This window comes from Planococcus sp. TJ-301 (genome assembly GCF_058268475.1).
Window position 1 is genome coordinate 2,073,566 of the sequence record NZ_JBZDOH010000001.1, and the last position, 55,463, is coordinate 2,129,028.

The 55,463-nt window shown below is 47.6% G+C and carries 62 protein-coding genes and 2 riboswitches (2 of these 64 running past the window's edge); of the genes, 13 read left to right on the top strand and 49 right to left on the bottom strand.

From position 1 onward, the window contains the following. The 10 genes from AC4EHJ_RS10090 to AC4EHJ_RS10135 form a co-directional block, all read right to left on the bottom strand. Positions 1 to 657: the 5' portion of an alpha/beta hydrolase gene (locus tag AC4EHJ_RS10090; protein ID WP_490975430.1), read on the bottom strand. The gene continues 54 nt to the left of window position 1, outside the view; the window shows 657 of its 711 coding nt (coding positions 1-657); its start codon is at positions 655 to 657; its stop codon lies beyond the left edge, outside the window. Then, positions 654 to 1,409 (bottom strand): class I SAM-dependent methyltransferase, encoded by a 756-nt coding sequence (locus tag AC4EHJ_RS10095; RefSeq protein WP_490975431.1) that lies wholly within the window; start codon positions 1,407 to 1,409, stop codon positions 654 to 656. The genes AC4EHJ_RS10090 and AC4EHJ_RS10095 overlap by 4 nt, the downstream gene beginning before the upstream one ends. Further along, positions 1,402 to 1,992, bottom strand: a complete 591-nt coding sequence (locus AC4EHJ_RS10100) for a cysteine hydrolase family protein (protein ID WP_490975651.1) — start codon at positions 1,990 to 1,992, stop codon at positions 1,402 to 1,404. Before AC4EHJ_RS10100 ends, AC4EHJ_RS10095 begins: the two co-directional genes overlap by 8 nt. A gap of 132 nt (positions 1,993 to 2,124) precedes the next feature. After that, positions 2,125 to 2,601: a glutathione peroxidase gene (locus AC4EHJ_RS10105; RefSeq protein ID WP_490975432.1), complete on the bottom strand. Its 477-nt coding sequence runs from the start codon at positions 2,599 to 2,601 to the stop codon at positions 2,125 to 2,127. A gap of 15 nt (positions 2,602 to 2,616) precedes the next feature. After that, positions 2,617 to 3,057 (bottom strand): MarR family winged helix-turn-helix transcriptional regulator, encoded by a 441-nt coding sequence (locus tag AC4EHJ_RS10110; protein WP_490975433.1) that lies wholly within the window; start codon positions 3,055 to 3,057, stop codon positions 2,617 to 2,619. A 20-nt stretch (positions 3,058 to 3,077) separates the two neighbouring features. Continuing rightward, the gene (locus tag AC4EHJ_RS10115) at positions 3,078 to 3,500 is read right to left on the bottom strand and encodes an organic hydroperoxide resistance protein (protein ID WP_490975434.1); all 423 of its coding nucleotides are present in this window, start codon (positions 3,498 to 3,500) and stop codon (positions 3,078 to 3,080) included. A 144-nt stretch (positions 3,501 to 3,644) separates the two neighbouring features. Next, entirely contained in the window at positions 3,645 to 3,833 is a 189-nt protein-coding gene (locus AC4EHJ_RS10120) for a DUF3934 family protein (RefSeq protein ID WP_490975435.1), read from the bottom strand. Between the two features lie 88 nt (positions 3,834 to 3,921). Next, positions 3,922 to 4,485, bottom strand: coding sequence for a GNAT family N-acetyltransferase (locus AC4EHJ_RS10125; protein WP_490975436.1), 564 nt, complete (start codon positions 4,483 to 4,485; stop codon positions 3,922 to 3,924). Continuing rightward, on the bottom strand, positions 4,482 to 5,009 hold the full coding sequence (locus AC4EHJ_RS10130) for a mycothiol transferase (protein WP_490975437.1): 528 nt from the start codon (positions 5,007 to 5,009) through the stop codon (positions 4,482 to 4,484). Before AC4EHJ_RS10130 ends, AC4EHJ_RS10125 begins: the two co-directional genes overlap by 4 nt. Positions 5,010 to 5,038: 29 nt before the next feature. Then, a complete protein-coding gene (locus AC4EHJ_RS10135; RefSeq protein ID WP_490975438.1) occupies positions 5,039 to 5,524 on the bottom strand; it encodes a GNAT family N-acetyltransferase in 486 nt (161 codons plus the stop codon). A 172-nt stretch (positions 5,525 to 5,696) separates the two neighbouring features. Between AC4EHJ_RS10135 and AC4EHJ_RS10140 the strand changes: the two genes are divergently transcribed. Then, complete coding sequence (locus tag AC4EHJ_RS10140) at positions 5,697 to 6,098, top strand: peptide ABC transporter substrate-binding protein (RefSeq protein ID WP_490975439.1); 402 nt, start codon at positions 5,697 to 5,699, stop codon at positions 6,096 to 6,098. Positions 6,099 to 6,214: 116 nt separating this feature from the next. On the opposite strand, the gene AC4EHJ_RS10145 is transcribed toward AC4EHJ_RS10140, so the two are convergent. The 11 genes from AC4EHJ_RS10145 to AC4EHJ_RS10195 all read right to left on the bottom strand — a co-directional run bounded on the left by AC4EHJ_RS10145 (position 6,215) and on the right by AC4EHJ_RS10195 (position 17,079). Continuing rightward, the gene (locus AC4EHJ_RS10145; protein WP_490975440.1) at positions 6,215 to 6,769 is read right to left on the bottom strand and encodes a methyltransferase family protein; all 555 of its coding nucleotides are present in this window, start codon (positions 6,767 to 6,769) and stop codon (positions 6,215 to 6,217) included. 228 nt (positions 6,770 to 6,997) lie between these two features. Further along, positions 6,998 to 8,650 (bottom strand): b(o/a)3-type cytochrome-c oxidase subunit 1, encoded by a 1,653-nt coding sequence (locus AC4EHJ_RS10150; RefSeq protein WP_490975441.1) that lies wholly within the window; start codon positions 8,648 to 8,650, stop codon positions 6,998 to 7,000. A gap of 1 nt (position 8,651) precedes the next feature. Then, positions 8,652 to 9,119: a cytochrome c oxidase subunit II gene (locus AC4EHJ_RS10155; protein WP_490975442.1), complete on the bottom strand. Its 468-nt coding sequence runs from the start codon at positions 9,117 to 9,119 to the stop codon at positions 8,652 to 8,654. A 47-nt stretch (positions 9,120 to 9,166) separates the two neighbouring features. Further along, complete coding sequence (locus AC4EHJ_RS10160) at positions 9,167 to 9,349, bottom strand: hypothetical protein (RefSeq protein ID WP_490975443.1); 183 nt, start codon at positions 9,347 to 9,349, stop codon at positions 9,167 to 9,169. Positions 9,350 to 9,529: 180 nt separating this feature from the next. Continuing rightward, positions 9,530 to 10,513, bottom strand: a complete 984-nt coding sequence (locus AC4EHJ_RS10165) for a ring-cleaving dioxygenase (RefSeq protein ID WP_490975444.1) — start codon at positions 10,511 to 10,513, stop codon at positions 9,530 to 9,532. A gap of 248 nt (positions 10,514 to 10,761) precedes the next feature. Continuing rightward, positions 10,762 to 11,325 (bottom strand): NADPH-dependent FMN reductase, encoded by a 564-nt coding sequence (locus AC4EHJ_RS10170; RefSeq protein WP_490975445.1) that lies wholly within the window; start codon positions 11,323 to 11,325, stop codon positions 10,762 to 10,764. A gap of 284 nt (positions 11,326 to 11,609) precedes the next feature. Further along, positions 11,610 to 12,842 (bottom strand): MFS transporter, encoded by a 1,233-nt coding sequence (locus AC4EHJ_RS10175; protein WP_490975446.1) that lies wholly within the window; start codon positions 12,840 to 12,842, stop codon positions 11,610 to 11,612. A 135-nt stretch (positions 12,843 to 12,977) separates the two neighbouring features. After that, complete coding sequence (locus tag AC4EHJ_RS10180) at positions 12,978 to 13,301, bottom strand: ArsR/SmtB family transcription factor (RefSeq protein WP_490975447.1); 324 nt, start codon at positions 13,299 to 13,301, stop codon at positions 12,978 to 12,980. Between the two features lie 189 nt (positions 13,302 to 13,490). After that, positions 13,491 to 13,928, bottom strand: a complete 438-nt coding sequence (locus AC4EHJ_RS10185; protein ID WP_490975448.1) for a hypothetical protein — start codon at positions 13,926 to 13,928, stop codon at positions 13,491 to 13,493. Positions 13,929 to 14,046: 118 nt separating this feature from the next. After that, on the bottom strand, positions 14,047 to 16,134 hold the full coding sequence (locus AC4EHJ_RS10190; protein ID WP_490975449.1) for a heavy metal translocating P-type ATPase: 2,088 nt from the start codon (positions 16,132 to 16,134) through the stop codon (positions 14,047 to 14,049). Between the two features lie 258 nt (positions 16,135 to 16,392). Next, entirely contained in the window at positions 16,393 to 17,079 is a 687-nt protein-coding gene (locus tag AC4EHJ_RS10195; RefSeq protein WP_490975652.1) for a Crp/Fnr family transcriptional regulator, read from the bottom strand. Between the two features lie 230 nt (positions 17,080 to 17,309). Between AC4EHJ_RS10195 and AC4EHJ_RS10200 the strand changes: the two genes are divergently transcribed. Together AC4EHJ_RS10200 and AC4EHJ_RS10205 are read left to right on the top strand one after the other, a co-directional pair. Beyond that, positions 17,310 to 17,762 (top strand): universal stress protein, encoded by a 453-nt coding sequence (locus AC4EHJ_RS10200; protein WP_490975450.1) that lies wholly within the window; start codon positions 17,310 to 17,312, stop codon positions 17,760 to 17,762. Between the two features lie 269 nt (positions 17,763 to 18,031). Next, positions 18,032 to 19,384, top strand: a complete 1,353-nt coding sequence (locus tag AC4EHJ_RS10205) for a murein hydrolase activator EnvC family protein (protein WP_490975451.1) — start codon at positions 18,032 to 18,034, stop codon at positions 19,382 to 19,384. A gap of 285 nt (positions 19,385 to 19,669) precedes the next feature. On the opposite strand, the gene panB is transcribed toward AC4EHJ_RS10205, so the two are convergent. From panB to gnd, 13 genes are all read right to left on the bottom strand, one after another. Further along, positions 19,670 to 20,503, bottom strand: a complete 834-nt coding sequence (gene panB / locus AC4EHJ_RS10210) for a 3-methyl-2-oxobutanoate hydroxymethyltransferase (protein WP_490975452.1) — start codon at positions 20,501 to 20,503, stop codon at positions 19,670 to 19,672. A gap of 241 nt (positions 20,504 to 20,744) precedes the next feature. Then, positions 20,745 to 21,317 (bottom strand): GNAT family N-acetyltransferase, encoded by a 573-nt coding sequence (locus AC4EHJ_RS10215; protein ID WP_490975453.1) that lies wholly within the window; start codon positions 21,315 to 21,317, stop codon positions 20,745 to 20,747. Positions 21,318 to 21,320: 3 nt separating this feature from the next. Continuing rightward, on the bottom strand, positions 21,321 to 22,019 hold the full coding sequence (locus tag AC4EHJ_RS10220) for a Type 1 glutamine amidotransferase-like domain-containing protein (protein WP_490975454.1): 699 nt from the start codon (positions 22,017 to 22,019) through the stop codon (positions 21,321 to 21,323). A gap of 1 nt (position 22,020) precedes the next feature. Continuing rightward, entirely contained in the window at positions 22,021 to 22,563 is a 543-nt protein-coding gene (locus AC4EHJ_RS10225; RefSeq protein WP_490975455.1) for a GNAT family N-acetyltransferase, read from the bottom strand. A 144-nt stretch (positions 22,564 to 22,707) separates the two neighbouring features. Continuing rightward, positions 22,708 to 23,337 carry a nitroreductase family protein gene (locus AC4EHJ_RS10230; protein WP_490975456.1) on the bottom strand — a complete coding sequence of 210 codons (630 nt, stop codon included), beginning with the start codon at positions 23,335 to 23,337 and terminating at the stop codon, positions 22,708 to 22,710. A gap of 155 nt (positions 23,338 to 23,492) precedes the next feature. Then, the gene (locus AC4EHJ_RS10235) at positions 23,493 to 24,413 is read right to left on the bottom strand and encodes a DMT family transporter (RefSeq protein WP_490975457.1); all 921 of its coding nucleotides are present in this window, start codon (positions 24,411 to 24,413) and stop codon (positions 23,493 to 23,495) included. A gap of 130 nt (positions 24,414 to 24,543) precedes the next feature. Continuing rightward, positions 24,544 to 24,948, bottom strand: coding sequence for a GNAT family N-acetyltransferase (locus AC4EHJ_RS10240; protein ID WP_490975458.1), 405 nt, complete (start codon positions 24,946 to 24,948; stop codon positions 24,544 to 24,546). Between the two features lie 6 nt (positions 24,949 to 24,954). Beyond that, complete coding sequence (locus AC4EHJ_RS10245) at positions 24,955 to 25,569, bottom strand: Type 1 glutamine amidotransferase-like domain-containing protein (RefSeq protein WP_490975459.1); 615 nt, start codon at positions 25,567 to 25,569, stop codon at positions 24,955 to 24,957. Between the two features lie 20 nt (positions 25,570 to 25,589). Beyond that, positions 25,590 to 25,910 (bottom strand): hypothetical protein, encoded by a 321-nt coding sequence (locus AC4EHJ_RS10250; protein WP_490975460.1) that lies wholly within the window; start codon positions 25,908 to 25,910, stop codon positions 25,590 to 25,592. 260 nt (positions 25,911 to 26,170) lie between these two features. Further along, on the bottom strand, positions 26,171 to 27,577 hold the full coding sequence (locus tag AC4EHJ_RS10255) for a GGDEF domain-containing protein (protein ID WP_490975461.1): 1,407 nt from the start codon (positions 27,575 to 27,577) through the stop codon (positions 26,171 to 26,173). Positions 27,578 to 27,779: 202 nt separating this feature from the next. Then, positions 27,780 to 29,324 carry a gluconokinase gene (gene gntK / locus AC4EHJ_RS10260; protein WP_490975462.1) on the bottom strand — a complete coding sequence of 515 codons (1,545 nt, stop codon included), beginning with the start codon at positions 29,322 to 29,324 and terminating at the stop codon, positions 27,780 to 27,782. A gap of 702 nt (positions 29,325 to 30,026) precedes the next feature. Then, positions 30,027 to 31,367 carry a GntT/GntP/DsdX family permease gene (locus AC4EHJ_RS10265; RefSeq protein ID WP_490975463.1) on the bottom strand — a complete coding sequence of 447 codons (1,341 nt, stop codon included), beginning with the start codon at positions 31,365 to 31,367 and terminating at the stop codon, positions 30,027 to 30,029. Between the two features lie 40 nt (positions 31,368 to 31,407). Further along, positions 31,408 to 32,292 carry a phosphogluconate dehydrogenase (NAD(+)-dependent, decarboxylating) gene (gene gnd, locus AC4EHJ_RS10270; RefSeq protein ID WP_490975464.1) on the bottom strand — a complete coding sequence of 295 codons (885 nt, stop codon included), beginning with the start codon at positions 32,290 to 32,292 and terminating at the stop codon, positions 31,408 to 31,410. A gap of 127 nt (positions 32,293 to 32,419) precedes the next feature. Between gnd and AC4EHJ_RS10275 the strand changes: the two genes are divergently transcribed. Continuing rightward, positions 32,420 to 33,271, top strand: a complete 852-nt coding sequence (locus AC4EHJ_RS10275) for a MurR/RpiR family transcriptional regulator (protein WP_490975465.1) — start codon at positions 32,420 to 32,422, stop codon at positions 33,269 to 33,271. Between the two features lie 61 nt (positions 33,272 to 33,332). Here the strand turns inward: AC4EHJ_RS10275 and AC4EHJ_RS10280 are convergent, their stop codons facing one another. Then, a complete protein-coding gene (locus AC4EHJ_RS10280) occupies positions 33,333 to 33,701 on the bottom strand; it encodes a winged helix-turn-helix transcriptional regulator (protein WP_490975466.1) in 369 nt (122 codons plus the stop codon). 138 nt (positions 33,702 to 33,839) lie between these two features. Between AC4EHJ_RS10280 and AC4EHJ_RS10285 the strand changes: the two genes are divergently transcribed. Further along, on the top strand, positions 33,840 to 35,057 hold the full coding sequence (locus AC4EHJ_RS10285) for an MFS transporter (RefSeq protein ID WP_490975467.1): 1,218 nt from the start codon (positions 33,840 to 33,842) through the stop codon (positions 35,055 to 35,057). Positions 35,058 to 35,124: 67 nt separating this feature from the next. Here the strand turns inward: AC4EHJ_RS10285 and AC4EHJ_RS10290 are convergent, their stop codons facing one another. After that, entirely contained in the window at positions 35,125 to 35,337 is a 213-nt protein-coding gene (locus tag AC4EHJ_RS10290; RefSeq protein WP_490975468.1) for a helix-hairpin-helix domain-containing protein, read from the bottom strand. A 14-nt stretch (positions 35,338 to 35,351) separates the two neighbouring features. Further along, positions 35,352 to 35,774, bottom strand: a complete 423-nt coding sequence (locus AC4EHJ_RS10295; RefSeq protein ID WP_490975469.1) for an SRPBCC family protein — start codon at positions 35,772 to 35,774, stop codon at positions 35,352 to 35,354. 183 nt (positions 35,775 to 35,957) lie between these two features. On the opposite strand from AC4EHJ_RS10295, the gene AC4EHJ_RS10300 reads away from it, so the two are divergent. After that, a complete protein-coding gene (locus AC4EHJ_RS10300; protein ID WP_490975470.1) occupies positions 35,958 to 36,506 on the top strand; it encodes an alpha/beta hydrolase in 549 nt (182 codons plus the stop codon). A gap of 126 nt (positions 36,507 to 36,632) precedes the next feature. On the opposite strand, the gene AC4EHJ_RS10305 is transcribed toward AC4EHJ_RS10300, so the two are convergent. Then, entirely contained in the window at positions 36,633 to 37,202 is a 570-nt protein-coding gene (locus AC4EHJ_RS10305) for a GNAT family N-acetyltransferase (protein WP_490975471.1), read from the bottom strand. A 16-nt stretch (positions 37,203 to 37,218) separates the two neighbouring features. Beyond that, complete coding sequence (locus AC4EHJ_RS10310; protein ID WP_490975472.1) at positions 37,219 to 38,025, bottom strand: PP2C family serine/threonine-protein phosphatase; 807 nt, start codon at positions 38,023 to 38,025, stop codon at positions 37,219 to 37,221. 198 nt (positions 38,026 to 38,223) lie between these two features. Between AC4EHJ_RS10310 and AC4EHJ_RS10315 the strand changes: the two genes are divergently transcribed. Both AC4EHJ_RS10315 and AC4EHJ_RS10320 read left to right on the top strand, forming a co-directional pair. Beyond that, positions 38,224 to 38,658, top strand: a complete 435-nt coding sequence (locus tag AC4EHJ_RS10315) for a MarR family winged helix-turn-helix transcriptional regulator (RefSeq protein WP_490975473.1) — start codon at positions 38,224 to 38,226, stop codon at positions 38,656 to 38,658. Further along, on the top strand, positions 38,655 to 39,854 hold the full coding sequence (locus AC4EHJ_RS10320) for an MFS transporter (RefSeq protein WP_490975474.1): 1,200 nt from the start codon (positions 38,655 to 38,657) through the stop codon (positions 39,852 to 39,854). The genes AC4EHJ_RS10315 and AC4EHJ_RS10320 overlap by 4 nt, the downstream gene beginning before the upstream one ends. 47 nt (positions 39,855 to 39,901) lie before the next feature. Here the strand turns inward: AC4EHJ_RS10320 and AC4EHJ_RS10325 are convergent, their stop codons facing one another. Beyond that, a complete protein-coding gene (locus AC4EHJ_RS10325; protein ID WP_490975475.1) occupies positions 39,902 to 40,318 on the bottom strand; it encodes a cupin domain-containing protein in 417 nt (138 codons plus the stop codon). Positions 40,319 to 40,397: 79 nt separating this feature from the next. Next, the gene (locus AC4EHJ_RS10330) at positions 40,398 to 41,447 is read right to left on the bottom strand and encodes an NAD(P)/FAD-dependent oxidoreductase (RefSeq protein ID WP_490975476.1); all 1,050 of its coding nucleotides are present in this window, start codon (positions 41,445 to 41,447) and stop codon (positions 40,398 to 40,400) included. Between the two features lie 126 nt (positions 41,448 to 41,573). On the opposite strand from AC4EHJ_RS10330, the gene AC4EHJ_RS10335 reads away from it, so the two are divergent. The 4 genes from AC4EHJ_RS10335 to AC4EHJ_RS10350 all read left to right on the top strand — a co-directional run bounded on the left by AC4EHJ_RS10335 (position 41,574) and on the right by AC4EHJ_RS10350 (position 45,392). After that, positions 41,574 to 42,365, top strand: coding sequence for an ABC transporter ATP-binding protein (locus AC4EHJ_RS10335; RefSeq protein ID WP_490975477.1), 792 nt, complete (start codon positions 41,574 to 41,576; stop codon positions 42,363 to 42,365). Positions 42,366 to 42,371: 6 nt separating this feature from the next. After that, positions 42,372 to 43,289 carry an iron-hydroxamate ABC transporter substrate-binding protein gene (locus AC4EHJ_RS10340; protein WP_490975478.1) on the top strand — a complete coding sequence of 306 codons (918 nt, stop codon included), beginning with the start codon at positions 42,372 to 42,374 and terminating at the stop codon, positions 43,287 to 43,289. Positions 43,290 to 43,389: 100 nt separating this feature from the next. Then, positions 43,390 to 44,388: a FecCD family ABC transporter permease gene (locus tag AC4EHJ_RS10345; RefSeq protein ID WP_490975479.1), complete on the top strand. Its 999-nt coding sequence runs from the start codon at positions 43,390 to 43,392 to the stop codon at positions 44,386 to 44,388. Continuing rightward, entirely contained in the window at positions 44,385 to 45,392 is a 1,008-nt protein-coding gene (locus AC4EHJ_RS10350) for a FecCD family ABC transporter permease (protein ID WP_490975480.1), read from the top strand. Before AC4EHJ_RS10345 ends, AC4EHJ_RS10350 begins: the two co-directional genes overlap by 4 nt. 126 nt (positions 45,393 to 45,518) lie before the next feature. On the opposite strand, the gene AC4EHJ_RS10355 is transcribed toward AC4EHJ_RS10350, so the two are convergent. The 8 genes from AC4EHJ_RS10355 to mtnK all read right to left on the bottom strand — a co-directional run bounded on the left by AC4EHJ_RS10355 (position 45,519) and on the right by mtnK (position 53,791). Beyond that, the gene (locus tag AC4EHJ_RS10355) at positions 45,519 to 46,508 is read right to left on the bottom strand and encodes an EAL domain-containing protein (protein WP_490975481.1); all 990 of its coding nucleotides are present in this window, start codon (positions 46,506 to 46,508) and stop codon (positions 45,519 to 45,521) included. 151 nt (positions 46,509 to 46,659) lie between these two features. Next, positions 46,660 to 47,055, bottom strand: coding sequence for a cytochrome-c oxidase (locus tag AC4EHJ_RS10360; protein WP_490975482.1), 396 nt, complete (start codon positions 47,053 to 47,055; stop codon positions 46,660 to 46,662). Positions 47,056 to 47,194: 139 nt separating this feature from the next. Beyond that, positions 47,195 to 47,593, bottom strand: a complete 399-nt coding sequence (locus tag AC4EHJ_RS10365) for a cytochrome-c oxidase (RefSeq protein ID WP_490975483.1) — start codon at positions 47,591 to 47,593, stop codon at positions 47,195 to 47,197. 293 nt (positions 47,594 to 47,886) lie between these two features. Further along, on the bottom strand, positions 47,887 to 48,924 hold the full coding sequence (locus AC4EHJ_RS10370; protein ID WP_490975484.1) for an ABC transporter permease: 1,038 nt from the start codon (positions 48,922 to 48,924) through the stop codon (positions 47,887 to 47,889). After that, positions 48,848 to 50,404, bottom strand: coding sequence for a sugar ABC transporter ATP-binding protein (locus tag AC4EHJ_RS10375; protein WP_490975485.1), 1,557 nt, complete (start codon positions 50,402 to 50,404; stop codon positions 48,848 to 48,850). The genes AC4EHJ_RS10370 and AC4EHJ_RS10375 overlap by 77 nt, the downstream gene beginning before the upstream one ends. Positions 50,405 to 50,466: 62 nt before the next feature. After that, positions 50,467 to 51,549, bottom strand: coding sequence for a sugar ABC transporter substrate-binding protein (locus tag AC4EHJ_RS10380; protein WP_490975486.1), 1,083 nt, complete (start codon positions 51,547 to 51,549; stop codon positions 50,467 to 50,469). Next, a complete protein-coding gene (gene mtnA, locus AC4EHJ_RS10385) occupies positions 51,546 to 52,607 on the bottom strand; it encodes an S-methyl-5-thioribose-1-phosphate isomerase (RefSeq protein ID WP_490975487.1) in 1,062 nt (353 codons plus the stop codon). Before mtnA ends, AC4EHJ_RS10380 begins: the two co-directional genes overlap by 4 nt. Further along, a complete protein-coding gene (gene mtnK, locus AC4EHJ_RS10390; RefSeq protein WP_490975488.1) occupies positions 52,607 to 53,791 on the bottom strand; it encodes an S-methyl-5-thioribose kinase in 1,185 nt (394 codons plus the stop codon). The genes mtnA and mtnK overlap by 1 nt, the downstream gene beginning before the upstream one ends. Positions 53,792 to 53,868: 77 nt before the next feature. Then, positions 53,869 to 54,023: riboswitch (SAM riboswitch) on the bottom strand. 401 nt (positions 54,024 to 54,424) lie between these two features. Further along, positions 54,425 to 54,534: riboswitch (SAM riboswitch) on the top strand. Between the two features lie 79 nt (positions 54,535 to 54,613). Between mtnK and AC4EHJ_RS10395 the strand changes: the two genes are divergently transcribed. Further along, positions 54,614 to 55,463 carry the 5' portion of a 2,3-diketo-5-methylthiopentyl-1-phosphate enolase gene (locus AC4EHJ_RS10395; RefSeq protein ID WP_490975489.1) on the top strand. 365 nt of this gene lie beyond the right edge of the window, so 850 of the gene's 1,215 nt are visible here — the first part of the coding sequence; its start codon is at positions 54,614 to 54,616; the stop codon falls past the right edge of the window.

The window sequence follows — 55,463 nt, forward strand, 5'->3', positions numbered from 1 at the left end:
CTGGTGGCCGGCCCCTTCCACAATCTTTTTCTCCACATTTTCGTGCTCATGCGTTTCTTTCAAATACCGGTAATAGGCCGCGTGTCCTTCAAGCGGCACTGTCCGGTCCAGTTCTCCATTGATGAGCAGCACAGCTCCTTGGCCCGGACGCGCTTCCATGGGATCGAACCCTTTCAGCAGCGCTGCCATTTCCGGATCCATCGGAGAGCGGTCTTGGCGTTCGCGGAAAATCTGTTCCGTAAGTATGAATGCGCCGGATCCATTGATACTCGCGAAACCTGCAACACGCGGATGGCGCGCAAAAATACCGGCGGCGATAAAACCGCCCATCGAGTTGCCGACCAAGACGATTTCGGTTTCGGGCACACCGAGGACTTTCTGAAGCGCGCCGAATTCTTCAATGCTTTCCAAAATTGCTTTCCAGAAATAAGTTTGGACTGTTTCCATTTCAAAAGGATTTTTGACCGGTTTTCGGGAATCGTTGTAGACGATTTCTGGCACAACCACCCGGAAGCCTTGGCGTGATAATGTTTCCGCGTAGGCCCGGCAGCTCTCGACCTTTCCGCCCCAGCCGTGAAACAAAATCACTGTCTTCCACGGTTCTTCAGTTGGCTCTATTAAATGGTAAATAAGTTCGCCAGCCATCATTCTTTTCATCCCACTAGCCCCTTTTTGTACGCCTTTAACAGAAAACGCTTGGAATTGGTGCAGATGCCTTTTGAAGTTTGATTCTGTAAGATGAACTTGTTGAACTTCTCCAGATCTTGCGGCTCTTCCCCGAAATTCGGGATGATCGGTGTATGCTGCAGCAGAAACAGCAAGTCTTCCGGCTCCTGGTAATATTCAGCAGCATCATAACTGTAGCTTTTAATATCCGTAAACCCGGCATCGCTCAGTTCTTTTATGTATCGTTCCTTCAATGTTCCATCAGTTCGGCCGAAGGCTTGGCCACGGCCGAATGCCTGCTTCAAGTTTTCTTTGTCCCTTTCGCTCACTTGCTGGCTCAGGAATATACCTCCTGCTTTCAGCACTCGCGCTGCTTCAGCTGCATCATAAGGGCAGTGGCGGCTCGTGACCATGTCAAAAAAGCCAACAGGGAAGTGGAGGCTTTCCGCGGCCATCTTCAAAAAACGGACATTCTCGTAGTCTGCTTCTTCCAAATTGGCACGCGCGGTTTCCACCATCGCTTCAGACAAATCGATTCCGACGACAAAAGCACAAGATTCCGCCAGCTTCATCACATTTTCTCCTCCACCGCTTCCAATATCGAGAACGATGCTCCACGGTGTCGAATATTTGGCGGCCTCACTGTAAAAATCCCAGGCCACGCCTTCCAACTCGCTTTTTACCGCGCTGAAATCCCAACCGTTTGCTTTTCCGAGCTTCTCATAAAAATCCTGTTCATCCACTTCCGGTTTCCTCCTGTTCAACTGCCTTCCGACCCTTCCCCAGCAATTCCGCAGCCGTCACTACTTCCGCAAACTCCTCGTGCAGTGTTGCCAAAGTTAATGCGTGGACCGTTTCGGCATCGTAGCGGATACCGTCTGGGCCAACCAGCGCAAAAGCTGCTGTGGCATCAGACACCAAATATGTCCGGAAGCCCAAGTTGCCGCTCATCCGGGTTGTCGTCGAAACACAATGGGGTGTCGTCAACCCTGCAATCACCACTGCATCGATCCTTTTGCTGCGCAAATAATCTTCCAGCCCTGTCCCGATGAACGCACTGTTCACCGTTTTCTCCATCACTGCTTCATCCTTTTTGGGCTGCAGCGCTTCGATCAGTTCAAAGCTGTCCTTTTCCGGATAAAACAGCGATTCCGGATCCGACGAACGGTGCTGGATGTGCACGACGCTGCCGCCTTCTTGCCTCCAATGGTGTAATAACTTTTCAATATTCTTTTCCGCATCCGGATTATTGCGCTCCCCCCATTTCGGATCTGCAAATGCTTTTTGCACATCCACGATCACCAACGCTGTATTATTAAAGTCCATATAGCCCCTCCTGAAATTGCCGTTTTCTATTGTTTCTTCTTCCATCGCCGAAATTCCTTTTTTATCCACCAACTCCGTCCTTACGGCAGCATAATAAAACCGCCAATCCTTGTTGAATTGGCGGTTCTCTCATTACTTATTCAGGATGTTGCGGATATCATCTTCGAACGTCTCCGGCTTGTCTTTCGGCGCGTAGCGCTTGACGATATTGCCTTCGCGGTCGATCAGGAATTTTGTGAAATTCCATTTGATGCCACTGCTAAGAAAACCTTTCGTGTTGTCCGTCAGGTATTTGAACAGCGGATGCGCATCCGTGCCGTTGACCTTGATGATTTCGTGCATCGGGAACGTCACGCCATAAGTCATGCGGCACGACTGCTCCGCTTCTTCCGCTTCGCCCAGCTCCTGGCCGAACTGGCCGGACGGGAAACCAAGGACCACGAGCCCTTCCTCGCTGTAATTCTTATACAATTGTTCTAAGCTGTCGAACTGGCCGCGCAAGCCGCATTTCGTCGCTGTGTTGACGATCAGCATCGCTTTGCCTTCGTATTCTTCGAGCTTGTGCGTTTCACCGCTTGCATCCGTCACTTCAATATCGTATATCCCCATGGTCGATCGCTCCTTCTATAAATCCATTTCGTTGAAAAATGCGTTCAATTCTTTCAAGTTTTTCATCAATGCGATGGCATTGACGTCTTCAAGGAAATTGCAGCTCACCAGTTTTTCGGCGACTGCCGCTTCTATCGGCTTGTTGTTATTTTTCGCTTTTTCAGTCAATGAAATGATGAAGGCGCGTTTGTCTTCTGTCGATTGCTCTTTCAGAAGCCAGCCGTTTTCAAGCATGCGGCTGATGGTCGGGTTGAGCGTGCCGATTCCCAAACCAAGTCGCCCGCCGATGTCTTTCGTCAGCAACCGGTCTTCTTCCCAGAGCACAAGAAGTACCAAGTATTGGGTGAACGTCAGCCCAAAAGGATCCAGGACGCGTGCATACATTTTTATAAAGTTGCTGGACGCCTTATACACTTCAAAGCATAATTGTTGGTCTAATTTTGATGGTTTATTCATGTATCCACCCCATGCTTTTCTTATAGAATAATGATTTGGACGTCAATCGAGTCTTTAATGGCTTTGGAATAAGGGCAGGTCTGGTGGGCTTTTTCCACGTAAAGCTCTTTCTGTGCTTCATCCAGGCCGGTAATGTCCACTTCAAGTTTAGCCGCCAGCTTAACGCCGCCGTTCTCTTTGTCGCTAAGAAGAGAAATCGTCGCTTTTACTTCAGTTTTTTCCACGTCCACTTTCGCTTGTTCAAGCACCAATTCAAGCGCACTGTTGAAGCATGCACTGTAGCCCGCCGCAAATAATTGTTCCGGATTTGTCGCAGTTGTCGCTTTTCCGCCAAGGGCCGCGGGCTTTGCCACGTCCATAAAGAAGATATTGTCTTCTGAGTATACCTCACCTTGTCTGCCGCCTGTGTTGATGATCGTCGTTTCATATAATGCTTTTGCCATTTCATTTCGCCTCCAAATTTATATCGCTCACGATGTACATTAAACTACATCGTGAGCGATGTAAAATGATAAGGCTTAGCCAAGGGCCGAAAAATAAAAAAAGACATATCGGAATTGCCCCGATATGCCTCGATCTATGCCAGCTTACCCGTCAATCCATTCTGACGGTTCGCTTTTATTGGTGCTGTCGGCCTTCGCCACTTCAGCTTGCTTATTTTGCTTACTCTTATAAGGCTTATTGCTTTTGGCTTTGTTGGCGCCTTTTTCCCAGCGCGTCCAGCCTTTTTTGCCGGTGCCTCTTCCAGTACCGCTTTTTGCTTTATCTTTGCTCATGTTTATCACTCCCGTACTTTCCCGCAGCCGTGCGAGGGAATTCCCTTTATCATAACAGGTTCAGGCGGTTTCTACACCCCCTGTGCATCTAAAATGGACCAGGAAGCGCATTCTTTTGCAGATACGCAAAGAAGTCCGTTTTCACGAACACATTCAAAACGCATGCCTGCTTTTCCTTCTTCTCGAGCGCCCGGTGCTCTTCGGGATATTCATTTTCCACCCCGAGACGGATGAACGGCAGTTTTGCTTGTGCTTTCTGTGACCGCACATTGGCCTTCCGCGCCCCGGCAAAGACGTATTCCAAATCGAGCTCTTCAAAAGCGATGCGGAGAATTTCAATTTTGGACGCTTCGTTATAGCCTTGCCCCCAGTAATCATGGCCAATCCAAGTTCCGATGTGGCAGGATTTCGTGGTGCGGTCAATGAACATCAAATCTGTGAGCCCAATTAAGGTTCCGTGTTCATCCATGATCACACGCGGCACCGTTATGCCTTCCAGCTCTTGCTGCATGGTTTTTTGGACGAATTGTTTCGTGTCTTCAACGGTGCCATCAGGCAAACCCAGAGCTTCCTTTACTGGCGGAGCAGAGGACATCCGGTGTATGTCTTCGCAGAAATCCAAATGATGCTGCACCAACTTCACTTTTTTCATAGACCGCCTAACCCTTCCTTCAAATGGGCAGCTATCGCCCGTATCTGCCCCCGGTGGCTGATTTCATCCTCCAGCACATGAAACCATAGGTAATACATATTGTACGGAACGCCGTTCGGCCAATTTCGCTCCTCGTAAAGCCAGCTGTTGTCTTTCGCTTTCAGCTCACGCAGTGTAACAGCCCTGACGCTTGCCAGTTTTTCAGTATAATGAGCCAGTGGATAACCGCAAATAGCTTCACGGGCTTTCGCTCCCAGCTCGATTGCCGTTCCCCATTCAGCCAGCTCATCGCTATTAAAATCGCGTTTCTCAAACGAAATGAGCTGATGGACCTTTTCAATCGCTGCGATATGCGCCAGCAGTGCACCAGTGGAATTGCCCGAACCGTGTCCGATGAAATCCAACTGTTCCGTGTCCCAGCCGGAAATCGCCTGCAGCGTCCCTTCTCGCACATGCTCCAGCATGAACACCAATTCTCCTATTTTGCCGTTATATCCAGAAGCTGGTTTAACCGTATAGTCCATCCTTAAATCTCCTCACATACATTATTGATTCAATTGCTTTCTACAAGTATGCTCTTTTCGTAATAAACCAGCGTAGCTTTGTCGTTTATCGGCACGCAGCTGCCAACTTGGACGTATCCGACTTTTTCATACAGATAGCAATTGCCCTGTTCTTCTAGCAAGGTCGCTAGCTTCCAAACGGTTGAATGGGAAAAGAGCTTTTCTGCTTCCACCATCGCTTGCTGAGCGATGCCCTTTCCTTGGAAAATGGGATCGATAAAAATCGGGCCAATCCAATATGCCCCTTCTTTCCCTTGCCTGATGCATATAGCGCCAACCCAGTTGCCATCCACCAAAATTTTGAAAAACCCGCCAGACAGATCCGCAATGCGCGTTTGGGTTCGTGCGATTGTTTCCATAGCCGGACTGGTGCCGTAATCCCGGTATTTCTTGAGCAGCGGCCAAAATGATGCCTTTTGCATAACCAAGAGGGCAGGAGCATCTGACTCCATTGCTTTTCTTAATATCACTTTCATCAGAACCACTCCTCTTTTGGAACATTAGGGAATAATTGTAACTTTATTAATAGTGTACCGTCTATAAAGTAAAAGAGGGGGAATTGTGTGAAAACTTTTTTTAGCGGCATGGGCCATTGTTTCCTGCTTTGCCCTTTCCGGCTGCGGACAAAGGGAAGGCACCGCGGAACATTTGGAAGGTGCTTATAGCCTTGCACTCAAGTTGATGGTTGAAACCGATCCGGGATTGAACCAATCGATGGATTTCATAGCGGTGGACATGGAGACGCTCACGGAGTTGGACGCTGGAGACAAAAAAAGCGTCTTGCGTTCGTTGGAAACGAAATACGGGGTCGAAGCCATGGATGCTTCGTTCGAGGAATTGAAAGCACAAGGCTTGTACGATGAAGAATTGGGAAACTTGGATGGAATCCTCCTGACCATCGAAGAAATGAAATACAATTTTAACGGCTCGGTAACGTTTATGGGCGGCAAAATGAAATCGGGAGTGGGTGCTGTAGGAGTCGAAAGCACGCTGGAATTCGACGGCAGCCGCTGGAAAATACAAGAATCCAAAAAGACATGGGTCAGTTGACCTTATGCAAAAAAAAAAAAAAAAGAGCTGGCTCCCCAAAGATAGGAACCAGCTCTTATGTTGGGCTTTTAGACATTCACAATTTCGTTTTTGTTTTAGGCTTTTTCATAAGAATTTCAATACAAATAAGGAATCAGCCGCGCGCGCTGCTTCATCCAGCGTGCATAATCTTCACCAAATTTTTCAATCAAAAGCGCTTCCTCATAATCCATGCGCTTCAGCAATGCCCATGCCATTGCAGCCCCGCCAACAATTGCTGCGACGATGCTGGTGAAATACAGCGCCATGCCAAGCGTGATAAAAAACAGGCCTGTATAAAGTGGATGGCGCAGCCGGCGGTATGGTCCGGTACTGACGATTTGGTCGCCTTCCCGAACTGTGACGTAACGTGTAAACTGATTTTTCAAGTGGACAATCCCCCAGATCCGCAAAAACACGCCGACCGCAAAAAACAGCGCTCCTGCTCCTTTCATCCACTCTGCGAAACCTGCGCCTTGCAGCTCTTGAAGCAGCATGGCGAGTCCGATTGTGCCAGCGAGTGCACCGAAAATCAGGAAAAATGAACGCTTTTCCAAAGGGTCGCTCGCCCCGGCGCTGCGATTGCGGAAAAACACGAATTCCGCGATCCAGATCAAGCTGACAGCGCCAAAAATCATATCAATGAATGTCATAGCCAAAGCCCCTTACTTTCTGCCTCTTTGTCTAAAATATATAGAAACTTCGAATCCAATACAAACCACAGCCCTTTCGTATAAAAGAAAACAGGCTTTCTTCCCTGGTAATCGGAAAGAAAGCCTGTCTTTTATTCTTCAGTCGTTGATAAATCAACCAGCATCGCGGTGAACACGATGAAAATCGCCATTAATGATAATACCATGGTGAACATTGCCCTCAACTCCTTACCAAGTTATGAATCCTTTAGAACCAGGAGGTGCATTTTGAATCATGTCGCCAATCGGGATGGCATACGCGATAAAAATAAGCGCAAATGCAATGCCGATCCAGATAGTCCATTTCTCCAAAAACTTCGGTGTGTTTTCTTTATCGCTTTCAGCTAACGGAAACTCGACGAAATCTTCCGGGCGCTCTGCTTTCGGCGACAGGAACATGGTCATGATGACGATATACATCAGAATCATTGCCGACAAGAACAGGATGCTGCCGCCGACTGCCATTGTGACGTGGCTCGTCAGGATGCCATCGAACCATTCCAATGCGGAAGGGTGGTTATTGTAACTTGAATAGGCAGTGCGTCGAGGCGCCCCTAGCAGCCCCAGGATATGCTGCGACGTTGACATCAGCAGCATACCGATCGTCCAAGTGATAATTTGGACAAATCCAAGGCGTTGCATCGATTTTGTGAACTGGCGCCCAGTCAAGTATGGAATCAGCCAGAACGTCAAGCCCATGAACGTCATCGCTACCGGCGTGCCGACAGTGATGTGGAAATGGCCGACAATCCAAAGCGTGTTGTGGACGACTTCATTCAGCTGGAAGCTAGCATTGATAATACCTCCGGCACCGCCGGGGATGAAGAATGCCATCGCGATGAAAATCGACGTAAAACGGATATCTTTCCAAGGAAGCAGGCGGAACCAGCCGAACAAGCCAGTCGCGCCTTTTTTGCGGCCTGAAATTTCAAAATTCGCAAACATCGTGAACGCTGTCATCAATGACGGCACGATGACCATGAACGTCAAAACGACCTGCAGGAATTTCCAGAAGTTCGAGATCCCTGGCTCAGTCAGCTGATGGTGGAAGCCGACCGGAATGGAAAAGAGAATGAACAGAAGGAAGGACAGCCGCGCCAGTGAATCACTGAATACTTTGACGCCAAGCAATTTTGGCACGATTAAATACCATGCCATATATGCCGGCAACAGCCAGAAATACACAAGCGGATGGCCAAAATACCAGAACAGGGAGCGGCTGAGTTCCACATTGATCGTGTCCCTCCAGCCAAATGCCCAAGGAATGTATTGGAACAAGACGGTTGCTACGACGCCCAAGCAAGAGATGAGCCACATGACGATGGTCGTAATGGTCATGAATGCGAACAATGGGCTGAACTGCCCTTTGTTTTTGCTGCGCCAAACCATGTAATGCCCAATCAATGCAAAGCTGCTGATCCAAGTTCCGACGATGAAGAGCGCTAATCCTACATAAAACCAGCCACTCGCTTTCAATGGTGCGTAGAATGTATAAAGAACGGAAGCTTTGCCAGAAACGATCATCACTGTCGCCATGACCGTACCGAGCAATGTCACCCAAAAGCCGACCCATGAGTACAAGCGCACTTTCGGTCCGAATGTGCCGATGCTTTTGCTCATGCCCGTTGTAAAGAATGCAAAAATGAAAAATGTCGTAAATATAAGTGCTAATAATACGCCATGGGCGGTTAAAATTTGATAATAATCCAACCAAGCCGGCAATTGCAATGCGTCATTTCGGATAAACACCTGCAGCAGTCCAGCCAATGTCCCGATCAGGAAGGCCGCGTAAGCGACGCCGATATTCGCCAATGCGATTTTTCTGTCTTTTACAGCAATCATCTTAGTACACCTCTATTTCGCTGAACATCATGTGATGGCCTGTACCGCAGTATTCGTTGCAAAGAATCAAATACTTTCCAGGTTTATCAAATGTGTAGGATTTCGTCGTAATCCGGCCGGGAACGACCATCATATTGACTTTTGTGTTGTCGATTGTAAAACTGTGGACCACATCTGTGCTGGTCACTTTGAAAATCACTTCTTTACCGGCTGGCACCTTCATTTCGGGCGCGTTATAGCCGAAAGCCATAGCCACGATTGTCACTTGATAGGTATCGTCATCCAGCTGAGACACGCCTGGATTATCAAATGGCGCGGTTTCATTCACTTTTTCAGGATCAATCGTATCCATTCCGCCTGAAGGGGTATGGCCATGGGAAAAGGCGCTGACGCCTACAATGCTCAAAAATACGATGAGCGCAGCAATCCCGAAAATAAGCCAAATTTTTTCGTACTTGTGTAAATGCATATCCATCTTCTCCTTTTTCCATCCGTTTATGCCGCTTGCCTGGCACCTTATCGTGCAACGTACATCATGTAGACAACGATCCACATCACAACGATGATGACGCCTACAAATAACACACTCACTAATGTCCCTTTTAAATTCACACCTTGATGTTCTTCGTCTACAACAAGCTTACTCACCAATGTCTCTTTTGAATCCATATCCTGATGTTCTTCATAATTCTTGCTCATCCGCTCTCACCTCTTGTATTTATCTCTTGTTTACAGATTAAGGCTTTGGCACCGAAGACATTGTGATAAATATCACACCTGTATCATTTTTTAGGTGTATTTTCATATTTTGGACAAAAAAACAAGCCGATCCATGTAGGATCGGCTTGTTTGGAGACAGAAAGCATATTCTTTTTATTTCTAAAGGTACTCTTTTTCAATAGCAACTGTGCTGCGCACCGTATCGATCGGGCGCACCATTTTTTCAATTGCTTCGCGTTTCGTTTCCAGGAATGGCGGCAAGGATAATTTTTCACCCATCGTTTCATACGGCTCGTCGCCCATGAATCCTGGTCCGTCTGTTGCCCACTCGAAAAGGATGCCCTGTGCCACACGTGCGTACAGCGATTCGAAGAAGAATCGGTCAACATAGCCAGATGTGTTGAACCCAATTGTTTCCATGCGATCAATCCATTCTTTCAAGACATTGGTATCCTCTACCCGGAACGCTGCATGGTGGACGGTGCCGAAGCCTTGGCGGCCAGGAGGCAGCAATTTATTGTGCTCTACGATCACTTGCGCGCCGTTGCCGCCTTCGCCTACCTCGAAAAGGTGCAGCGCCCCTTCTTTAGCGACTTCTCGCATCAGCATCGCTTTTTCCAAAACTTCTTTTAATTGTTCGAATTCCGCAATACGGATGTGAATCGGACCAAGCCCTGTAATCGCGAATTCAAGCGGCACCGGTCCATTCTGCCACGGAGTTCCTGCTGCAACACCTTCGTTATGCTCGTCAGAAATCAGCATGTATTGCTGATCGTCAAAATCCGAGAACGAAATGGTTTTTTTGCCGAAAACTTCTTGGATTCCTTTATGCTTTACTTCGTATTTATCAAACCGCTTGATCCAGTAGCTCAAAGCTTCATCGGTTGGGACGCGGAACGCTGTTTTGTAAATTTCGTTCGTGCCATGCGTCCCTTTCTGTATGCCTGGGAAATCGAAAAACGTCATGTCAGTGCCTGCTGAACCTTTGTCATCCGCAAAGAACAAATGATAGGTCTGGATGTCATCTTGGTTCACTGTTTTCTTGACCAGGCGCATGCCCAGTACATACGTGAAAAATTCATAGTTCTTTTCTGCGCTGCTGGTGATGGCCGTTACGTGGTGGATCCCTTTTAATTCATTCATGAAAATCTCTCCTTCAAATAAAGTATAGGTTAATATCTCGAATTCGAGATATATGATTAAAAAAATTTAAGCCGAAATAATCGTTTGGAATGGTGTAACTTTTATGCGAATAAATTATCTTTAATTCGAGATAATAATACCATGTAATTTCCAAAGCGTCAACAACTTGAATCCTTAAGCGAAAAAAAGAAGAATCCAGAAATCCGGAATCTTCTTTTGCTGGCATGGGGGTTGTTTTAACGATTTCTTTATTTATTCCGCAGTGGCTGCAGCGCGTTTGTCCACGCATTGACTTGATCCAACATTACGGCGACCGACTTTTCATGCACACCCGCCGGTTTGAAGTCGTGCATATCGACAAAATCAGTGAATAACGACATCGCCGGATGCGTGCGCACACTTGCCACCTGCAATTCAGCCAGAATGACACGCAGCGATTCCGCCGCCCGGACGCCGCCAGATGAACCGTAGCTGACAATGCCCGCTGCTTTATTGTTCCATTCTATATACAAGTAATCGATGGCGTTTTTCAACGCTGACGTAACACCATGGTTGTATTCAGGAGTAATGAACACATAGCCGTCAAGCTCGGCGACTTTTTGAGCCCAGGGAATCGCTTCAGGCGTTTTGTAATCCTGGCTGTACGCAGCCGAAATCGGTTCCGCATACATCGGCAAATTGAATTCTTTCAAATCCACTATTTCGTACTCTGCATCTCCGCGCTTGTCTGCAATTTCTTTGACCCATTGTGCCACTTGCAGACTGTTGCGCCCTGGTCGTGTACTGCCAGTAATAATGCCGATTTTCGTCATATAACTGATTCCTCCTCAAATTGTGATCATGCTTCGATTTCGAGACTTTCACTCTTTGATGCACTTTCATCATAAGTGAAAAAATTGAGAGTTTCAACCGAAAAGACTGAATAGTCCGAAATGAAGTGGGTCGGTCTTTTTAAAAGTTGAACCCTTCAATATAAATTGATTACAGTCAATAAATAGTTCGAATTGATTTTGGAAAAATGTATTCACAATAAAAGGAGAGGAGAAACTTTACAACAAGTTTCTCCTCTCCTGATTCTTCTATATAAATACAAACTTTATACTTCAAAGCCTTCTTCTACGCCAGAACCCGCGAAATCTTCTTTCGCATCCATTCGGTAACTGATAAATGCTAAGCCTGAAGCGATCAATGCGCTTAAGCCGCCGACCCACGAAAGATGGACATACCCTCCGTTCGCGACCACATATCCGCCAAGCGTGGCACCCAGCGCAATGCCGATATTAACCGCTACTGGGGTTAAGGACGACGCAAAATCTTTGGCCCCAGGTGAATACACTGTTGCCAAGTTCATTAAATACATTTGGATCGTTGCATTCATGGCATAAATCATGACCGCCATTGCCATTAGGCTGACGAGTCCGGCAAGCGTGGATCCCATTGTAAAGTATAAAGAGCCTAAAATAACTGCTTGGACAATAAACACATAGCGAAGTTTGCTTACACCATTGTGGCTGGCTATTTTCCCTGCCAGTACATTGCTGAGGATTGAAAATGCGCCGTATGCCAATAAAATCACGCTCACGTAGCTTGTCGCAATCCCCAAGCCTTCTTCAAGTATTGGCGTGATATACGTATAAATCGTGTAAGTTCCGGCAATTGAAAATGTCGGGATAAAGAATGCCAGAATCATCCGCGGATTGGCAAGCAAGCTTAGCTGTTCCTTAGCCGATCCTTTTTGTACTTTCAGCTTTCTCGGCAGGATAAAGATCGCCATGATCAAACTAATCACCCCTAAAAGCGTGGTGAACCAGAACGTCAGCTGCCAATTGCCCAGCTGCCCAATTAACGTGCCCAAAGGGACGCCAATGACGTTGGAAATTGTGAATCCGGCAAAAATCAAAGCGATAATGGGACCTTTCTTGCTTTCCGGCATGATGTCGCTGGCAATGCTCATCGACAGCGCAACCAATACACCACTGACTACAGCCGTAATAACCCGGGAAAAGATCAAAAGCTCATATGTGCTCGATAAAGCGCTGATGACATTACCGATAATGAACAAAGAAATCAAAATCAGCATCAGCGGATATTTCGGGAAGCGGCTGACGTACACTGTAACTATAGGCGTCCCGATTGCATAAGCAATGGCAAAGCCCGATACCAAGGTGCCCGCCACAGCAAGGCTAATATTTAAATCTGACGAAACTTCAGTCAGAAGGCCAACGATTACAAATTCACTCGTCCCCATGACAAATGTTAAAAGTGTTAATGTAAAAGCTAATATTTTCTGTTTCGTGCTTAACGACTCTTTTTTTACTGCTGTGTCCATGAAAAACTCACTCCTATTTCTTCTTTAAATCTTGTGGAAGAACATTCTTCCAATAAGTTCGAATGTGGATCACATTCATATAGATATATCTAAAAATATCGATATGGGAAATCAAAAAAAAGACACGGCGCTGCGTTAAATTTCTTCGTTGATGAATTTAGCAACTTTCGCCAATGTCTCTTCATTTCGTCTGTAATAAGTCCATTGCCCGTAGCGCACTGCTTCCAGCAAACCTGCTTTTTGCATGAGCGACAAATAATGGGAAACGGTCGATTGAGATAAATTCACCTTTTCTTGAATATCCCCTACACAAACGCCGCCCTCGATGCTTACCTCCTTCGGCAGATGCGCTTGCTGTGCCGGGAAATTCTTTTCCGGTTCTCTGAGCCATTTCAAAATATTAAGACGGGTTTCATTTGACAACGCTTTGAAAACATCTAAAACATTTAAATTATCCATGCGCCTATCTTATATCGGCTTTATTCGATATGTCAAAGCGTTTGATTCGAAGAGGATGAATTGAACAAAGAAACCGGCCATCCCTGGGTTGCAAGGAAAGTCGGTTTTTGAGGCTATAAGCTGATTTTCTAAGCACCAATACAATCGAACTGAACGTCAAGTATATTTAAAGATGGGGAGCATTTTCTCTCACAAACTCTCTTTAGATCTTACAGAGCCTGTATCCTTGAATCCATCCAATACCATAAATCCAAAAACTAAGCCTGCAATCGTCGGGACAGTCGTTCCGCCCGAGTAAATAATATCAGGAATGCGAAGCCACCCTTCACCTATTGGCGAGAAGGGCACGAAAGTCATTAATACAATATAAAGTGCTGGCAATCCAATCGCAGCAAAGATAACCCAGTCAAATTTCCAAGGATTTCTTTTTTTCATTTGCAGAATGAATTTGGGTGTGCGGATCAGCAAACCCATAACTACAGGAAACAGCGCGATGTATGTTTGCAGCAGAAAAGGATTAAATGTCATTTGTGCTCTTTCAGCTACCTGTTGCTGAAACTGCATCCCCGCGTACAGAACAAATCCGATCACTAATGTCCAGATGAAATAATATAGAAATCTTTTCAAAACCGTCTCCCCCTTTGTTTTCCTGTTGCCGAAAAGCTGCTATACCTTTGTATACGCAACAGGAAGACAAAGCGTTCCACTTATTTGGAAATAAACCTAGTGTGTCAATTCACTTTCACTAAGCCTTCAAAAGCTGAGCGTTAATTGCGACAATCACCGTGCTTAAACTCATAAAGACAGCACCAATTGCCGGGCTGATGATAATCCCCCATGGAGCTAGAATCCCTGCTGCCAAAGGGATTGCGACAATATTATAGCCGGTCGCCCACCATAAATTCTGTACCAGTTTCCGATATGTCTTTTTCGAAAGATCGATCAGCGCAACCACATCGTTCGGATTGCTTCTGATGAGTATCACATCGGCAGTCTCCATCGCCACGTCCGTACCCGCACCGATAGCAATTCCCAGATCGGCTGTCGCCAGTGCGGGTGCATCGTTAACGCCATCTCCAGTCATCGCAACTCTTCGCCCACTGTCTTTGATCCGCTGAATTTGCTGGGCTTTGTCGTTCGGCAGCACCTCCGCGTATACTTCGTTGATGCCCACTTGTTTCGCTACCCAGTCCGCCACTTTCTGGTTGTCGCCTGTCAGCATGATTGAATGAATACCTTTTTCTTTTAATGCGGACACTGCTTCTCTGGCCGTATCACGGACGATATCTGCCAGGGCGACCATACCCGCTAGCTCTTCCTCCACGAGCACGAAGACCACTGTTTTTCCTTCTTCCGACAACCGATTAAACTTCTCTTTATTATAGCTAAGCCCATTATTGTTCACATAACCAGGGCTGACGACATTAACTATCTGGCCGTCCAGTCTTCCTTGGATTCCTTTTCCGGTAATCGATCTAAAATCCCTCACTTTTCCGATCGACAGCCCTTTTGCTTTGGCGGAATTCACGATGCCCGTGGCAATCGGATGCTCCGAGTTCTGTTCGATTGCCGCAGCCAGCTGCAAGACTTCTTCATCGGTATAATTGCCGGCTGGCACAATATCTGTGACGCCAAACTCCCCTTGCGTCAGAGTACCAGTCTTATCAAATACGACGGCATCTAAATTCCGCGCTCCTTCGAAATCTGCCCGGTTCCGGATCAGCAGTCCTTGTTTTGCAGAAATAGAAGTTGATACCGCAACAACCAGCGGTGCTGCCAACCCTAACGCATGGGGACACGCAATGACCATGACAGTCACCATCCGTTCAATTGCGATGTCAAACGCATACCCCAGTGCCAGCCAAGCGGACAGCGTCACAATTCCTGCAGCCAACGCCAGGTAAAAAAGCCATTTAGCGGCGCGATTCGTTAAATCCTGTGTTCTGGATTGGGATTCCTGCGCTTCTTTAACCATCTTGATCACTTGGGATAAATAAGAATCTTCCCCCGTCTTTTCCACTCGAATGACCAGCGAGCCTTCCTTGTTCACCGAACCCCCAATGACTTCTTCACCTGCCACTTTATCAATCGGAATGGATTCCCCTGTGAGCATCGATTCATCTACAGTTGATTTTCCTTCCATAATCAACCCGTCAACTGGTATCTTTTCGCCCGGTTTGACCAGCACCCGATCATGGTTTCGGATTTCAGCTAATGGCACGTCTTGGACTTGGCCATGTTCGTCCAATTGATGTGCTTCACTCGGCATCAGCTTAACGAGCTGCTCCAATGCATTGGAAGCGCCCAAAATCGAACGCATTTCAATCCAATGCCCTAGTAGCATGATGACGACGAGTGTCGCCAGCTCCCAGAACAGCTGGTTGCCTGCCCATCCAAAGACCACGACGGTGCTGTAGCTGTAGGCAATTGTGATGGCCAACGCAATCAAGGTCATCATGCCGGGATTCTTTTCTTTCAGTTCATTGATTCCGCCAATCAAAAATGGCCAACCGCCGTAAAAGAAGACGATAGATGATAACGCGAATAAAATATAGAGATCGTTGTCGAAGCGCCAATCGACTCCCATGAAATGCTGAATCATTGGAGACAATGCCAAAATCGGGACGGTAAGGATCAACGATAGATAGAAGCGTTTCTTGAAGTCTTCCACCATGTCGCCGTGTCCTTGGTGGGCATGATGCCCGTTATTGCCATGCTCTGGCTGCGTTTTTTTGGGGTGGCTGGCCGGTTCGCTGTGCGGCTGCATCTTTGAAATGTCGTGCTGGTCCATAGAATGCTGCTCAGGACGGTGGTGTTCTCCATGCTTTGCCATTCGGTTTCACCTCTTGGAAAGATTTTTTCACCGTGGATACTGATTTTTGTCTCTTCAATATAAATTGAAACTATCGAGAAAGTATGGAGAAAATTCTGTTTTTTTCACGTCAGAAATGCTGCATCGCAGTGGTTATAAGATGAACACATTAAAACACCCCCGTCTATCGTCGTCTGCACAACAATAAGCCGGGGGCCCTTAAGTATTTTTTGGTACTCCATATTGGCAACGTTTCATTGAGGAACTAGTTAACTATGGTCAATCGATCTTGCAGAATGAAATCGGGCAATTTTCGCAATTGATTTCATCTTTTAGAAATGAAATGTCATGGATCAATATCTTTCCTTCCACCAAAGACACTTTTTGTTTTTTCTTCAAGTCATTTAGCATGCGGTTGACTACTTCCCGCGTCATGCCGCAGAAATTCGCCAGTTCCTGATTTGTCAAAACCATATCGACTAGCACACCGTCATCTTTTGGCAAGCCGTAGCTATTGCTGAGCCTAATAAGTGTGGAGTAAAGCGCCCCTTTTTTGCCGTGCAGCATTAAATCACGGAACTTGGTCTGTGTTTTCTGCTGGTCGACTCCCATCCATCTCATGAAAGCAGCAGCCAGTTTGGCGTTTTCCAGCAGTGCCTCTTCCAAGTCTTCAATGGCAAATTTCATGCAGACAACATCTTCTAGCGCCTTCGCATCCAGCATATAAATAGAACGATTCGAAAAAACGGTCACTTCTCCCACCAATTGGTCGGGCCCGCAAATGCGCAGTGTCAGTTCACGGCCGTTCGGCGTCACTTTTCCAATTTGGACTTTTCCCGCTTGCACAATATAGACGCCTTTGATGGCATCGCCTTCTTGAAAAAGATAAGCCCCTTTTTTATATTCCTTAATGCTGTGGCGGATTGTATGAAGCTCCGTCAATTGAGAAGTCAAATTCCCTTCCATCATTCGTTCTTCCAAAAAACACGCCCCCTTGTCGGCCGGCCTTTTCCCTAATCTATTGCTGCTAGCATAACATAATTACCCATTTTTTTCGAACTGAATTTTCTGACATCGCTTGCTGTTTGAAGATGCGTTTCCTCCTTGACACATTCTGCATAAAACCTTGTTTAATAAGCAGGAACTGCACCTCTGTTTAGCGAAGATTAGTTAAGACAGAGAAGGAGGAATTCATTATGACATTGAAATACCATAATATTCTTGTAGCCATAGACGGCTCGAAGGAAGCCGAAATGGCTTTTAAAAAATCGGTGGCAATTGCAGCCAGAAACAATGCTACGTTGAACTTGGTCAGCATCATCGACACCTCATTCGGCTCACTTGAAGCATATGGGCGTGAGTTCGCAGATAAAGCTACAGCATCCGCGCATGAATTGCTGGAGCAATATAAAAAAGAAGCCGTAACTGACGGCGTCCAGAACATCAATATTGTTGTTGAATTGGGCAATGCCAAAGCGAAAATTCCAGGAGAAATTGCTAGCCGCCTGAAAGCGGATTTGATCATCTGTGGCGCAACAGGCGTAAGTGCTGCGGAACGCATCTTCCTCGGCAGTGTTTCTGAACGGATTGTACGAACTGCAAAAGTAGACGTACTGATTGTAAGATCAGAAGATGCAATTTCAGAATAACATTTGAATATTTAAAAAACTCCTTCTTTATTTATTTTAAGAAGGAGTTTTTTTATTGTTCTCAAAAAGGTATAACTTTTCTTCTTACCCTTGTCATACTTTCCTAAAACATTTGATACGCAATTGTAATAAAAATTTAGGCCTTATGATGGTACAATACTTCTGCTGGCTTTTTTAGAGCGGTTTTTATCATAGATTTTTACTTTTTTAATATAGATGATTATTCTTTTACCTATAGACACGAGGAAATGAGAGAGGGGAAACAAGAAGTGAATTTACTATCTAAACTTACTGCCGGCGCAACTGCCGCAGTGTTGGCTCTATCGATTTTCATACCTGCAGCTAATGCAGATTCATTGGGAGAGCTAAAAAGCAAACAACAGGAAGTGCAGCAAAAGCAAAGCGAGTTGAACTCTGGGATCCGTGAGAAAGCTAACGAAATCGCGGAAAATGAGACAAAACTTGAAACAATTATGAGAAAAATTATGGAATTGGACAAAAAAGTTCAGGAAACTGAAGCTAAAATCTCCGATGTCCAAGCTCAAATCGACCAAACCAAAACTGAAATCGATGCATTGCAGGCTTCTATCGTAGAATTGCAGCGCAAAATCGATGAGCGTACTGAATTATTGCAAGAACGTGCCCGCGCTATTCAAATGAGCGGCGGATCTGTAGATTACGTAGATGTATTGCTTGGCGCAAACAGCTTTGTTGATTTTATTGACCGTTTTTCAGCAGTAAATACGTTAATCGAAGCTGACCGTGAAATCATGCGTGAACAAGCAGCTGACAAAAAGCTGCTTGCTGAGCAAAAAGCTCAAGTAGAAACGAAATTGGCGGAGCAGGAGCAGCGCAAAGCTGAACTTGTCCAGTTGAAAGCTTCACTGGACGGCCAGAAAAAAGAGCAGGCCCAGCTTGAAGCGGACCTGAAAAGGGAACAAGCGCGATTAGCTAAAGAGAAATCGTCTTTGGAATCGGAACACGATAAGCAAATGACTATTGGTGCAGGTCTCGCATCTAAAATTGAAAAAGAACAAGCTCGCCTTGCCAAATTGGCAAGAGAAGCTGAGTTGAAGCGCCAACGCGAAGAAGCGGCAGCGCGTAAAGCCCAGGCTGCGGCGGCAGCAGCAAAAGCAGCAGCTTCGGCGGCAGCTTCAGCGAAAAGCTCAACACCAGCTGTTTCATATGCATCAGCACCAGCGCCTGCAGTAGGCAGCGCGAACTTCATCAAACCGGCCGCTGGCAGATTTACATCAGGGTACGGTGGACGTGATATCGGTGCAGGAGCTGAATCCCACTTGGGGCTTGATATCGCAAACGCAACTGGTACACCGATCGTTGCTGCAGCCGGCGGCTATGTATCATTCGCCGGCAACATGGGCGGCTACGGCAACGTAGTCATCCTGACGCACTCGATTAACGGGCGCTCGTACGCAACAGCGTATGCACACATGAATTCTGTAGGCGTATCTGTTGGGCAAGCTGTTTCACAAGGCCAATTCATTGGAGCAATGGGAAGCACAGGACGCTCGACCGGTCCTCACCTTCACTTTGAAATCCATATTGGATCTTGGAACGGTGCGCGCTCAAACGCAGTTAACCCATCACCTTATATCCGATAAATAAAGTAAAGCCTGTCCCTTTCGGGGCAGGCTTTTTTGTTTGAGTGTATTAACTCAATCCTTTTCATTGCGCTTCAGTGTGTTAGAATTCTGTTTCGTTAACAGGCATTAAAAATTCTTTGAAAGGCGTTAACTCGGATTTAACATACATTGGCTGAAAATCAACATGCATTAACCGTTCGTCAACATGAACTGTTTGAAATTTAACCGGTACTAACAAAACAGCGTCACGCCACAATCCAAGTTCAAAAGCGCATATATTAAAGGGGCACATACACGCTTTTTTTATTTGTCGCCGTATAATTGCTGCAGTTCTTCTTCTTTCATCGTGAAGCGATGTTCTTCTGCCGGGAACACCCCGGCTTTGACTTCCGCAACATAGGCACTTAAGCCGTTTTTCATCATTTCGCCGGTTTCCGCGTATGAACGGACGAATTTCGGCAAATGGTGCGAACCGTATTTCAAGGTATCGTGATAGACAAGCACTTGGCCATCGGTGTCGGCCCCTGCCCCGATGCCAATGACTGGAATCGAGACAGCCGCAGTTACTTCGCGGGCTAGCTGATATGGAATGCATTCGAGAACGAGCAGACAGGCTCCCGCAGCCTCGCACGCTTTCGCGTCTTCAATCAGTTTTTGCGCGGCATGCGCAGTCTTGCCTTGCACTTTAAAGCCGCCCAAAACACCCGCCGTCTGCGGCAATAGCCCAAGATGCGCCACAACAGGGATGCCGGTGCGCGTCATTAGCCGCATGACATCCACCACTTCATCTGCACCTTCGAGTTTCAGCGCTTCCGCTCCTGTTTCCTGGAAAATCCGGATGGCATTCTGGAGCGTCTGGTGAAGATCGCCATGAAACGAGCCGAATGGCATGTCGACTACCAGGAATGTGTCGCGTGCGCCGCGACGAGCAGCTTTACCGTGGTGGATCATATCTTCAATCGTCACTTTAACCGTTGAATCGTAGCCTAGCACGACCATGCCCAGTGAGTCGCCCACTAGAATCACTTCGACTCCAGCTTCTTCCGCAAGTTTGGCCGATGGATAGTCATATGCCGTCAGCATGGCGATTTTCTCGCCCTCTTTTTTCATTTTCAATAACGATGCTGTATTCTTCATTTACTTTTCTCTCCTTTCGGGGAGAAAACCGATTAAAAGCCCTCCTGTTATGAAAATGGACAGGAGGGCAGGAAATGAGCAGTTGGTTTTCTCCGTCCCTGTCGTTTAAAGATCAAGGCGAACTTATTTGTTTGTGGTCTTCCAGGTGAAACCGGTGCAGTTCGATTAGGATACTGCCCTTATTTCCACTATAGCAGAAAGCTGAATTGAGTGGGGACCTTCAGATTTCAGAATTCTTCCTTTAATTCCGTTTACGAATAGTTTCCTGATTTCCCATTTCTGACACATCCAACGAGTACACAAAAACTTCCTTGCTGCCCATGGCCACTGCTTTCTCAAAGCTCATGCCAATCGATTCCGCCACTTTTCGGGAAGCGCTATTTTCAGGCTGGATCAACGACACAAACCGTTTACTTCCCAACCCTTTGATGCCATAATCGCGGATTGACGCAGCCGCTTCCTTGGCATAGCCCAACCCCCAATATTGCGGGGCGATCCAATAGCCGATTTCGAGTTCTTCGGCCCCGTCAACCGTCTGCCGGACCAAACCGGCATGCCCGACCGCTATTCCGTCTTCACGCCGTACCAGCAGCCGCAAACCGGTTTCCGGCGCTTCTTTGTATGAACGGTAAATCCAATAAAGAAATTCGTAAGCTTGGCTGCGGTTTCGGATTTCACCGTCGCCGATAAAGCGAACTACCCGCGGATCACCAAGAAGCGAACAGAGAAATTCAAAATCCTCATCCCGGTACATGCGCATGTCGAGGCGCTCGGTCTGGAGCACCTTGTCAGGCGACTCTATTCTGCTCTTCATGGGTCAGCCCTCCCCTAGAAATTCCACCGGCAATTCCGTTTCTTTCAGCTCTCCTTTGTACTCCACACGGTATGCTTTAGCAGAAGGTCGTGAGCTGACAGCCCGCACCAATTCCTGTCCGATGTAATGAAGTGCTACTCCATCATCTGCCGCCACTCCGCCTTTAACTGCTTTCGACGCTACCAATTGCTGATAAGCCGGACGCCGTTCTTCCTCGCCGTCATAATGAGGGCAATTGCTGCCTGCCAGAAAACCGAGCGGCTGGATCGGCTCCAGCTTATCGCCATATGAATCCGTCACGCCATCTTCAAACCAGCAAAGCGAACCGGCACTGATTCCCGAGAGGACGATGCCTTGCTCCCAGGCTTTGCGGAGAATCACATCCAGCCCCCATTCCTTCCAAAGCACCAGCAGATTTTTGGTGTTGCCTCCGCCTACATAGATGATGTCTTTATCCAGCACAAACGCTTCCAAATCCCTTGCCGGCGGCTTGAACAGCGACAGATGGGATGGAACACATGCTTGATTGCCGAAAAAATCATAGAATTGGTTGATGGCTTTATCCGAATCTCCACTAGCTGTCGGGATAAAGCAGATTTTAGGGTTCCCCTTCGGTGATTGCGCCAATATGTACTTGTCGAGCAACGGATTTTCAGGTTCCATCAAGAACCCGCCGCCGCCCATTGCAATAATCTGTTTCATCCTACACCTTCCATTCTGTTTTCAATAAAGAAAGCATGAAGCTATCGTGCGGGCGCCCGCCTTGATGCAAATAAGCGCGCAGCAGCCCCTCTTTCTGGAACCCGATCTTTTCCAACATGCCAAGAGAAACCTCATTCTCCGGAAAAACGACCGCGCCCATCCGAAAGATCCCCAACTCATTGAAAGAATGGTCCAATACTGCATGGACCGCCTCTTTCGCAATGCCTTTGCGCCAATGATCCGGATGCAATTCATAGCCGATTTCCGCTTTTCCCACGCGCTTGTTCCAGTTATGGATGCCGATGGTGCCGACAAGTTCACCACTTTCTTTCAAGATGATTCCCCAGCGAGTCGCCATGCCGCTGTCGAACCCTTTACTGAATGACTGAATGATTGCGGCGGCTTGCTCCGGATCCGTAAATTTATCAGTTCCATAATACTGCATCACATCGTCATGCGAAAAGATACTATAAATACACTCTTTATGCTGCTGTCCAATTTCAGCAAGCTGGAGCCGTTCTGTTTCCAATGCTGTAAATCCCATGTGCATCCCCCTTTTCTTCTCCTATTCCATTTCGCCGTAGAGGCCCGGCACTCCTGCCTTTTCAACTCAAAACACTGCCTGCCCTCGGAAAACGCAAAAAAAATAGACCGCCGAGAGTTTCTCGACGGCCTGAAAACCAAAATTCTAGATGAAGCGCACAACGTCTTCCAGTGGCAGCCGGGAAGTTCCAAAAGCTGGAGCCGCTGCTTTGCCGATGGCAATCAAGACAATCGGGAAAAGATGTTCCGGCAGGCTGAAATGTTCGGCAAACTTCACTTTGTCGAATCCGCCCATCGGAATCGTGTCATATCCGCGTTCTTTGGCAAGCAGCATCAGCTGCATCGACACAAGGCCTGCATCATAAGAAGCGATATTCATGCGTGCTTCGACCGGGGCATTCGGATAAACCTTGTACGTATTGGCAATCGTGCGTTCTTTGATCGCTTCGTCGATATGGCCTTCCTCGACATTTTGTGTATAGATTTTTTCAACATTCTTGTACGCGTCAATGTTGCCGAGTACCGCAATAATCGCCGAAGAATCTTCGACCTGCGCTTGGTTATTGGCAATGGCACGCAGCTCTTTTTTTACTTCCTGGTCTTGGATAACGATAAAATTCCATGCTTGCAAGTTGCTCGATGAAGGAGCGCTCGTCGCCATGGTCAATAGCTCCTCGATTTCCTCTGTCGATATTTTGAAGCTAGGGTCGTAAACGCGCACTGATTTTCTTTCTTTCATTACCTTATATAGGGATGATTCTGCAGCAATTGCCATCGTGTAGCCTCCTTGTAATTCACTTACTTTTAGTAAGTAGATAAATATAACTTACCACCCTTTTGAAGCAGCGTCAACGAACCTGCTCGGCCTATAGAAATGTCGGTGGATTAGGCGTTCCACGTGAAACAAAAATACCGCTCCTTGGGAACGGTTTAATGCTGGCTTTTCGATGATCTGATTTTCATGCGCCATAGCTCTTCCGCCGCACCTGAACCTAATAACACGCCAAAAACGATGACGACAAAGCCGATCAGATGATAGCCTGTAATGGTTTCACCCAAGAATGCAGCCGAACCAAGAAGCGCGAAAAAAGTGTTTAAATTAATGAAGATAGCGGCTTTTGAAGGCCCCACTTTCCCGAGAACGTGGTTATAGAGCATATGCCCAATTGCCGTCGCAATGATTCCAGAACCAAAGAGCATCAGCCAAAACGTGGCATCCATGTCCGCGAAGGCGCGCCATTCGCCTGGTTCCATCACCAAGCTGATCAGGAAAATCCCCGCGGAGCCGATGATGAACATATACGCCGTCAACAAACGGGGATCCAGTGTTCGTGATGCCTTGCTGATGACCATGAAGCTCATCACTTGTGCCACCATAGCGAGCAATATGTATAAATCTCCAGCAGAAGCTGTGCTTGCCTGCGCGTTGCCTGCCAGTACAGTGGCAGCGACTCCGATAAAGCCCAGGACGAATCCGAGCCATTGCCATTTTGTTGGCGTCAGCCGCAGCAGCAGCAAACTCAAGACTGCTGTCATGATCGGGCTCGAGCCAATGATCAAACCTGAGTTCGTTCCGCTCGTCAGTGAAATTCCTACGGAAATCAGGTAATGATGGATAACGACATTGAGCAGCGCTCCCACTGCGATGAACGGCCATTCCGCTTTCGTCGGCTTTCGGACAAGCTTGAAAACCGAAAGAATCGCAAAGACCATGACCCCTGCAAGGAAAATGCGCAGCGACGTCATCGTCACCGGCCCCATCTGCGCCGTCAGGTATTTCATGACCGGCACATTCATACCCCAGGCGAACATCACTGCCACCAGGATCATATATAATTTAAAATGGCTCATACTTATTCCCCATCCATGTTCCGCCAACTGCGCTTTTCTGAATTATACCCCCTTTTCAGACAAAATAAAAACGGAGCGGAATGGGAGGATTCCCCTTTTCCGTCCGTCTGTTGAGCTTACATAGACCCTGTTATTCATTGAACGTTTTACGAAAGCCGTAAAATGGGCGGTAGCCATGCGCTTGGTAATAGCTTTGCGACGTGCTGCTTGCCAGCATTTCCAGGCGCGTCTCCGGATAAAGCGCGTGGACATGCGCTAATAATGCTTTGCCAAGGCCTTCACCTCGGCGATTCTCAGCAATCAGCAATTCACAGATATACAGCGTGATGAATTGGTCTGTCAGCCCGCGCATGCAGCCAATAATTTCTCCTTGCTGTACTGCAACGAACGCCACATTCGAATGCTGCCATGCAGCTTTCACGATGTCCGGCTTCGATGCAAGGTTTGTCCATCCTTCCGATTCGTTCATGCGCTGGATAGCCGGAAAGTCGCTGTCTTTAAAAACTCGGATAAAAATACTTTCAGTTGTTTCCACAAATAATCACCTTTCTATCAACAGGACATCGCTGTCAGTCAGCCGCTGTACTTGCAGATTATGTACCGCTTCGAATTCAGCAATCCGCTGTTCCACCGTTTTACCGGCACTGTCGGGAAATTTATCTTCCCGGCCGTAATGCGGGAAAATGGGTTTTGGAAAAATGCCCAATGCCTTTAAGTCTTTTAAGTTCACGGTATTCATCGATGGTGTAAAGCTATTGACGATTTCGATGTGGGGACCGAAAATCATGGCTCCGGCGCTGACTCCTATGAAAATGGCGTCGCGTCCCATCAGTTCTTCAATGACCCCCTCCGCTGCGCTTTCTTTTAACTCGCGCAGCAAGCGGAACGGATTGCCTCCGCATATGTAAAACACATCGTATCCCAATAAATTTCGGGCATCTTCAAATTCAATGTCCAGGAAATCCACCGTCATAAGACCCATCTCCAGAAAATCTTCTTTTGTTTTTACGGCAAATGGATTTTTTTCCTTTTTCGAAGAAGCAGTCGTGATAATGGCTGCTTTTAGAGCAGCAATCCGGCCGTCAACAAGCTGCAGAAAATCATCTTTTACTGATTCTGTAAAAAAACCTTTTGAAGTTAAAAAGATATGCGCCATCTGCCTCAGCCTTTCCCAGATTAATGTATTTCTGCTTCCGTGAATGGTTCATCAAGCTCTGTTGTTTGCTTCGGCTTGGCTGCGAAAATATGCAGCCCCATGCTGACGAGCGCCAGCAAAATCCCTGCCCCGAACAAGATGCTGCCAAAAACAACAAAAACAAGCGTATTGGTTTCCATGATCAATTGATAAGTTTCTCCATCGCCGACGCTGTCGTACTGGCGGTTCAACCATCCACTCGCGCGCGCCTGGCCGAAAGCTGTACTGGATAGACTCAGAATGATGCCAGCAACGACTAAAAATGCTGCTGTCCACCACATTGCATACAAACGCCTGTCCATTTTCTTTTCCCCTCTCGATAAAGCTGATGTCCGCTACAAGGAAGCCAGCAGAAAAGTCCTCTCAAAAAGCCGGCATCAAAGCCGGCTCTATTCTTTCACACAACAACACTTGCTTGTATCTTGCTTATCGCGATCAACTCTCTTCATATTAGCAGAAGCTTTCTCTAAATTAAATATGTTTTCTGATAAATTGAAGAGAAAGAAAACATCACGCTGAGTTAGAGACGTGATGTAATGGTAAATGACGCGGCATTCTGCCTTTACGCAAGGACAATCTGATTTTTTCCATTCTGCTTTGCTTTGTATAGGCAAGTATCCGCCATGTGGAATAACTCTTTAAAGCTCTTGACCTTGCCATTCAAGTTATCAGAGATGCCGATGCTGATGGTTAGCGGCCTAGTTGCCGACTCGCCCTCAAATTCAATGGCACCCAACGCCTCCTGGAGTTGCATTGCCTTTTTCTCGCCGATTTCCAGCGAACCTCCTTGGATCAAGATGACGAATTCATCCCCTCCATAGCGGCCGATCAAATCTTCTTCCCGGAACACTTTTGAGCAGGCTTGGCTGACCAATTTGATGGCCTCATCTCCGAATAGATGGCCATTGCTGTCATTGATGGATTTGAAATCGTCAATGTCGAAAGCAAGGCACAATATTTTTTCATGTGCCGCGGCCGCTTGCTTGAGCCATTTGTTTGTGGTTATTTCTATGTAGCTGCGGTTATACAACCCTGTCAGATAATCCGTATTGGCTTTTCGTTCGTACTCGACGATATTGTGCTTGATATCAAGCTTTAACGCGGCAAGCGCCAACTCACTGTGATGGACTTCGTTGAGCAATTGGATATATTGCTTCTGAACAGCGTAGCCCAATTGGATATCTTCCATCAATTCGCATAAACGGCAGCGCTCTTTTTCAATGCTTTGCAGTAATTGCATGTCTTTATAGCTTTCTGCCGACTCTTTTGCGGAAGTGTATGCCGCAAAAGCTTCTTTATAACGCTTCTGTTCAGCGTACCAAGCGCCTTGGATACTGAAGCATTGCGATTTTTCCGGCATATAATCATCAAGCATCGGGTCATTCAATAATTCATCGAGCCCTTCGCCGGAATCCTTGAAATTTCCTAAGCCGATTTGGGCTTTGATGACGTTCATCTTAATCCTCATCCAGCGAATCGGCTTTAATGCTCCGCTCTGTTCAGCATAATCCAGCGCTTTGTTGGCAGCTTCTAATGCTTCTGCAAACCGCTGTTCCATCAAGTAAACATGACTCATATTGCCATACGCCACAGGGATGAGCTTATGCTTTTGTAATTGTTGGCCGGTCCGGATGGTTTTCCGCAAAGTTTCTTTTGCCCGTGGGTAGTCTTTAGTGTATTCATATAAGAGAAACAGCACATGATATAAATTTAAATGATCCGACTCGTCGCCTTGGTCGTCGCATACTTCCCTATAGGACTCAATACACCTAAAGGCTTCTTCGATATCGCCAATGAAATAATACGATGCGGCTATATTTAAGTAAGCCGCCAGCATGGCCTTCGAATCGCCGCTCCTCTTTGCCTGTTCCAGTAAAATATAACCTTTTTCAATGGTTTCACGGTATTTCCCTTCAGCCCTTTTGTCGGATACTTCCCGTTTTAAGAGCTCTAAGCTGCTATTCGGCATAGCCCACACTTCCTATCTAAATTAAAAAAGAGTAGTTATTTTTATCTATTTTAGTTTTTTCTTTAGTTTACCTTGAAAAGACATTTTATTAAAGTAGTTTATTGAAGTTTAATGGAAAAATTATTCCAGATAAAAGTTCAGAAAAACCCGCAGCCAGGACAAGGCTGCGGGTTTTATGATAGAAGATTCGTGTTAAAGGCCATCAGTGTATGTGTTTGCGCTGGAAATCTGAGATGCTTTCGTATTCATCTTTCAAAAGCCGCGACAAGCGGATGTAAATCGGCAAGAGTTCGCGGTAAATCGCAGACGCTTCCGGGTCTGGAGAATGGGTATGCGTTTCTCCGATCATGTCAGACACAATGCTGAAATCTTCAATCTCGCCGATTGCGTACATGCCAAGGACGATCGCCCCAAGACAAGAGCTTTCAAAGCTTTCTGGGATAATGACGGGCTTGTCGAAAACATCTGCCATGAGCTGGCGCCACATTTCAGAGCGTGCAAAGCCGCCCGATGCCTGGATGCGCGCCGGCTCTCCTGTCAGTTCTTCGACAGCGAGCAGCACCGTATAGAGATTAAAGACGATTCCTTCGAGCACCGCTCGGATCATATGCTGTTTTTTGTGGTGGATGCTCAATCCGAAGAACGAGCCGCGGGCATTGGCATCCCACAAGGGAGCACGCTCCCCTGTCAGATATGGCAGGAACAGCAAGCCATCAGCACCTGTATTAACATTTGAAGCGATATTCGTCAGGACGTCGTACGGATCGATGCCGAGGCGTTTCGCCGTTTCCGTCTCAGAAGTTGCGAATTCATCCCGCAGCCAGCGCAGGACGATTCCGCCATTATTGACCGGACCGCCAACGACCCAATGGTCTTCTGTCAAGACGTAGCAGAATGTCCGTCCTTTTGGATCCGTTTTCGGCACCGGCGAAACCGTGCGGATGGCACCGCTCGTGCCGATTGTCACTGCAATGACACCCGGTTCAATGGCATTGACGCCGAGATTCGACAGCACGCCGTCGCTGGCACCGATGACGAAAGGTACATTTTGGCGAATGCCCATGAACGTTGCGTATTCCGGAGAAAGCCCAGTCTGCACATGGGTGGTCGGCACTGGACGGGAGAGTTTTTCAGTGGTAATGCCGGCGACGCCGAGCGCCCCCTCATCCCAATCAAGATTCTGCAGGTTGAACAAGCCGGTTGCAGAAGCAAGTGAATGGTCGATGATGTATTCGCCGAACAGTTTATGAAAGACATATTCTTTGATGCCGATGAATTTTTCGGCCCCTTCGAATATCGCAGGTTCCTCCGATTTTAGCCACACGAGCTTCGACAGCGGCGACATGGCATGGATTGGCGTTCCGGTGCGCAAGTAAATCTCATGGCCATCCATTTCTTCTTTGATTTTTTTGGCATACTGCGCGCTCCTGGTATCTGCCCAGGTAATGCTCTGCGTCAGCAATTCGCCGTTCTTGCCGATGGCGATCAGACTGTGCATCGCTGCACTGAACGATACCAGCGCCAGCGATTGCGCGGGGATTGCGCTTTTGCGCAGCGTCTCCCGCACAGATGTCAGGACCGCGCGGAAAATCTCTTCCGGGTCCTGTTCCGCCACCAGCTGATTCGGGGTATGAAGCGGATAAAGGACTGTCTCACATTCCACAACCGTGCCTTTTTTATCGAACAGCACGGCTTTCGTCGATGTCGTTCCAATATCTACACCCAAATAATACGATTGATCAGGCATGCTAGCCCTCCTTTAGATACAAGAAAAAGAAAAAGGAGTTGGTCCTTTTTCTTTTCAGGTTGTTGAGAAATTCTCGTAAGCTCTTTTCATTTCGCTTCCGGCGGACGCGTTCCGCGGGCCTGGCTTCAGTCTCCTCGTCGCTAACGCTCCTGCGGGGCCTTCAGCTCAGGTCGCTTCGCTGCTCCCGCTGGAGTCGCCGCCTTCCGCTTCATTCAAAGTTCTCTCTTAATAACAAAACATTTCTTTTTCGAAGTACTTTAAAGATACATTTTTTTCAGTTGTTACTGTACTCCAGATATGAAGCAAAACAGCGGAGAAAAACGTACTGCTCCTGTCTCTGTCCCTGCAACGCTTCGCTAGCTTCGGGACATGAAAAACCGTTGCATCGCTGCGCTAGCTTCGAGACATTAAAGTGCGTTGCAGTGCTGCGCACTTCGTCGCAAAGACTTGCCCTCGCAGGCTTCGGGTAAGTCTTGCCTGCGGGGCAGCGCAGCGACGAGACAGCCGAGACCCCGCAAGGAGCGAAGCGAGTGAGGAGGCTTGGCGCCCGCCCGCGGCAAAAAACATGTGCTCCTGCAGCACTTCGTGCTTCGTCGCGAAGGTACCTCCCCAATTCTTGGGTCGATACCTTCGCAGCTGTTTTGCGGAATATCGGTATCATCTATCTTACCATTTAAGTATAATTTAGCTTTTCCCGTTTTATTAGATAAAGAAGCTGATTATCAAGACTACGGTGAATCCTGTTAGGCCGATGATGGTTTCCATGACCGTCCAGGATCTTAAGGTGTCTTTGACGTCCATGCCGAAGTAGCGGTTGACCAGCCAGAAGCCGGAGTCGTTGACGTGTGAAAGTACGGTTGCCCCTGAAGCTATGGCGATAACGATCAGGCCGAGCGCCGGCCCTGTCATGCCGACCATTTCAAGCAGCGGTGTGATCAGGCCAGCGGCTGTTACCATGGCAACAGTTGCAGAACCTTGTGCTACGCGGACAGCTGCCGCGATCAGGAACGCCAGGACGATTGGCGGCAATGCCGAGTCGCCCATCATGTCGCCCAATACTTCACCGACGCCAGAGTCGATCAACACCTGCTTGAAGACACCGCCGGCGCCTGTAACAAGGATGATGATTCCGGCAGGTTCAAGCGATTTCGTCGCAATGTCCTGTACTTCTTGGCGCGAATAGCCGCGTTTTGTGCCCAATAAGTAGAATGTCAACAACGTAGCGATTGTCAAAGCAACGAACGGATGTCCAAGAAAGACGAAGATGTCCCGGACGATATTGCCTTCTTCAAGCAGCACTGATGATACTGTGTTCAACAAGATCAATACAAGCGGGATAAGAATCAATGATGTGATCATGCCGAAGCTTGGAAGATCCTTATCGTATTCGCGTTCTTCGATTTCCATATAATCTGGAATTTCAAGGTGGATCTTTTTGCCGATGTAGCGGCCGAATATAGGTCCCGCCAAGATCATGGCTGGAATCCCTGCAATTGTACCAAATAAGATGACCCATCCGAGTTCAGCGTTCACCAGTTGAGCGACCGCAATCGGCCCTGGTGTTGGAGGGATGAAACTATGTGTAACAGCAAGACCTGCTAAAAGCGGAATCCCGTAATGCAAGAGCGATTTGCCTGTTTTGCGGGCCAAACCATAGACGATCGGCACTAAAATGATGAAACCGACATCGAAGAATACCGGAATGGCAACGATGAAGCCGGTGATGCCAAGCGCCCATTGCGCTTTATCTTCACCGAATTTGTTGATCATCGTAGCAGCCAAACGTTCTGCTCCGCCAGATACTTCAAGCATTTTTCCGAACATCGCGCCGAGTCCGACGACGACAGCGACAAAGCCTAATGTGCCGCCCATCCCGTTTTGAATGGACGTGATAACTTCACCCAGCGGCATGCCAGCGGCGATACCTACCAGTAAACTGACGAGCAAAAGTGCTACGAATGCGTGCAATTTCGTGCGGATAACCAAAAACAATAATAGAAAAATACCGGCTAGCGCCACCATGATCAATGTTGAACCTGACATTTCGTTTCCCCCTTAATGTACATCCTCAAATAATTTTATGTTATTTCTTTTCGACCGCGTGCCCGCCGAATTCATTGCGCAATGCTGCCACGACTTTTCCCGTAAACGTATCGTCTTCAAGCGAACGGTAGCGCATCATCAATGACAATGTGATGACCGGTGCGGGAACATTCAGGTCCAGCGCAGTTTCCACTGTCCATTTCCCTTCGCCGGATGAATTCATGACGCCGCGGATGCCTTCTAATTTCTCGTCTTTCGAGAAAGCGTTTTGCGTAAGCCCCATGAGGTAAGAACGAATAATGGAACCATTGTTCCAAACGCCTGCCACTTTTTCGTAGTCAAAGTCGAATTTGCTTTTGTTCAGGATTTCGAATCCTTCTGCAATCGACTGCATCATGCCATACTCGATGCCGTTGTGGACCATTTTCAGGAAATGCCCGCTTCCCGCTTCACCTGTGTAAAGATAGCCATCTTCCACTGAAATACCTTGGAATAACGGTTCGATGTCTTTGAATTTCTCGGCATCGCCTCCGATCATCGAACAAATGCCGTGGCGCGCACCTTCTGTTCCGCCGCTTGTGCCACAGTCAAACAAGAAAATTCCTTCTGCTTTCAATTCTTCCGCGCGTCGAACACTGTCTTTGTAATTCGAGTTTCCGCCGTCAATAATCGAATCGCCTGTATCCAGCAATCCGGCCACTTCCGCCATCACCGATTCCGTGATTTCCCCAGCTGGCACCATCAGCCAAACCGTCCGCGGCGCTGAAAGCTTGCCGACCAATTCTTTTATCGAGGAAACTTTAGTGAAACCGCTTTCTTCAATTACCGCATGGCTGTCATAGCCGACGACTTCGTGGCCATGGTCTGCTAAGTTCAAGGCAAGGTTCAAGCCCATCTTGCCAAGTCCAATAACTCCGATTTGCATAATAAAACCTCCTGATTAAAAAAGAATATTTTTCCGTATTTATTTTATTGTATCAAATATTTTTCCGTAAGCAACATGTTATTCTATAATAAAGAGAAATAATGGATAGAGAAATGAGGGGCGCATTATGAGAGAGCAGCTATTTGCGCTGGCAGCCATCCGCGGAAGCTACCAGCGGTTCAGTGATAAAGAGAAGAAAATCGCCGATTATGTTTTGAACGACCCAAAAAACATCATTCATCTGACGATCAATCAGATTGCTGATGAACTCGGCCTTGCGGAATCGACCATTTTCCGTTTCTGCCAGCGCATCGGCTTTAAAGGCTTTCAGGCTTTTAAAATTTCGCTCGCAGCCGAAGTTGTAGCGCCCCTGAAAGACATCCACGAACAAATCGAAGAAGGCGACAGCGTGCGGAGCGTCACCGAAAAAGTGTTCCGCTCCAATATCAATACGCTCGAAGAAACGCTGCAGATTGTTGATGCAGCCGCCATGGAACGCGCTGTACTTGCCATCATGAAAGCCCGCAAAACCGAGTTTTTCGGCAGCGGCGGCTCTGCGATGATTGCCATGGACGGCTATCACAAGTTCATCCGCCTCGGGCTGCTCGTATCGATGAACTTGGATTCCCATATGCAGTTGATGGCAGCGTCGCAATTACTAAAAGGCGATGTGGCCATCGTCATTTCGCATTCCGGTTCTACGACCGATGTGCTTGATATTTTGCGCGTGCTGAAAGAAAAAGGCGTCACGATCATTTGTGTAACGAATTTTGCCAAATCACCGCTTTCAAAGGATGCCGATATCGCCCTTTATACCATTTCAGAGGAAACCGACTTCCGTTCAGAAGCCCTCTCTTCCCGCATCGCCCAGCTCAGCTTGATCGATGCCCTTTATACGAACTTGATGATCGCCCGCGGAGACGAAGGCAAAAGCGCTTTGCAGGATATGCGCCAAGCGATGTCGCAGAAGCGGTTATAAGAAAAAGAGCCAGTTCCCCAAATTATGGGGACTGGCTCTTTTTCAGTAGTGTGTATAACGGTTATTTCAAATGATCGTTCAGGATGCCTTCTTCTAAAACTTCGAATTTATCGCCGTAGACTCTTTCAATATGCATCTCGCCCCAATTGCACAGTGAATCCAGAATTCCCTGCAGGCTCCAGCCGTACTCGCTCAATTCGTATTCGACTTTCGGCGGCACTTGGTTATAGACAATGCGGTTGATGACCCCATCCGCCTCCAGCTCGCGCAATTGCTGTGTCAGCATTTTTTGCGTGATGTTCGGCATCAGACGGCGCAATTCGCTCGTCCGTTTGGTGCCGTGCGTCAAATGGCAGAGAATCACCGTTTTCCATTTGCCTCCGATCACTTCCAATGTCGCTTCCACCGAGATATTGTACTTCTTCGCCATATCGATCCGTCCTCCCATAGGCACTAAAAAGTATCTATAGCACTTTAAAGTACGTACTTCCTTTTATAAACTCCATATCTCATAATAACATTTATCGAACAAAATGGATCGATATTAAATTTATTGGAGGAGAAAAAAATGTCTTTAAATAAAAGAAGAAGTAATTTCGCGCTATTGGCGTTAGCCCTTAGTGCATTCGCAATCGGCACGACTGAATTTATCAGTGTCGGCTTGCTGCCGATGATCGCTGCTGATTTGGGTATCTCTGTCACCACTGCCGGCTTGACGGTTTCCTTATATGCACTTGGTGTAATGGTTGGTGCACCGGTGCTGACCTCTATGACATCGAACATGCCTCGGAAAACCTTGCTGCTGTGGATCATGGTCGTCTTTATCATCGGAAATCTTATTGCCGCAACTGCTTCGACTGTCACTGTTCTTTTAGCTGCCCGGGTCGTTTCCGCTTTGGCGCACGGCGTCTTCATGGCCATCGGCGCAACGATTGCGGCGGATCTTGTGCCGGAAAACAAGAGAGCCAGCGCTATCGCCTTAATGTTCACTGGCTTGACGGTAGCCACCGTCACCGGCGTTCCCTTCGGCACTTTCCTTGGCCAGCAATTCGGCTGGCGCTTCGCATTCATGGCCATTGTCGTTATCGGAATCATCGCGTTTATCGGCAACAGCCTGCTGGTTCCATCTGATTTGAAGAAAGCGGCGCGCACCACATTCCGTGACCAGGCCAAACTGGTGACGAATGGCCGGCTGTTGCTGGTATTTGCCATCACCGCTCTTGGCTATGGCGGAACATTCGTCGTCTTCACGTACCTGTCCCCGTTGCTTCAGGAAGTCACGGGCTTTAAAGCGGGCACGGTGACGCTTATTCTGCTGGGCTACGGCATCGCGATTGCTGCCGGCAATACCATCGGCGGCAAGCTCGCAAACCGCAATCCGATCAAAGCGTTGTTTTACATGTTCCTGATCCAGGCCGTCATTTTGCTGGTACTGTCATTTACAGCACCATTCAAAATTGCCGGCTTGATAACAATCCTATTAATGGGCTTGTTCGCGTTCATGAATGTTCCCGGTCTGCAGGTTTATGCGGTCATGCTTGCTGAACGCTACGTGCCAAGCGCTGTAGACACGGCTTCCGCCATCAATATTGCTGCGTTCAATGCAGGAATTGCCATCGGTGCTGTAATCGGAGGTATGGTGGCAGATTCGATTGGCCTTATCCATACTTCCTGGGTAGGTGCAATCATGGTCTTTGGCGCAGTGCTGCTGAGTGCATGGAGCCGCGTGCTTGAACACAAAGCACAGCCGAAGCAAACGGCGTTCCAGGAATCGGCAATAAACTAAGCCACATTATAGAAGAAAGCCATTCCGAAATCACTTGATTTCGGAATGGCTTTTTATGTGGGCTGTTTTAGGATTTAAAACCCAAACCCTGTTCTGCAAGAGTTTGGCGCAGTATGCTCAATGCTTTCGGGCCAAAGCCATGCAAGTCGAGCAAATCCTGCTCTTTGGCTGAAGCCAGGTCCTGCAGCCGGTGATAGCCTGCAGCCAAAAGCGCACGCTGCGCCGGTTTGCCGATGCTTCTAGGAAAATCATGTTCCTCTTCTAAAGGTTTTTTCTCCATTGGAATCGCTCCTCTTATTTGACGAGTGCTGCCCGTAAATTGACGCCGTATTCCAGATAAGCTTTTAAGCACGTTAAGGCGTAAACCCATCCTTCTTTATTGTCGACCAGTTCAGCTATAAATTGGGGTGCCGATTCATCGAACCCCTCTTCAGTGACTTCAATGATTGTGGAAGAGGGCGATTCTTCAATTAGTGTAATGGTGACCAGATGCTGAGATTCATCCTGAAAAACAATTTTTCGATCAGGATCCATATCTAAAACATCGATTTTTCCTTCAGCATCGTATTCTTCATATCGCAAAATGATGGTCCTGCCAGGTTGCCACCGTTCAGAACTTGAGGAAAACCAGAAGTTTCCGATTTTCTCGGGATCTGCAAATGCTTCAAATACATCATGAGCAGGTTTAGCTATTTTCATTTTGGTCTTATTCATCATGCAATTCACTCCTGTCAATAAAGTCATGGCCTCTTTAGTTACCTGTATTTTATCAGGATTAGAAGTGGAAAGGGATGTTTGAAAAGCGAAATAACGGAGAAATATAAAGTGAAAACATCTTAGCGCTAGACTTTTCTTGTTCTCAGCAAAGGGACTATGGTGACACTAAAGGAGGCGGCTTCCATGAAGCAGGTTTTATTCATCCACAGTGCCGGCCCTCAAGGGGAAAAACAAGGAAGTACAGGATTGCTGCAGTCCTTGGAGGGCGAGCTGGGATCAGCTTTTCAGGTAATTGCTCCAAAAATGCCGGATCCGGAAGACCCCCAGTACCCGGAATGGCAGAAAAAGTTGAAAGAATCGATTGCTTCTTTGGAAGATGGAGCAGTACTGGTGGGCCATTCAATAGGCGGATCGGCTTTGTTGAAGTTTCTGGCAGAAGAAGAACACGGAAAGACGTTTGCCAAGCTCATTACGATTGCAGCACCTTTTTGGGGGATCGATGAAGATTGGGAATTGGAGGACTTTAAGTTGGCAGATGACTTTGCTTCCCGATATTCACGTTTTCCTGATGTGGTTCTTTTTCACAGCATTGGCGACGAAATCGTACCTTTCAAGCATTTGGAAAAATACATGGAAAGTTTGCCGAGAGCGATAGTGAGGCAGCTCCCGGGAAGCGACCATGGTTTTCAGGATGGGCTCCCAGAAGCGGCGGAAGAAATTCGAATAAGGTAAACAGAACAATTCACTTGAATAAAAGTTGTCCTCCATCCAGCCCAAAAAATTTGATTTTTAAAACAAACCGGCAATGGAAAATGCTGCTTCTTTCCTTGCCGGTTTTCATTCGAAACCCTGGGTTTATCATTGGGATGCTAAAAATTCACTTCGCAGTATGGAATACATCGCCAAATCAACAAATTCATCCCTTAATTTAAAGTGTTGACGGGCCACGCCTTCGAAAGACATGCCTATTTTTTCTAAAACGCTGCGTGACTGGCAATTACCCAACAGTATGGAAGCTTCAACCTTGTTGAGCTCCATATTGTTAAAACCGAAAGCCATCAAAGCTTTTGCAGCTTCCGGCATATAACCCATCCCCCAATACTGACGCGATAATGCATAGGCAATTTCTGCCCTTCCATGCTTCGGCAGCCACTTAATGAAATCGATGGTGCCAATCATTTCGCCTGTGGCCTTCAGTTCAATTGCCCATGTCAATTTTCGCTGCCCTTCATAACCTGCTAAAATGAACCCGATGAATTCCTTCGTTTCTTTTATTGTTTTGTGCGCTTCCCACGGCATGAAACGGGAAACAGCCGGTTCGCAAGCATAGTTAAACATGTCTTCCGCGTCTTGCATCATCAGTTTGCGGAGAATTAGCCTTTCCGTTTCCATAGTCGGCATTGTTTTATAAATCTCTTCTATTTCCATCTTCGTTTACCGCCTTTCATTGATCGCTGGCCATCGCAGCCGGTTCAAAGACCGTTATTTCCCAGGAAATAATTGTCGTACTGTCTCGCACGCCATGTTCCTGTATCTTCTTTAGCATCAATTCAACGCCGACTTTCCCGGTCTTTGCCTCATATATACTTGCCGGCTCCCTAAAAACTCCGCCTGGACATTCGACCAGCCCATCTGTCGTCAAGAACACGCGATTTACACCTTGCCGCAACTCTCTCGTTCCAGCAGAGTAACATGGGATCGGTTGATCAAACGTATTTACCTCGCCAATCCACTCATAAAACTGGCGTTGGTTGAGCTGATATTGCCCAAGAGCCTTTAGTTCCGGATGGAATAAATACATAAGGCAGTCTCCTACCGAAAACCACCAGACGTATTTCCCTTTGCGCACCACAATCAGACAAGCGGTCTCCCCGTGCACATTCCGGCAAGCTTGTAAGAACGCTTCCTGTTGGAACATTTCCAAAACCATGTGCTCCAAGTTCCTGAAAAAATCGCCGCTGACTGCTTGCGCTAGCAGCAGCTTCACTTCTTGTTCATGCGTTTCGACTTGCTCCAGAACGGCCTCTGCACTTTCCGCTGTATTATGGGCATCCAGCAGCATCACGAATTCCCAGTCTTCGGTTCTATCTTTCCAAACAAGGCATGCATCTTCGTTTTTATATTGCCCTGCTGACGAGTTGCCGCCGAAACGGCCAACCACCAAGCCATTTATGTCCTGGACGTCCAGACGATCCACAAAATTGCTTTCACTGCCGACCCAACGGAACCCCGAATCGATTTTATCCATCATACTGAACCCCCTTTCTAATTTAATAAAGTATAATTGAATCTTCTATAAATTGGAACATATTTCCTTATCATTCTTTTCTTTTTTCATTACTCATTTATCAGTACAAAACTATGGACAATCCTATTTTTTTGCTTTATCATCTAATAGTTACCTTAGCTAACCATTAGCTTCCCGAATTAATAATCAAGGAGGCATAACATGAAATCTTCTCAGGAATTTTTCCAGCAGTTTATGCTGTTGTACCGATCATTTGAGCACCATTTGAACGATGTACTGGGCAATTACGGGTTATATCGTGCACAATGGTCGATTCTTCATTATCTTGCCAATAACGGATCGGCCACTTTAGTCGAACTCGCCCAATATTTGCGCGTTGAAAAACCGACGATCACTCGCACGATAAACCGCTTGGAGAAAGTCGGCTATCTATCGCTCGTCCCCGGTAAAGACCGCCGGGAAAAACGGGTCGAAATGAGCGAGTCGGGAGCCGCATTATATATAGAAGTGCGAAAAGCGGTAGATTTGCTCGAAGAGGAAATCCTCTACGGCATCCCGGAACCCCAGCAACAGCAGACCACAAGCATCATGAAAGGGATACGCCATCAACTAACCAGTAAGGAGCATACAAATTGAACAAAAATAGAGCCCCTTTATGGACGAAGGATTTTATCCTCACGTCGTCCGTCAACTTTTTTCTCGTCTTTGTCTTTTATTTATTAATGGTGACCATTGCCGTCTACGCGGTCCAAGAATTCAATGCTTCCAATAGCGAGGCTGGCCTCGTCACCGGTATATTCATTATTGGTGTATTAACCGGAAGGATTTTCATGGGGCGTGCAATCGACCGCATCGGCCGCAAGAAAACGATGGTTCTCGGACTCGTCCTGTTCACTTTGACAACGCTCTTCTATTTCTTGGACTTTGGGCTTCCATTCCTTATGTCCACTCGTTTTCTGCACGGCGTAACACTGGGAATCGCCAGCACCGCTGCGGGCACCATTATTGCTCAAATCATCCCGATGTCGAGAAAGGGCGAAGGAATCGGCTATTTCAGCCTCAGCACGACGCTTGCCACCGCCATTGGCCCATTTATCGGGCTTTATATGTCACAGAATTCGACATTTGATATGATTTTTACGCTTTGCCTTATCTTCGGAGCAATCAGCTTGCTTATTTCCTGTCTGGTTACAGTGCCACCGATTGAAGCACCACCGAACATTAACGAAACGAAAGGGTTCAAGATTTCCGATTATGTCGAGCCAAAAGCGGTTCCGATTGCGTTAATCACGTTTATCGCTGGATTCTGCTACGCCAGCGTGCTGTCTTTTATCAGCTTTTACGCCGACTTCCGGGAGCTCGTCGAAGCGGCAACGTTCTTCTTTCTCGTCTACTCCATCGCGATCCTGCTTTCACGGCCATTCACTGGCCGCTTGATGGATGTCAAAGGCGCCAATTTTGTTATGTATCCCGCCATCATCATCTTTGCAGCCGGCCTTCTGCTATTGAGCACAGCCCAAACCAGCTTCACTTTTCTGCTGGCAGGCTTCTTGATCGGACTTGGCTTCGGCAATATCCAATCTACCACCCAGGCAGTAGCGGTAAAACTGACGCCGTCACATCGCATGGGGCTAGCAACATCGACGTTCTTCATCTTTATGGACGCCGGACTCGGCTTCGGGCCTTACCTTCTCGGTTTTATCATTTCGGTTACAGGCTTTAGCCAGCTGTATGCGATTCTGAGCGCCGTCGCAGCTGCTATTCTGGTATTGTATTATCTTCTGCACGGAAGAAAAGAACACCGCGCTAACCGCGCTGCTGCAACTGCATGAAAAAAGGGCACCCTCAGATTGAGGATGCCCTTTTGCTATTCCTTATTCTATTCTTCTTCCGCTTCTGCAGCTTCCGCTTCGGCTTTTGTCTTGTGGATAGTGCCGGCTTCATGCTCAGGCGGTGCGTAGATTGAATAAATCTTCAACGGCTCATCACCGGTATTCGTTACGTTGTGGTATTTTCCAGCTGGAATCATGATTGCATAATCATCTTCGGCATTTTCTTCGAACGTCAGATTGTCTTCACTGTCGCCCATCTGCACGAAGCCTTTGCCGTCTTCAATGCGCAGGAATTGGTCGCCTTCGTGTTTTTCCAACCCGATGTCGTCTCCCGGTTCCACGCTCATCACTGTCACTTGCAGGTTTTCACCCGTCCAGATCGTTGTGCGGAAATTGCTGTTTTCTTTTGTAGCGTCTTCGATATTCAATACATATGGTTCTTTTCCATGATCTTTAAAATCCATTTAAAGTTCCTCCTTTGAATTTTCCTCGACATTTGTAATATACCTTCAAATGTCCCCATTCAAACAAGAGGTTTCTGAATCAGGTGATCAATTGCTTTACCAATTCCTTATTGCGTTCTTTGAATACTTCATTATGTGAAGACACCATGGCAAAGCCGTTGGCGTCTGGCTGTATAAATTGCTTTGCTTTGTTCACTGCGTTTGCGGCGTCTTGGAAAGTGCCCGCAATCAGATTCAGCTTGCCTGGATGCTGCAGGATATCACCCGCAGCAAAAAGCCCAGGCACCGTGGATTCGCTGTTCGCATTGCCTGAGATATAATAGCCGTCGGCAATATCGATTGGCAAGTCGCTTGCTTCGAGCAATGTCGCGTCCCGCTCATAGCCGTGGTTGATGATGATTTCATCAACAGGTTCGAGATGCGCTTCTCCCGTCAATTGATGGGTCAATTCGACCGACTCTACTACATCGCGCTCATCTGACGCGATAAGTTTCGTAATTGCTGTATTAAGGAAGCAATGGACTTTGCTGTTCATCAGCTGGGAAACTTGTGCTTCGTGCCCCGCCAATTCCCCTTTGCGGTAAGTTACCATGACTTTGCCGGCAATCGGTTCCAGCTCGTTTGCCCAGTCGATGGCTGAATTGCCGCCTCCTGAAATCATCACTGTTTTGCCTTTAAAGCGTTCTATCGACTTCACCGTATAATTCAGGTTCGATACTTCAAAGCGATCAGCGCCTTCGATTTCCAGCTTTTGCGGGTTCAGGATGCCGCCCCCTACTGCCACGATAACCGTTTTCGACAGATGCACCTGCCCTGAAGAGCCTGCAAGTTCAAAATGGCCCTCCTGGTTCCGCTCGATTTTTTCGATTTTTTCATTGAGAACGACTTCAGGCTTGAATGTCAGGCCTTGTGCCACCAATTGCGCAATTAGCTTTTCACCTTGGATCGGCGTCTGGCCCCCGACGTCCCAAATCATTTTTTCTGGATAGACATGGAGTTTTCCGCCAAGCTGCGGCTGGAACTCAATCAGTTTTACCTTCATTTCCCGAAGTCCGCTGTAGAATGCCGAATAAAGCCCCGCCGGTCCACCTCCGATGATTGTGACGTCGAATATCTCTGCATTAACCATTTTGACACACCTGCTCCCAATTTATAATTGACAATGATTCTCATTAGTTTTATAGTTATCATTGTACTGAAAACGATTCTCATTATCAACTTATATACATAAATAATATTGAAAGGAGGAAAATGCATGGTGCGCCTGTCCGCAGAGAATTTGGACATTAGCTACGGGGAACGGAAAATCGTTAAAAACCTGTCGCTGCAGATTCCAGACAAGAAAATCACGACGATTATCGGTTCCAATGGCTGCGGGAAATCGACGCTGCTGAAAGCGCTGACCCGCGTCATCCCCCATCAAGGCGGTTCAATCGTGCTCGATGGGGAAGAAATTGCCAAGGAAAACACAAAGCTGCTCGCCAGGAAAATGGCGATTCTTCCGCAAACGCCGGAAAGCGCGCCGGGTCTGACAGTAGGCGAACTGGTTTCTTACGGCCGCTTCCCTTACCAAAAAGGTTTCGGGCGCCTGACCGCCAAAGACTACGAAATCATCAATTGGGCGCTCGACGTCACCGGAACACAGTTTTTTAAATACCATCCGGTAGACGCTTTGTCCGGCGGCCAGCGCCAGCGCGTTTGGATTGCCATGGCGCTCGCCCAGGAAACCGAAATGATTTTTCTTGATGAGCCGACCACCTATCTGGACATGGCGCATCAGCTCGAAATCCTCGAATTGCTGCAGAAGCTCAATGAAGATCAACATCGCACAATCGTCATGGTGCTCCATGATTTGAACCAAGCGTCGCGTTTCGCCGACCACATCATTGCCATGAAAAGCGGTGAAATTGTTAAGTCGGGCACGAGCCACGAAGTCATTACACCGGAAGTACTGAAATCCGTATTCCGCATCGACGCTGACATCGGCATCGACCCAAGAACACAAAAACCGATCTGCATCACCTATAACTTAATCAAAGGAGCTTGACCCATTATGAAGAAGCTATCCCTATTCCTTGTTTTACTGGCAGCATTGCTGCTTGCTGCATGCAATTCCGATTCCAAAACTGCTGAGCCTGCTGAAACATCAGGCTCGTCCGATACGATTACATACGAATCCGAAAGCGGTCCCGTGGAAGTCCCGGCAGACCCGCAGCGCGTCTTGGTGCTGTCCACTTATGCAGGAAATGTCATGGCGCTTGATGTTCCGCTGGTAGGCGTTGATGCCTGGTCGAAAGCGAACCCGCGTTTTGAAGAAGAATTGCAGGGTGTTGAAGAAGTGACAGAAGATAATTTAGAAAAAATCATCGAATTGGATCCAGATTTGATCATTGGCCTTTCGACAATCAAAAACATCGACAAATTGAAGGAAATCGCGCCTACCGTAACGTATACATATGGCAAAGTTGATTACCTCACGCAGCATTTGGAAATTGGTAAATTAGTGAATAAAGAACAAGAAGCACAAACATGGATTGACGATTTCAAAACGCGCGCTCAACAAGCCGGCGATGATATCCGTGCTGAAATCGGCGAAGACGCAACTGTCTCAGTCATCGAAAACTTCGATAAGCAATTGTATGTGTTCGGAGACAACTGGGGACGTGGAACCGAAATCCTTTATCAGGAAATGAAACTAAAAATGCCTGCCAAAGTTGAAGAAATGGCTTTGAAAGACGGCTTCTACGCTTTGTCGCAAGAAGTGCTTCCTGAGTACATGGGCGATTACGTCATCTTCAGCAAAGACAGCGAACAAGACAACTCTTTCCAAGAAACCGATGTCTATAAAAATACGCCAGCCGTCAAAAACGGCCAAGTTTTCGAAGCCAACGCCAAGGAATTCTATTTCAATGATCCAATTTCATTGGACTATCAGTTGGAGTTCTTCTTGGAACATTTTCTGAAACAATAACGCTGCGAGAGGAATTCCTGCCAACAGGGATTCCTCTTTGGTGTTAAAGCACATGCTATGCAATACTGAATCTTAGCCTATATAGAAAAGATGATGCCTTATGCCAAACCAAACTTCATTTTTCATAAAAATAGCTGCAGGCGCCGTTGCTTTTGCCGCCATGTTCGTCATTTCCATTGCTTTCGGAGCTGCGGACATCAGTTTGAAAGACACTACACTAGCGCTTTTTTCAAACGCGTCGAACGACGCCATTTCGGTGATCCGTGAAATACGGCTGCCGCGGGAATTAGCCGCTGTTCTTGTCGGTGCTGCACTTGCGGTGTCCGGTGCCATCATGCAAGGCATGACGCGCAATCCTTTAGCAGATCCCGGCCTGCTCGGCTTGACTGCCGGTGCGAATGCGGCGCTTGCCATCACGCTGGCGTTCATACCGGCTGCCAATTATTTCGGTATCATGATTGCTTGCTTTATCGGTGCCGCCGTTGGTGCGGCGCTCGTATTCGGGCTCGGTTCGGTCAAAAGAGGTGGCTTTTCGCCGTTTCGCATCGTCTTGGCCGGTGCGGCCATTTCCGCTTTCTTGAGCGCATTGGCTGAAGGCATCGGCATTTATTTCAAGATTTCAAAAGATGTTTCGATGTGGACTGCCGGCGGCCTGATCGGCACGACGTGGGGGCAGCTAAAAGTGATTTCCCCTTTTATCGCCGTTTCATTGGTAATTGCTTTGCTGCTCGCGCGGCAATTATCGATTCTTAGCTTAAGTGAGGAAGCAGCGATCGGCCTTGGCCAAAAAACGATGCAGACGAAAGCGCTCCTGTTCGTTGCCATTACCATGCTTGCCGGTGCGGCCGTAGCGCTTGCCGGCAATATGGCTTTTGTCGGCCTTCTGGTGCCGCATATCGTGCGCGCCATCGTCGGCGTCGATTACCGCCACATCATTCCCATGTCAGCTATTGCAGGAGCCATTTTCATGCTCTTCGCAGATCTGCTTGGAAGAACGATCAATGCACCTTTTGAAACTCCGGTAGCGGCGATTGTCGCCATGCTGGGCTTGCCTTTCTTCCTGCTTATTGTACGTAAAGGAGGAGGAGCATTCACATGATCCAGGCTGCTTTAGTAAAAAAACAGCGGCGCTTTTTTTATGCGTTCATGCTGCTGATTGCCGCAACCGTAGTGGTAAGCCTCGGTTCGGGTTATTCTTCCCTGTCGTATGACCGCCTGTTCGCGACGTTTATCGGACAAGGCACGTTCAAAGAAGATTTTGTGCTGTATTCCATTCGCATGCCGCGCATCTTCATCACCTTATTGGCCGGTATGGCGCTTGCGCTCGCCGGCGCCATTCTCCAAAGCATCACGCGCAATGATTTAGCGGACCCGGGCATTATCGGCATCAATTCGGGAGCCGGCGTGGCGATTGCAGTGTTCTTCCTGTTTATGCCGGTCGATCCGGGTTTATTCGTCTACTTGCTGCCGGCTGTTGCTTTTGCAGGCGCATTTCTCACAGCGCTGCTGATTTATGCATTTTCCTATAATAAAGAAACGGGCCTTCAGCCCATCCGTCTGGTATTGGTCGGGATTGGCTTTTCAATGGCGTTGTCTGGCATCATGATTGTCTTGATTTCCTCCGCCGAACGCGAGAAGGTGGATTTCATCGCCAATTGGCTGGCCGGCAATATCTGGGGCACAGACTGGCCTTTCGTGCTCGCTATCCTTCCCTGGCTGCTGGTGCTCATTCCGTTCACCTTGTATAAGGCGAACCGCTTGAATATGCTGAATTTAAGCGAACCGGTTGCTGTAGGGCTCGGCGTATCCATTGAAAAAGAACGCCTTACTTTGCTGATGACTGCTGTTGCATTAGCGGCCGCTGCGGTTTCGGTAACGGGCGGCATCGCCTTTATCGGCTTAATGGCTCCGCATATCGCAAAATCACTTGTCGGTCCGCGCCACCAATTGTTCTTGCCGCTCGCTATCCTGATCGGCGGCTGGCTGCTCCTGCTCGCGGACACGCTCGGCCGGAACCTGCTTGAACCTTCAGGCATCCCTGCCGGCATCATGGCCGCATTGATTGGCGCGCCTTATTTCATGTACTTGCTGATGAAAAAATAAACCCTCGGGGGAAGAAACTCTTTTCCCAAGGGTTTTCTGTTTTTCAAGGCGTTTCAGCGCTGGGGCTTCTTATGTTAATTCCATTTAAAAAGGCTTCCGGAACGATTGTCCCGGAAGCCTTTAAATTTAAACCAATTGCGGCTCTGCTGACGGCTTGCCAAAATAATAGCCTTGGAAAAGCTCGTAGCCTTTGTTTTTCAGCCAAATGAAATCTTCTTCCACTTCAATGCCTTCAGCTAATGGCACCGAATCGATTTCGATCGCTTTGTGCAGGAAGTTCATCGCTACCGCCTGCTTTGCGGCATCTTCTGCAACGCCTTGGACATACTTCATATCCAGCTTCATGTATTTCGGTTTCAATTCAGCCAATACCTCTGCTGTGCTATAGCCTTCTCCGACATCATCCAGCGCGTACTGGAAGCCTTTTTCCTTGTAATAGGCAAGAATCTTCTTGAGGTGGTCCATGTCATCCACTCGTTCAGTTTCCACAACCTCGAACACCAATTGTTTTGGGTCGACGCCCAATTGATTGGCAAGTTCTGTCGTCGAACGCAGACAGAATTCCGGCGAGTAAATTGATGTTGGGATAAAATTGATAAACGCCTTTTCCCCATTCAGGACCGCCGCATGTTTCACAGCAGTCATCCGGCAGACCCGGTCAAGCGCGTAAAGGCGGCCTCTGCTTTTTGCCGCTGGGAAGATTTCATTGGGGTAAATAGTCGAGCCGTCTTCGTTCTGGAAGCGCGAAAGCATCTCATAGGCGAACACGTTTTTGTCGGCATCAACAATTGGCTGGTAATGGCAGATAAGCCTTTCGTTCTTGATGACGTCGTCAATCCAAGCCATGTTGAATACATGTTCAATTTCAGAAAGAGGCTGCCATGACTCCTGATTGATGCGAAACGCCACTTTATCTGGATCAAGCAAGTCATTGCAGAAATCAAGGAATTCCCTGGCTCCCTGTTCATCCATCTGCAATTTGTTCTCTTTTCTGATTACTGCCATTTCTCTTCTCTCCAAAAACTCCGCAACTTGTTCCAAAACCGAACTGTTCAATTCACCATCCAGGCGAATTTCGAACTTCAAGCTCGCAACCGCACAATTATTACATTCCAAAAATCTTCCCCCTTAAAAATATTGGTAATTATAGTTTACTTTATATGCCTTACTACCTGTTAACATTTTACTGCAGAATTTTATAATTCTCTATCTTAACAACTGTATTCAAAGCAAAAACAGCTACTCCGAGTAGCTGTTTTTACTTTTACTATTGATCGCTATTGGCTTGGCGGACCGTATGATGAAGGTTTTTGAATAGATTCACAGCAAAAATAATGGCAGCCAGCAAAACAATCAATGCTCCAGGTATGCCTAGAGCCATTCCTGCTTCCATATTGTTAATGGTGATTAAAAAAATTGATACAAGCAGCAGCGGTGTTCCAATGACATGAAGCCAGAAATTAGTTTTTGCCAGTTTATTGTTGCCCATCTGTGGAAAAAACGAATAAACCAATCCATATATGCCTGTTGTCACCCAGCCGACTAAATTTATATGGGCATGTAAATCGCCATACTTAAAGTCTTCCGTTATCCCCATGTAAATTCCCAAACCGATTCCGATTAACAAAAAAATACTCGCAAGTTTAATGAAATGTGTTCCCATTGCTCTTCTCCTTCCGCGCGAATACACGCTTTAGAAATCCACATTATTTATGACACCCGCCGTTTGGAGATGGAGGCAGGAGCCCGAACTGCTATTTCTTTTGCATTAGCAGGCAACGGAAAACGCATTGCACCACATTCTATTTGTTATTTTGAACTTGTGAAGTGGCGTTTTCTTTTATATTCGAGAATACATTTACAACAAAAACCAATGTTCCAGCCAAAACAATCAAACTGCCGCTAGTGGCGAGTATTAATGCCGTTTCGTCCGGCCCATCTGCAAACAAGAACATTCCCATCACTAAAATCGGTGTTCCGATGTTGTGTATCCAGAAATGAACTTTCCCTAGTTTACTGTTTCCCGCTCTTGGAAAAATACAATAAATCACCCCAAAGACTGCCATTGTCGCCCAGCCCAACAAGTTAATATGCGCGTGTGTATGGCCATAATCAAAGTTCTCAGTGATTCCCATGTAAACCCCGAAACTGATGCCAATCAATAAATACACACTTGCCACTTTTATAAAATCTTTTCCCATTTTCTATTCACTTCCTTTCGTATGCACTTTGGCGTGGCCGCTGCAAAAATGAACACTGTAGGTGCAGCCGCGCCTCAGTTTATTCGTATTTCAGTGATCGAATATGAGAAAGTCTATCCTCCCTTTTTAAAAATGGGCTTACCGGCAATCCACTCCAAAATTACTGCTGTTCTTTTTTTCTTTTAAATAATCTAAATATTATAATAACTATATTATAAATACATTTGGACCGGCTTGCCATTTTTTTGCCATAAAAAAATCCACCTCTTTGAAAGAGGTGGATCAGAGCAAATTCAGCTTTTAGAAAACTTCTTTTTCGCATAGACATAAGTAACAGCAAGAGCCGCTACCAGCACGCCGCCTTTTATGATGTCGAAAGCATAATACGGCAAATTGAGGATAGTCAGGCCATTCAGCAAAATGCCGATGACTGCCGCTCCGAAAAACGTGCCGAGTGCATTCGGCTTGCCAGCGCCAAGTACGGAATAGCCAACGAAGACCGCGGCTACCGCTTCCATCATCAGCGGAGCTCCCGCATCGATCTGGCCAGAGCCGACACGTGCCGTGAACAAGATGCCCGCCATAGAGGCGAAGACACCAGATACGACATATGCTGTAAATTTCACTTTCTTCACATTGACGCCGGACAATGTTGCCGCCTCTGCGTTGCCTCCAGTCATATACAAAACCCGTCCCCAGCGCGTGTGGTTCAAGATGAGGTATGAAGCGAGTACCAACACAACCATAATCCAGACCGGTACAGGCAATCCGAGCATCTGACCCTGGCCGATCCATAAGAAAGCATCCGACAACTGCCCAGGTGCTGTGCCGCCGGAAGTCAGCGGCATATTATTGTAGATGGAATAGCCTTCCGTATACGTACGGTGCAAGCCTGCGACAATGTACATCATGCTGAGCGTTGCGAGCAAATCCGGTATGCCGAGGACGACAATGAGGAAACTGTTGACTGCGCCAGCCAGCACACCAATCAGCAGTGGCAAGAGCAATACGAGCCATAGCGGCATATCGTACCACACCATGAGCGACGCTGTGACGACGGTTGACAGCGACATCGTCGAGCCGACCGATAAATCAAAGCCATCGACGACAAGCGTGAACGTAACCCCTAACGCCAACAAGGTCACAATCGAAATCGACCGCATGATGTCGCTGAAATTGCCATATGTCAAAAAGGCATCGCTGACTGTGCTGAAGTAAAAAATGATGATGGCCAGCAACGCAATGGCACCATATTTAAACAGAAACTGTATGGCCTTCTCTTTCGGGCTGCTGCCAATTTTCACTGCGCTCTTCTTTTCCACCGCTTGCATATAATAAAATCCTTTCCTGGGTCGCTTCTTGCCGTGAAAACTCCTTCACGATCTGACCATTGTACATTACTAAAATCCGATCGGAGATGCCGATCGCTTCATGAATTTCACTGGAAAAATAAATGCAGCTTTTGCCGCTTGAAGCCAATTGGCGGATCAATTTGAAAATATCCACCTTTGCGCCGATATCGACGCCTTTGGTCGGTTCGTCGAATAGGTAAAGCCTGGAATCGAGCGACATCCATTTGCCAATTGCCACTTTCTGCTGATTGCCGCCGCTTAAATGGATGAGCGGCGTCTCGGTGTTGTCGGTCTTGATTTGGAGGCGTCCGATGATGTCTTTGGCAAACGCCCTTTCCGCTCTTTTGTCCATGAAGAACTTCGGCGAAAATCTTCGGAGGTTCGGGAAAGATGCATTGGCCGACAGCGATTCCTGGACGAACAAGCCTTCTTTGCGCCGTTCTTCCGGTACCAGCGCGACGCCTGCCTTGATGGCATCTGATGGATGCTTCAACTTCAAAAGTTTGCCGCCGAGGCTGATGCTTCCGGAGGTGAGCTTCGATTCTCCGAACAGTGCTTTCGCCAATTCGGTTTTGCCCGCTCCGACCAATCCGACGACGCCGACAATTTCGCCAGCCGCTGCGCTAAACGACAGATTTTTCAATTTGCCTTCGTCCGACAAACCTTCCACCGTCAATTGCGGTGCGCCGATTTCATGGTCGCGGTGCACCAATTCGTTGCTCAGTTTTGCGCCGAGCATCGATTCGACGACTTCTTCCTGTGAAACACCCTTAGCATCAAAGGTCTGAACCCATTTACCTTCAGCCATGACGGTGATGCGGTCGCCGATTTCAAACACTTCCGGCAGCCGGTGCGAGATGAAAATACAGCCGACGCCTTGGGCTTTCAAACTTTCAATAACTGAAAATAATTTTGCCGATTCGTGCAGCGACAGCGGTGCGGTGGGTTCATCGAAGATAATGATTTTGGCCGAATGGACCAGTGCCCTTGCGATCAGCACCAGCTGTTTTTCAGCTAAGGTCAGATCGGCCGCTTTTTGGCCGACTGCGATGTTGTCCGACTGCAGCTCTTTCAAAACCTTGCGCGCATCGTCGTAGAGTTTCTTTTGGGAGATAAAAAAAGAGCTCCCTCCAGCAAACGTATCGAGGAGGATATTTTCTGCCACAGACAATTCAGCGACGATGGCCGTGTCTACTTCCTGATAGACCGTATAAATCCCTTGCTCTTTTGCCTCTTTCGGCGAACGCAGCCGCAGCGGCGAGCCGTTCAACGTTATTTCCCCTTCGTCCTGGCTGTAGACGCCTGATAAAATCTTCATCAATGTGCTTTTCCCGGCTCCATTAACCCCGAGCAAGGCGTGGACTTCGCCCCTTTGAAGGCTGAACTGTGCTTGCTCCAAAGCCGTGACATTGCCGAATGATTTGCGGATAGCCTTCATTTCCAGCAGCGGATGCTCCATCTGCCCGCCTCCTTTCTTAGAAAAGAGCTGCCCCGCCATGCAGGACAGCTCCGTTGCGTTTTTTAATTGCCTTCAAGTTCCTTCAAATCATCTGTATAGCCTTGGTCGCTCGCGCCCCATCCTTCAATATACTCGCTCAATTCATTCGTTGTAATCGCTTCTGTTGGAAGTTTTTCAGCATCCACGAATACCGGATCCAGCACCACTTTTTCTTCCGGTGTTTCGCCATTGATCAATTGGTATGCGTAGCGGACCTGGATGCGCCCGATGTCCATCGGATCAACTGCAGCTGAAGCCACCCAAGGGCTGTTTTCTTTTTGGATCATCTGCAAATCTTCATCGCTCATGTCGATGCCGTACACTTTAATGTCTGTGCGCCCCGCCTGTTCAATCGCGCGCACTGCACCTTTCGCAAATTCGTCCCAAGCTGCCCAAACAGCTGTTATGTCGCCTTCGTTCGGGTATTGTTTCAAAATCGCTTCCATCTGTGCCTGTGTATCAAGAGCGGTGTTTTTCGTCGCTCCGCCAAATGCCGTAATTTCTTTGATGCCCGGGTTATCCGTTAAAAATTTTTCATAAGCGACTTGGCGGCGTTCCATCGGTGCAAAGCCAGCTACCCAGATTTTTACGATGTTCGCTTCGCCGCCGCTGTCTTCAGCTAAACGCTCCAATGTCATTTCAGCCATTTTCTGGTCGCCTTGCTCAAGAGAAACAACGCCTTCTACATCTACGCCTGCATCAAATGCCACAACCGGAATGCCTTGTTCCACTGCTTTTTCAACGCCTTGGTTCAATGCTTCTTTCGTGCCGTGATCGATCAATATGGCATCAAAGCCTTGGTTGATCGCCGCATCCAGGTTCGATGCCATTTTCGCCAAATCGCCTTCAGAAGTGAAGACTGTCACGCTGCCGCCGAATTTTCCGGCCTGCTCTTTTACCCCTTCAATATATTGGGCAGAAAACGTCCCGAGGTTGATTTGCATGATCAATGCTACTTTTTTGCCGGATAACGGGTGGTCCGATGCTTCCGCTTTTGTTGCGTCTGACGTGCCTTCTTCGCTGACTTCCCCTTTTGGCTGGCAAGCTGCTAAAAAGGCACTGAGGATCAATAATAAGGCGATGAATAAAAGCGATTGTTTTTTCATGAATTTGCTCCTTTTCCTGTGTAAGCGCCGAGAACGGCAGGTATATTTTTTTTGTAATCCGGGGTGATGGCCCCTTGTTCGGTGATGATGGCTTTGATGAGGCGTGCCGGTGTGACATCGAAAGCGGGATTGAATACTTTCGTGCCTTCCGGCGCTATTTGTATGCCGGCAATATGCGTGATTTCTTCCGCTTTGCGTTCCTCGATCGGAATTTCTCGGCCGGAAGAAATGGATAAGTCGAATGTCGATGCCGGTGCCGCTACATAAAACGGAATGCCGTACGCATCAGCGAGCAGCGCTAAATTCAAGGTGCCGATTTTGTTCGCGGTGTCGCCGTTCGCAGCAATGCGGTCGGCTCCGACAATGATCGCTTCAATATCTTTTGCACCAATCGTGTGGGCGGCCATGCTATCGGTGATTAGCGTGACATCAACGTCTGATTGCTGCAGCTCCCACACCGTGAGCCGGGACCCTTGAAAAACCGGGCGCGTTTCACAAGCATACACTTCGAATTGCCGTCCTAGTTCGCTGCCCAGATGGAACGGCGCCAAAGCTGTGCCGTATTTTGCAGTAGCGATTGACCCGGCGTTGCAAATCGTCATGACGCGCGTTTTGCCTTCCAATAAAGACAGGCCGTATTCGCCGATTTTCCGGCCTGCCGCTTCGTCTTCTTCATGGATGCGCACCGCTTCTTCAAGCAACAGCACTTTCCCATCCTCGACTGTTGCAGCACCCTTCACTTTTGCCGTCAGCCGCTTCAGCGCCCATACCAGATTGACCGCTGTCGGGCGCGAGCTGCCCAAATGCGCCGCGTCTTTTTCAACCAAATGGAAAAAAGTTTGGAGTTCATCCGTGTCGTGGCGGACTGCAGCTAGCGCCAATCCATACGCAGCCGCTATACCGATTGCCGGCGCGCCGCGTACTTTCAGCGTCAAAATCGCTTCATAGACGTCTTCCAAGGTTTCCAGCGCCACGTACTCGATCACATGAGGCAGTTTCTGCTGGTCCAAAATCGTCAGCTTGCCGTCTTTCCAGGAAATTGATAACGGGATTGCCATTATTTCGCCTCCCCGATTAACGCTGTCACTTCGTAGATGCTTTTCACTTCAGCACGCTGCAAAATCAGCTTTTCGCCAAACTGCAATGCCCTTTTTTTCAATTCAATACGGCGGCCAGCGTCCTCGATGCCGTCGAGGTCTTTAACATGCGCCAGGCCGATTGTCCGGCGGATCAGTTCACAACCCGCAAAGCCCAGTGCATCCCGGAAAATCTTCTCGATGATGAATTCGAGATAGCCTTCCGTTCCTTGGTAAGCTTCAATGCCTTTGTTTTCCCAAAGGGCCGTGAATCTTGCTTCAAACGTTTCCCACGTGCGTTCAATATGCGAATGGATCACTGTGCGCTGGTCTCCGCTGCGCGTCAGCGATTGGAAAATCAAATTTGCGAGAAACAAGCCGACATCAAAGCCGATCGGCCCGTAATAAGCGAATTCCGGATCGATGACCTTCGTTTCGCTGTCGCTGGCGAAGATACTGCCGGTATGGAGATCGCCGTGCAGCAGCGCTTCCGCTTCAGTCAAAAAACTAAACTTCAATTTCGCCGCTTCCAACTGAAGCGCTTTGTTAGCCCATAGCGCTTCCACAGCCTCTTTCAGCTCCGGCTCGAAATCATTGGTTTCATTATCAAAAAACGGGTCTGTAAAAATCAGGTCTTCGGTAATCTTGCACAGCTCCGGATTCGAGAAAGCCGCAGCGAGCTTTTTCTTTTCAAATGGGTGAAGCGCAAAATCCGATGTCTGGAACAAGGTGCGCGCCAAGTATTCGCCGATATCCGTCGAAAGCTGCGGATACGCCTTTCCGGCAATCAAGCCTTCGCGGGCAATCGTCAAATGCGACAAATCTTCCATGACCGTCAAAGCCAATACCGCATCCGTGGCATAAACAGCCGGCACCAGATTCGGCACGAATTCACCGTGTTTCCGAAGGGCATCTGCCTCGATCTGTGCGCGCTGCAACGTCAGAGGCCAGCTTTCGCCTACGACTTTCGCATATGGCAACGCCTGTTTCAAAATAACGCTCTTGCCGCTTTCCGGATCCGCCACGCGGAACACGTAATTCAAGTTGCCATCGCCGATTTCGTCGCATTGCAATGCTGCCCCAGCCGGGAATGGATAATGCGTTCTCGCAAGCTCAATGGCGGACTCTACTGTCAATTCTTCGTATTGTTTAGCTGCTGTTGCCATATGTCATCTACCTTTCGAATGCAAAATAAAAAGCCTCTTTCCCAAAAGAAAGAGGCTCAGAAATATAGATTCCATGCCTCTTATCTTTCAGAAATGTACATTTCTGATGGAATTAGCACCGTGCCTTGCGGGATTTTCATCCCGGCGCTGAAGCGCCCCTTCTCACGAAGGTATTACGGTCGGTTGCTGGGCGTCATAGGGCCAATTTCCCTCTGCCTGCTCTTGATAAGAGTTTTTGATGCGTATGTGTATGCTGTTTGAAAAGAATCCTATCATGGTTCAGAATTGAGTGTCAATAACTTTTTTCAATATTCCTTTTCATTTCCCTTTATTAAATTTAAAATCATTTCTTTATACTGTAAAACCAGAAGCGAAGTTTGCAGTCGTTTCAGAGAAATGATTTTTCGTTAACCAGCACTAAATCGGCTTTAACATAACGATAAAATTAGTTAACATGACTTGCATGAAAATTAACATGCACTGGCGAAGCGTTAACATGAACTATTTGAAATTTAACTGGCACTAGCCGAATCCAGCACTCTTCAACCGCAATTTACAGATAATTATTGACAGAAAGTTTTAATCGTGGAATAATCAGAATTACTTTGTATATCGAAACCAATTGAATACGCATTCTTATTCAGAGCAGGTGGAGGGACAAGCCCTATGACACCCGGCAACCGGTCCAGCAATGGACACGGTGCTAATTCTTGCAGCCCGTTTGACAGGCTGAGAAATAAGAAGTTGTTAAGCCCATTAACCTCTTCTTGTTTGAAGAGGTTTTTTTATGTTTTCAATCAATGTAAACGGAGTGTGGATAATTTGAGCAGATTGACAGCTACTTACCAGCTTTACGGAAAACCCGGCTCTTTCGAGAAAAAGGCGGAAGGCATCGCGCTTGGCTTGACGATCGGCTCGTGGACCGATTTGCCGTTGCTTGAGCAGGAGCAATTAAAACAGCATAAAGGCGAGGTGGTCTCGGTCACCGAGTTTGAAGATGCACCGCATCCCTTGAACCCTGGACTGATTCGTGCGGAAGCAAAAATCTCTTATCCGAGTGCGAATTTCTCGCCGGATTTGCCTGCCATCTTGACGACGGTGTTTGGAAAGCTGTCGCTCGACGGCGAAGTGAAGCTGCTCGATTTGGAGTTTGACGATGAACTGCTTGGGCATTTCCCCGGGCCGCAGTTCGGCATCGAAGGCGTCCGCGGTTTGATCGGCGTCCAAGACCGCCCGCTTGTGATGAGTATTTTCAAAGGCGTGATCGGCCGGGACTTGGAGTTTTTGAAAGCCCAGCTCCGGCAACAGGCACTTGGCGGCGTCGATCTTGTAAAAGACGATGAAATTCTTTTTGACAATCCGTTAACGCCATTTGAGCATCGCATTACAGCCGGTAAAGAAGTGCTGCAGAGCGTATTCGAAGAAACCGGCCACCGCACTTTGTATGCCGTAAACCTTTCGGGGCGCACATCCACTCTTAGAGACAAGGCGAAAAAAGCGGTGGAACTTGGAGCTGACGCGTTGCTGTTCAATGTCCATGCCTATGGGCTCGACGTTCTGCAGGAATTGGCGGAAGACACTGACATCCGGCTTCCGCTGATGGCTCATCCGGCATTCAGCGGCGCGTTCACTTCTTCTCCGACTTATGGGTTGTCGACAGCGCTGGCACTCG

Excerpts from the sequence above, each read along its gene's own strand:
- AC4EHJ_RS10100 (WP_490975651.1), bottom strand. The coding sequence starts at position 1,992 with ATGGACTTTAATAATACAGCGTTGGTGATCGTGGATGTGCAAAAAGCA.
- AC4EHJ_RS10105 (WP_490975432.1), bottom strand. The coding sequence starts at position 2,601 with ATGGGGATATACGATATTGAAGTGACGGATGCAAGCGGTGAAACGCAC.
- AC4EHJ_RS10110 (WP_490975433.1), bottom strand. The coding sequence starts at position 3,057 with ATGAATAAACCATCAAAATTAGACCAACAATTATGCTTTGAAGTGTAT.
- AC4EHJ_RS10115 (WP_490975434.1), bottom strand. The coding sequence starts at position 3,500 with ATGGCAAAAGCATTATATGAAACGACGATCATCAACACAGGCGGCAGA.
- AC4EHJ_RS10120 (WP_490975435.1), bottom strand. The coding sequence starts at position 3,833 with ATGAGCAAAGATAAAGCAAAAAGCGGTACTGGAAGAGGCACCGGCAAA.
- AC4EHJ_RS10125 (WP_490975436.1), bottom strand. The coding sequence starts at position 4,485 with ATGAAAAAAGTGAAGTTGGTGCAGCATCATTTGGATTTCTGCGAAGAC.
- AC4EHJ_RS10130 (WP_490975437.1), bottom strand. The coding sequence starts at position 5,009 with ATGGACTATACGGTTAAACCAGCTTCTGGATATAACGGCAAAATAGGA.
- AC4EHJ_RS10135 (WP_490975438.1), bottom strand. The coding sequence starts at position 5,524 with ATGAAAGTGATATTAAGAAAAGCAATGGAGTCAGATGCTCCTGCCCTC.
- AC4EHJ_RS10145 (WP_490975440.1), bottom strand. The coding sequence starts at position 6,769 with ATGACATTCATTGATATGATTTTTGGCGCTGTCAGCTTGATCTGGATC.
- AC4EHJ_RS10150 (WP_490975441.1), bottom strand. The coding sequence starts at position 8,650 with ATGATTGCTGTAAAAGACAGAAAAATCGCATTGGCGAATATCGGCGTC.
- AC4EHJ_RS10155 (WP_490975442.1), bottom strand. The coding sequence starts at position 9,119 with ATGCATTTACACAAGTACGAAAAAATTTGGCTTATTTTCGGGATTGCT.
- AC4EHJ_RS10160 (WP_490975443.1), bottom strand. The coding sequence starts at position 9,349 with ATGAGCAAGAATTATGAAGAACATCAGGATATGGATTCAAAAGAGACA.
- AC4EHJ_RS10165 (WP_490975444.1), bottom strand. The coding sequence starts at position 10,513 with ATGAATGAATTAAAAGGGATCCACCACGTAACGGCCATCACCAGCAGC.
- AC4EHJ_RS10170 (WP_490975445.1), bottom strand. The coding sequence starts at position 11,325 with ATGACGAAAATCGGCATTATTACTGGCAGTACACGACCAGGGCGCAAC.
- AC4EHJ_RS10175 (WP_490975446.1), bottom strand. The coding sequence starts at position 12,842 with ATGGACACAGCAGTAAAAAAAGAGTCGTTAAGCACGAAACAGAAAATA.
- AC4EHJ_RS10180 (WP_490975447.1), bottom strand. The coding sequence starts at position 13,301 with ATGGATAATTTAAATGTTTTAGATGTTTTCAAAGCGTTGTCAAATGAA.
- AC4EHJ_RS10190 (WP_490975449.1), bottom strand. The coding sequence starts at position 16,134 with ATGGCAAAGCATGGAGAACACCACCGTCCTGAGCAGCATTCTATGGAC.
- AC4EHJ_RS10195 (WP_490975652.1), bottom strand. The coding sequence starts at position 17,079 with ATGGAAGGGAATTTGACTTCTCAATTGACGGAGCTTCATACAATCCGC.
- AC4EHJ_RS10200 (WP_490975450.1), top strand. The coding sequence starts at position 17,310 with ATGACATTGAAATACCATAATATTCTTGTAGCCATAGACGGCTCGAAG.
- panB (WP_490975452.1), bottom strand. The coding sequence starts at position 20,503 with ATGAAGAATACAGCATCGTTATTGAAAATGAAAAAAGAGGGCGAGAAA.
- AC4EHJ_RS10215 (WP_490975453.1), bottom strand. The coding sequence starts at position 21,317 with ATGAAGAGCAGAATAGAGTCGCCTGACAAGGTGCTCCAGACCGAGCGC.
- AC4EHJ_RS10220 (WP_490975454.1), bottom strand. The coding sequence starts at position 22,019 with ATGAAACAGATTATTGCAATGGGCGGCGGCGGGTTCTTGATGGAACCT.
- AC4EHJ_RS10225 (WP_490975455.1), bottom strand. The coding sequence starts at position 22,563 with ATGGGATTTACAGCATTGGAAACAGAACGGCTCCAGCTTGCTGAAATT.
- AC4EHJ_RS10230 (WP_490975456.1), bottom strand. The coding sequence starts at position 23,337 with ATGGCAATTGCTGCAGAATCATCCCTATATAAGGTAATGAAAGAAAGA.
- AC4EHJ_RS10235 (WP_490975457.1), bottom strand. The coding sequence starts at position 24,413 with ATGAGCCATTTTAAATTATATATGATCCTGGTGGCAGTGATGTTCGCC.
- AC4EHJ_RS10245 (WP_490975459.1), bottom strand. The coding sequence starts at position 25,569 with ATGGCGCATATCTTTTTAACTTCAAAAGGTTTTTTTACAGAATCAGTA.
- AC4EHJ_RS10250 (WP_490975460.1), bottom strand. The coding sequence starts at position 25,910 with ATGGACAGGCGTTTGTATGCAATGTGGTGGACAGCAGCATTTTTAGTC.
- AC4EHJ_RS10255 (WP_490975461.1), bottom strand. The coding sequence starts at position 27,577 with ATGCCGAATAGCAGCTTAGAGCTCTTAAAACGGGAAGTATCCGACAAA.
- gntK (WP_490975462.1), bottom strand. The coding sequence starts at position 29,324 with ATGCCTGATCAATCGTATTATTTGGGTGTAGATATTGGAACGACATCG.
- AC4EHJ_RS10265 (WP_490975463.1), bottom strand. The coding sequence starts at position 31,367 with ATGTCAGGTTCAACATTGATCATGGTGGCGCTAGCCGGTATTTTTCTA.
- gnd (WP_490975464.1), bottom strand. The coding sequence starts at position 32,292 with ATGCAAATCGGAGTTATTGGACTTGGCAAGATGGGCTTGAACCTTGCC.
- AC4EHJ_RS10275 (WP_490975465.1), top strand. The coding sequence starts at position 32,420 with ATGAGAGAGCAGCTATTTGCGCTGGCAGCCATCCGCGGAAGCTACCAG.
- AC4EHJ_RS10280 (WP_490975466.1), bottom strand. The coding sequence starts at position 33,701 with ATGGCGAAGAAGTACAATATCTCGGTGGAAGCGACATTGGAAGTGATC.
- AC4EHJ_RS10285 (WP_490975467.1), top strand. The coding sequence starts at position 33,840 with ATGTCTTTAAATAAAAGAAGAAGTAATTTCGCGCTATTGGCGTTAGCC.
- AC4EHJ_RS10290 (WP_490975468.1), bottom strand. The coding sequence starts at position 35,337 with ATGGAGAAAAAACCTTTAGAAGAGGAACATGATTTTCCTAGAAGCATC.
- AC4EHJ_RS10295 (WP_490975469.1), bottom strand. The coding sequence starts at position 35,774 with ATGATGAATAAGACCAAAATGAAAATAGCTAAACCTGCTCATGATGTA.
- AC4EHJ_RS10300 (WP_490975470.1), top strand. The coding sequence starts at position 35,958 with ATGAAGCAGGTTTTATTCATCCACAGTGCCGGCCCTCAAGGGGAAAAA.
- AC4EHJ_RS10305 (WP_490975471.1), bottom strand. The coding sequence starts at position 37,202 with ATGGAAATAGAAGAGATTTATAAAACAATGCCGACTATGGAAACGGAA.
- AC4EHJ_RS10310 (WP_490975472.1), bottom strand. The coding sequence starts at position 38,025 with ATGATGGATAAAATCGATTCGGGGTTCCGTTGGGTCGGCAGTGAAAGC.
- AC4EHJ_RS10315 (WP_490975473.1), top strand. The coding sequence starts at position 38,224 with ATGAAATCTTCTCAGGAATTTTTCCAGCAGTTTATGCTGTTGTACCGA.
- AC4EHJ_RS10325 (WP_490975475.1), bottom strand. The coding sequence starts at position 40,318 with ATGGATTTTAAAGATCATGGAAAAGAACCATATGTATTGAATATCGAA.
- AC4EHJ_RS10330 (WP_490975476.1), bottom strand. The coding sequence starts at position 41,447 with ATGGTTAATGCAGAGATATTCGACGTCACAATCATCGGAGGTGGACCG.
- AC4EHJ_RS10335 (WP_490975477.1), top strand. The coding sequence starts at position 41,574 with ATGGTGCGCCTGTCCGCAGAGAATTTGGACATTAGCTACGGGGAACGG.
- AC4EHJ_RS10340 (WP_490975478.1), top strand. The coding sequence starts at position 42,372 with ATGAAGAAGCTATCCCTATTCCTTGTTTTACTGGCAGCATTGCTGCTT.
- AC4EHJ_RS10345 (WP_490975479.1), top strand. The coding sequence starts at position 43,390 with ATGCCAAACCAAACTTCATTTTTCATAAAAATAGCTGCAGGCGCCGTT.
- AC4EHJ_RS10350 (WP_490975480.1), top strand. The coding sequence starts at position 44,385 with ATGATCCAGGCTGCTTTAGTAAAAAAACAGCGGCGCTTTTTTTATGCG.
- AC4EHJ_RS10360 (WP_490975482.1), bottom strand. The coding sequence starts at position 47,055 with ATGGGAACACATTTCATTAAACTTGCGAGTATTTTTTTGTTAATCGGA.
- AC4EHJ_RS10365 (WP_490975483.1), bottom strand. The coding sequence starts at position 47,593 with ATGGGAAAAGATTTTATAAAAGTGGCAAGTGTGTATTTATTGATTGGC.
- AC4EHJ_RS10370 (WP_490975484.1), bottom strand. The coding sequence starts at position 48,924 with ATGCAAGCGGTGGAAAAGAAGAGCGCAGTGAAAATTGGCAGCAGCCCG.
- AC4EHJ_RS10375 (WP_490975485.1), bottom strand. The coding sequence starts at position 50,404 with ATGGAGCATCCGCTGCTGGAAATGAAGGCTATCCGCAAATCATTCGGC.
- AC4EHJ_RS10380 (WP_490975486.1), bottom strand. The coding sequence starts at position 51,549 with ATGAAAAAACAATCGCTTTTATTCATCGCCTTATTATTGATCCTCAGT.
- mtnA (WP_490975487.1), bottom strand. The coding sequence starts at position 52,607 with ATGGCAATCCCGTTATCAATTTCCTGGAAAGACGGCAAGCTGACGATT.
- mtnK (WP_490975488.1), bottom strand. The coding sequence starts at position 53,791 with ATGGCAACAGCAGCTAAACAATACGAAGAATTGACAGTAGAGTCCGCC.